The organism is Escherichia sp. E13S3, assembly GCF_004212325.1.
In the GTDB taxonomy this organism is placed as follows: Bacteria; Pseudomonadota; Gammaproteobacteria; order Enterobacterales; family Enterobacteriaceae; genus Escherichia.
Genome location: NZ_RHJR01000007.1, coordinates 345,706 through 403,376, shown reverse-complemented (window position 1 = coordinate 403,376; position 57,671 = coordinate 345,706). Strand labels below are relative to the sequence as shown.

The 57,671-nt window shown below is 50.9% G+C and carries 52 protein-coding genes, 7 tRNA genes and 1 pseudogene (2 of these 60 only partly in view); 40 read left to right on the top strand and 20 right to left on the bottom strand.

The annotated features are described in order from the left end of the window. Positions 1-530, bottom strand: partial view of a citrate synthase gene (gltA, locus tag D9597_RS09910; protein ID WP_130214984.1) — the start only. The gene continues 754 nt to the left of window position 1, outside the view; only the first 530 of its 1,284 coding nucleotides appear in the window; its start codon is at positions 528-530; its stop codon lies beyond the left edge, outside the window. Positions 531-734: 204 nt separating this feature from the next. Next, complete coding sequence (locus tag D9597_RS09905) at positions 735-842, bottom strand: hypothetical protein (protein ID WP_130222246.1); 108 nt, start codon at positions 840-842, stop codon at positions 735-737. Positions 843-1,222: 380 nt separating this feature from the next. On the opposite strand from D9597_RS09905, the gene sdhC reads away from it, so the two are divergent. The 8 genes from sdhC (at position 1,223) to sucD (ending at position 11,122) form a co-directional block, all read left to right on the top strand. Beyond that, complete coding sequence (gene sdhC / locus D9597_RS09900; RefSeq protein WP_165383541.1) at positions 1,223-1,627, top strand: succinate dehydrogenase cytochrome b556 subunit; 405 nt, start codon at positions 1,223-1,225, stop codon at positions 1,625-1,627. Further along, the gene (gene sdhD / locus D9597_RS09895) at positions 1,621-1,968 is read left to right on the top strand and encodes a succinate dehydrogenase membrane anchor subunit (protein ID WP_130222245.1); all 348 of its coding nucleotides are present in this window, start codon (positions 1,621-1,623) and stop codon (positions 1,966-1,968) included. Before sdhC ends, sdhD begins: the two co-directional genes overlap by 7 nt. Continuing rightward, complete coding sequence (gene sdhA / locus D9597_RS09890) at positions 1,968-3,734, top strand: succinate dehydrogenase flavoprotein subunit (protein WP_130222244.1); 1,767 nt, start codon at positions 1,968-1,970, stop codon at positions 3,732-3,734. The genes sdhD and sdhA overlap by 1 nt, the downstream gene beginning before the upstream one ends. A gap of 15 nt (positions 3,735-3,749) precedes the next feature. Continuing rightward, the gene (gene sdhB / locus D9597_RS09885) at positions 3,750-4,466 is read left to right on the top strand and encodes a succinate dehydrogenase iron-sulfur subunit SdhB (RefSeq protein ID WP_064528883.1); all 717 of its coding nucleotides are present in this window, start codon (positions 3,750-3,752) and stop codon (positions 4,464-4,466) included. A gap of 311 nt (positions 4,467-4,777) precedes the next feature. Next, on the top strand, positions 4,778-7,579 hold the full coding sequence (sucA, locus tag D9597_RS09880; protein WP_001181473.1) for a 2-oxoglutarate dehydrogenase E1 component: 2,802 nt from the start codon (positions 4,778-4,780) through the stop codon (positions 7,577-7,579). A gap of 14 nt (positions 7,580-7,593) precedes the next feature. Beyond that, positions 7,594-8,811 carry a 2-oxoglutarate dehydrogenase complex dihydrolipoyllysine-residue succinyltransferase gene (gene odhB / locus D9597_RS09875; RefSeq protein WP_130222243.1) on the top strand — a complete coding sequence of 406 codons (1,218 nt, stop codon included), beginning with the start codon at positions 7,594-7,596 and terminating at the stop codon, positions 8,809-8,811. 275 nt (positions 8,812-9,086) lie between these two features. Further along, positions 9,087-10,253, top strand: coding sequence for an ADP-forming succinate--CoA ligase subunit beta (sucC, locus tag D9597_RS09870; protein WP_001048602.1), 1,167 nt, complete (start codon positions 9,087-9,089; stop codon positions 10,251-10,253). Then, positions 10,253-11,122, top strand: a complete 870-nt coding sequence (gene sucD / locus D9597_RS09865; RefSeq protein WP_000025458.1) for a succinate--CoA ligase subunit alpha — start codon at positions 10,253-10,255, stop codon at positions 11,120-11,122. Before sucC ends, sucD begins: the two co-directional genes overlap by 1 nt. Before the next feature lie 97 nt (positions 11,123-11,219). On the opposite strand, the gene D9597_RS09860 is transcribed toward sucD, so the two are convergent. Beyond that, entirely contained in the window at positions 11,220-12,617 is a 1,398-nt protein-coding gene (locus tag D9597_RS09860) for an RtcB family protein (RefSeq protein WP_130222242.1), read from the bottom strand. 763 nt (positions 12,618-13,380) lie between these two features. On the opposite strand from D9597_RS09860, the gene hutU reads away from it, so the two are divergent. From hutU to D9597_RS09820, 7 genes and pseudogenes are all read left to right on the top strand, one after another. Continuing rightward, complete coding sequence (hutU, locus tag D9597_RS09850) at positions 13,381-15,078, top strand: urocanate hydratase (protein ID WP_130214975.1); 1,698 nt, start codon at positions 13,381-13,383, stop codon at positions 15,076-15,078. 277 nt (positions 15,079-15,355) lie between these two features. Continuing rightward, a pseudogene (locus D9597_RS09845) lies at positions 15,356-16,651 on the top strand (cytosine permease); the annotation flags it as partial. Between the two features lies 1 nt (position 16,652). Further along, complete coding sequence (locus D9597_RS09840; RefSeq protein WP_130222240.1) at positions 16,653-17,243, top strand: HutD family protein; 591 nt, start codon at positions 16,653-16,655, stop codon at positions 17,241-17,243. Further along, complete coding sequence (gene hutI, locus D9597_RS09835) at positions 17,240-18,451, top strand: imidazolonepropionase (RefSeq protein WP_130222239.1); 1,212 nt, start codon at positions 17,240-17,242, stop codon at positions 18,449-18,451. The genes D9597_RS09840 and hutI overlap by 4 nt, the downstream gene beginning before the upstream one ends. Next, a complete protein-coding gene (gene hutG, locus D9597_RS09830; RefSeq protein WP_130222238.1) occupies positions 18,451-19,401 on the top strand; it encodes a formimidoylglutamase in 951 nt (316 codons plus the stop codon). Before hutI ends, hutG begins: the two co-directional genes overlap by 1 nt. Before the next feature lie 50 nt (positions 19,402-19,451). Continuing rightward, the gene (locus tag D9597_RS09825) at positions 19,452-21,122 is read left to right on the top strand and encodes an aromatic amino acid ammonia-lyase (RefSeq protein ID WP_130222237.1); all 1,671 of its coding nucleotides are present in this window, start codon (positions 19,452-19,454) and stop codon (positions 21,120-21,122) included. Positions 21,123-21,393: 271 nt separating this feature from the next. Then, on the top strand, positions 21,394-22,299 hold the full coding sequence (locus D9597_RS09820) for a LysR family transcriptional regulator (protein ID WP_130222236.1): 906 nt from the start codon (positions 21,394-21,396) through the stop codon (positions 22,297-22,299). A gap of 33 nt (positions 22,300-22,332) precedes the next feature. Here the strand turns inward: D9597_RS09820 and cobO are convergent, their stop codons facing one another. From cobO to glmS, 8 genes are all read right to left on the bottom strand, one after another. After that, positions 22,333-22,935: a cob(I)yrinic acid a,c-diamide adenosyltransferase gene (gene cobO / locus D9597_RS09815; protein WP_130222235.1), complete on the bottom strand. Its 603-nt coding sequence runs from the start codon at positions 22,933-22,935 to the stop codon at positions 22,333-22,335. 9 nt (positions 22,936-22,944) lie between these two features. Next, complete coding sequence (locus D9597_RS09810; RefSeq protein ID WP_130222234.1) at positions 22,945-24,597, bottom strand: class I fumarate hydratase; 1,653 nt, start codon at positions 24,595-24,597, stop codon at positions 22,945-22,947. Positions 24,598-24,865: 268 nt separating this feature from the next. Continuing rightward, positions 24,866-25,183 carry a DUF4387 domain-containing protein gene (locus tag D9597_RS09805; RefSeq protein WP_130214960.1) on the bottom strand — a complete coding sequence of 106 codons (318 nt, stop codon included), beginning with the start codon at positions 25,181-25,183 and terminating at the stop codon, positions 24,866-24,868. Continuing rightward, positions 25,180-26,550, bottom strand: a complete 1,371-nt coding sequence (locus D9597_RS09800) for an acyclic terpene utilization AtuA family protein (protein ID WP_130222233.1) — start codon at positions 26,548-26,550, stop codon at positions 25,180-25,182. Before D9597_RS09800 ends, D9597_RS09805 begins: the two co-directional genes overlap by 4 nt. A gap of 3 nt (positions 26,551-26,553) precedes the next feature. After that, complete coding sequence (locus tag D9597_RS09795; protein WP_130222232.1) at positions 26,554-27,795, bottom strand: methylaspartate ammonia-lyase; 1,242 nt, start codon at positions 27,793-27,795, stop codon at positions 26,554-26,556. Next, positions 27,795-29,240, bottom strand: a complete 1,446-nt coding sequence (locus tag D9597_RS09790; protein ID WP_130209900.1) for a methylaspartate mutase subunit E — start codon at positions 29,238-29,240, stop codon at positions 27,795-27,797. The genes D9597_RS09795 and D9597_RS09790 overlap by 1 nt, the downstream gene beginning before the upstream one ends. 18 nt (positions 29,241-29,258) lie before the next feature. Beyond that, positions 29,259-30,647, bottom strand: a complete 1,389-nt coding sequence (glmL, locus tag D9597_RS09785) for a methylaspartate mutase accessory protein GlmL (protein WP_130222231.1) — start codon at positions 30,645-30,647, stop codon at positions 29,259-29,261. Beyond that, the gene (gene glmS, locus D9597_RS09780) at positions 30,647-31,096 is read right to left on the bottom strand and encodes a methylaspartate mutase subunit S (protein ID WP_130222230.1); all 450 of its coding nucleotides are present in this window, start codon (positions 31,094-31,096) and stop codon (positions 30,647-30,649) included. Before glmS ends, glmL begins: the two co-directional genes overlap by 1 nt. Before the next feature lie 1,380 nt (positions 31,097-32,476). On the opposite strand from glmS, the gene cydA reads away from it, so the two are divergent. From cydA to pnuC, 20 genes are all read left to right on the top strand, one after another. Then, entirely contained in the window at positions 32,477-34,045 is a 1,569-nt protein-coding gene (gene cydA / locus D9597_RS09775; RefSeq protein WP_010331061.1) for a cytochrome ubiquinol oxidase subunit I, read from the top strand. Between the two features lie 15 nt (positions 34,046-34,060). Continuing rightward, on the top strand, positions 34,061-35,200 hold the full coding sequence (gene cydB / locus D9597_RS09770) for a cytochrome d ubiquinol oxidase subunit II (protein WP_130222229.1): 1,140 nt from the start codon (positions 34,061-34,063) through the stop codon (positions 35,198-35,200). A 14-nt stretch (positions 35,201-35,214) separates the two neighbouring features. Then, complete coding sequence (cydX, locus tag D9597_RS09765) at positions 35,215-35,328, top strand: cytochrome bd-I oxidase subunit CydX (protein WP_000270283.1); 114 nt, start codon at positions 35,215-35,217, stop codon at positions 35,326-35,328. Then, on the top strand, positions 35,328-35,621 hold the full coding sequence (gene ybgE / locus D9597_RS09760) for a cyd operon protein YbgE (RefSeq protein ID WP_063096546.1): 294 nt from the start codon (positions 35,328-35,330) through the stop codon (positions 35,619-35,621). The genes cydX and ybgE overlap by 1 nt, the downstream gene beginning before the upstream one ends. A gap of 149 nt (positions 35,622-35,770) precedes the next feature. Further along, positions 35,771-36,175: a tol-pal system-associated acyl-CoA thioesterase gene (gene ybgC / locus D9597_RS09755; protein WP_001098372.1), complete on the top strand. Its 405-nt coding sequence runs from the start codon at positions 35,771-35,773 to the stop codon at positions 36,173-36,175. Then, positions 36,172-36,864, top strand: coding sequence for a Tol-Pal system protein TolQ (gene tolQ / locus D9597_RS09750; protein WP_000131310.1), 693 nt, complete (start codon positions 36,172-36,174; stop codon positions 36,862-36,864). The genes ybgC and tolQ overlap by 4 nt, the downstream gene beginning before the upstream one ends. 3 nt (positions 36,865-36,867) lie before the next feature. After that, complete coding sequence (gene tolR, locus D9597_RS09745) at positions 36,868-37,296, top strand: colicin uptake protein TolR (protein ID WP_000090097.1); 429 nt, start codon at positions 36,868-36,870, stop codon at positions 37,294-37,296. A 63-nt stretch (positions 37,297-37,359) separates the two neighbouring features. Continuing rightward, complete coding sequence (tolA, locus tag D9597_RS09740) at positions 37,360-38,652, top strand: cell envelope integrity protein TolA (RefSeq protein ID WP_130222228.1); 1,293 nt, start codon at positions 37,360-37,362, stop codon at positions 38,650-38,652. A gap of 132 nt (positions 38,653-38,784) precedes the next feature. Then, positions 38,785-40,077 (top strand): Tol-Pal system beta propeller repeat protein TolB, encoded by a 1,293-nt coding sequence (gene tolB / locus D9597_RS09735; protein WP_010352214.1) that lies wholly within the window; start codon positions 38,785-38,787, stop codon positions 40,075-40,077. Between the two features lie 34 nt (positions 40,078-40,111). Beyond that, on the top strand, positions 40,112-40,633 hold the full coding sequence (pal, locus tag D9597_RS09730) for a peptidoglycan-associated lipoprotein Pal (RefSeq protein WP_001295306.1): 522 nt from the start codon (positions 40,112-40,114) through the stop codon (positions 40,631-40,633). 9 nt (positions 40,634-40,642) lie between these two features. Then, positions 40,643-41,434: a cell division protein CpoB gene (gene cpoB, locus D9597_RS09725; protein WP_130222227.1), complete on the top strand. Its 792-nt coding sequence runs from the start codon at positions 40,643-40,645 to the stop codon at positions 41,432-41,434. Between the two features lie 164 nt (positions 41,435-41,598). Continuing rightward, positions 41,599-41,674, top strand: a tRNA-Lys gene (locus tag D9597_RS09720). A 35-nt stretch (positions 41,675-41,709) separates the two neighbouring features. Beyond that, positions 41,710-41,785 (top strand) — tRNA-Val (locus D9597_RS09715). A 2-nt stretch (positions 41,786-41,787) separates the two neighbouring features. After that, positions 41,788-41,863 (top strand) — tRNA-Lys (locus D9597_RS09710). 51 nt (positions 41,864-41,914) lie between these two features. Next, a tRNA-Val gene (locus D9597_RS09705) sits at positions 41,915-41,990 on the top strand. A gap of 3 nt (positions 41,991-41,993) precedes the next feature. After that, a tRNA-Lys gene (locus D9597_RS09700) sits at positions 41,994-42,069 on the top strand. A 48-nt stretch (positions 42,070-42,117) separates the two neighbouring features. Continuing rightward, positions 42,118-42,193, top strand: a tRNA-Lys gene (locus tag D9597_RS09695). Between the two features lie 33 nt (positions 42,194-42,226). Further along, positions 42,227-42,302: transfer RNA gene (locus D9597_RS09690), tRNA-Lys, on the top strand. 277 nt (positions 42,303-42,579) lie between these two features. Next, on the top strand, positions 42,580-43,623 hold the full coding sequence (nadA, locus tag D9597_RS09685; protein ID WP_130222226.1) for a quinolinate synthase NadA: 1,044 nt from the start codon (positions 42,580-42,582) through the stop codon (positions 43,621-43,623). A gap of 37 nt (positions 43,624-43,660) precedes the next feature. Continuing rightward, positions 43,661-44,380, top strand: a complete 720-nt coding sequence (pnuC, locus tag D9597_RS09680) for a nicotinamide riboside transporter PnuC (protein WP_130209912.1) — start codon at positions 43,661-43,663, stop codon at positions 44,378-44,380. On the opposite strand, the gene zitB is transcribed toward pnuC, so the two are convergent. Together zitB and D9597_RS09670 are read right to left on the bottom strand one after the other, a co-directional pair. Beyond that, the gene (gene zitB, locus D9597_RS09675; RefSeq protein WP_130222225.1) at positions 44,377-45,318 is read right to left on the bottom strand and encodes a CDF family zinc transporter ZitB; all 942 of its coding nucleotides are present in this window, start codon (positions 45,316-45,318) and stop codon (positions 44,377-44,379) included. The two genes, pnuC and zitB, sit on opposite strands and share 4 nt — an antisense overlap. Positions 45,319-45,432: 114 nt before the next feature. Beyond that, positions 45,433-45,813: a YbgS-like family protein gene (locus D9597_RS09670; protein WP_064530615.1), complete on the bottom strand. Its 381-nt coding sequence runs from the start codon at positions 45,811-45,813 to the stop codon at positions 45,433-45,435. 315 nt (positions 45,814-46,128) lie between these two features. On the opposite strand from D9597_RS09670, the gene aroG reads away from it, so the two are divergent. Beyond that, a complete protein-coding gene (aroG, locus tag D9597_RS09665) occupies positions 46,129-47,181 on the top strand; it encodes a 3-deoxy-7-phosphoheptulonate synthase AroG (RefSeq protein WP_130222224.1) in 1,053 nt (350 codons plus the stop codon). 158 nt (positions 47,182-47,339) lie between these two features. Here aroG and gpmA read toward each other — a convergent pair whose 3' ends face one another. The 7 genes from gpmA to modE form a co-directional block, all read right to left on the bottom strand. Then, positions 47,340-48,092: a 2,3-diphosphoglycerate-dependent phosphoglycerate mutase gene (gene gpmA, locus D9597_RS09660; RefSeq protein WP_001295305.1), complete on the bottom strand. Its 753-nt coding sequence runs from the start codon at positions 48,090-48,092 to the stop codon at positions 47,340-47,342. 202 nt (positions 48,093-48,294) lie between these two features. Beyond that, on the bottom strand, positions 48,295-49,335 hold the full coding sequence (gene galM / locus D9597_RS09655; protein WP_130222223.1) for a galactose-1-epimerase: 1,041 nt from the start codon (positions 49,333-49,335) through the stop codon (positions 48,295-48,297). After that, complete coding sequence (gene galK / locus D9597_RS09650; RefSeq protein WP_000053408.1) at positions 49,329-50,477, bottom strand: galactokinase; 1,149 nt, start codon at positions 50,475-50,477, stop codon at positions 49,329-49,331. Before galK ends, galM begins: the two co-directional genes overlap by 7 nt. A gap of 3 nt (positions 50,478-50,480) precedes the next feature. Continuing rightward, positions 50,481-51,527 carry a galactose-1-phosphate uridylyltransferase gene (gene galT / locus D9597_RS09645; protein ID WP_000191503.1) on the bottom strand — a complete coding sequence of 349 codons (1,047 nt, stop codon included), beginning with the start codon at positions 51,525-51,527 and terminating at the stop codon, positions 50,481-50,483. 9 nt (positions 51,528-51,536) lie between these two features. Continuing rightward, positions 51,537-52,553, bottom strand: a complete 1,017-nt coding sequence (gene galE, locus D9597_RS09640; protein WP_001265443.1) for a UDP-glucose 4-epimerase GalE — start codon at positions 52,551-52,553, stop codon at positions 51,537-51,539. Between the two features lie 261 nt (positions 52,554-52,814). Then, a complete protein-coding gene (gene modF, locus D9597_RS09635; protein ID WP_130222222.1) occupies positions 52,815-54,287 on the bottom strand; it encodes a molybdate ABC transporter ATP-binding protein ModF in 1,473 nt (490 codons plus the stop codon). 67 nt (positions 54,288-54,354) lie between these two features. Beyond that, on the bottom strand, positions 54,355-55,143 hold the full coding sequence (modE, locus tag D9597_RS09630; RefSeq protein ID WP_130222221.1) for a molybdenum-dependent transcriptional regulator: 789 nt from the start codon (positions 55,141-55,143) through the stop codon (positions 54,355-54,357). 128 nt (positions 55,144-55,271) lie between these two features. Here modE and acrZ point away from each other — a divergent pair, with 128 nt between their 5' ends. From acrZ to modC, 4 genes are all read left to right on the top strand, one after another. Continuing rightward, complete coding sequence (gene acrZ, locus D9597_RS09625; protein WP_000891515.1) at positions 55,272-55,421, top strand: multidrug efflux pump accessory protein AcrZ; 150 nt, start codon at positions 55,272-55,274, stop codon at positions 55,419-55,421. 165 nt (positions 55,422-55,586) lie between these two features. Then, positions 55,587-56,360: a molybdate ABC transporter substrate-binding protein gene (gene modA / locus D9597_RS09620; RefSeq protein WP_130222220.1), complete on the top strand. Its 774-nt coding sequence runs from the start codon at positions 55,587-55,589 to the stop codon at positions 56,358-56,360. Continuing rightward, positions 56,360-57,049: a molybdate ABC transporter permease subunit gene (gene modB, locus D9597_RS09615; RefSeq protein ID WP_130222219.1), complete on the top strand. Its 690-nt coding sequence runs from the start codon at positions 56,360-56,362 to the stop codon at positions 57,047-57,049. Before modA ends, modB begins: the two co-directional genes overlap by 1 nt. A 2-nt stretch (positions 57,050-57,051) precedes the next feature. Continuing rightward, a protein-coding gene (modC, locus tag D9597_RS09610; RefSeq protein ID WP_130209932.1) for a molybdenum ABC transporter ATP-binding protein ModC crosses the window boundary here: on the top strand, positions 57,052-57,671 show its 5' portion. Its footprint extends 439 nt past the window's final position; only the first 620 of its 1,059 coding nucleotides appear in the window; its start codon is at positions 57,052-57,054; its stop codon lies off the right edge, out of view.

Genomic DNA, 57,671 nt, shown 5'->3' with positions numbered 1-57,671 from the left:
TAGCACATTGCTGCCATGGTCGGCATTTTCGACAACAGGCGGAACGCGGCGATTTCACGATGGCGCGGGTTATTGACGTCCAGAGAGTCATGATAAAACGCCGCCAGCGCACCGGTAATACCGCACATGACCGCCATCGGATGCGAGTCACGACGGAAAGCGTGGAACAGACGGGTGATCTGTTCGTGGATCATGGTATGACGAGTTACTGTAGTTTTGAATTCGTCATACTGTTCCTGGGTTGGTTTTTCACCATTCAACAGGATGTAGCAAACTTCCAGGTAGTTAGAATCGGTTGCCAGCTGATCGATCGGGAAGCCACGATGCAGCAAAATACCTTCATCACCATCAATAAAAGTAATTTTAGATTCGCAGGATGCTGTTGAAGTGAAACCAGGGTCAAAGGTGAATACGCCTTTTGAACCAAGCGTACGGATATCGATAACATCTTGACCTAGCGTGCCTTTCAGCACATCCAGTTCAACAGCTGTGTTCCCATTGAGGGTGAGTTTTGCTTTTGTATCAGCCATTTAAGGTCTCCTTAGCGCCTTATTGCATAAGACTGCCGGAACTTAAATTTGCCTTCGCACATCAACCTGGCTTTACCCGTTTGTTATTTGGCTCGCCGCTCTGTGGGAGAGAGGAAACCTGGGTACAGAGCTCTGGGCGCTTGCAGGTAAAGAATTCATTGATGACGAATAAACGGCGAATCAAGCACTTAGCAATCCGAATTATTAAACCTGTCTATCACTAATAACTGTCTCGAATGGATTGGTCAATACTTCCACACTGTTACATAAGTTAATCTCAGGTGAAATAGTGACCCCATAACTTTTACGCATTATATGCTTTTCCTGGTAATGTTTGTAACAACTTTGTTGAATGATTGTCAAATGTGATGGTTAAAAATTAAATAAATGTTGTTATCGTGACCCAGATCACTGTTCCGGATAAAACCAGACAAACTATATGTAGGTTAATTGTAATGATTTTGTGAACAGCCTATACTGCCGCCAGGTCTCCGGAACACCCTGCAATCCCGAGCCACCCAGCGTTGTAACGTGTCGTTTTCGCATCTGGAAGCAGTGTTTTGCATGACGCGCAGTTATAGAAAGGACGCTGTCTGACCCGCAAGCAGACCGGAGGAAGGAAATCCCGACGTCTCCAGGTAACAGAAAGTTATCCTCTGTACCCGTAGTCCCCAGGGAATAATAAGAACAGCATGTGGGCGTTATTCATGATAAGAAATGTGAAAAAACAAAGACCTGTTAATCTGGACCTACAGACCATCCGGTTCCCCATCACGGCGATAGCGTCCATTCTTCATCGCGTTTCCGGTGTGATTACGTTTGTTGCAGTGGGCATCCTGCTGTGGCTTCTGGGTACCAGCCTCTCTTCCCCTGAAGGTTTCGAGCAAGCTTCCGCCATTATGGGCAGCTTCTTCGTGAAATTTATCATGTGGGGCATCCTTACCGCTCTGGCATATCACGTCGTCGTAGGTATTCGCCACATGATGATGGATTTTGGCTATCTGGAAGAAACATTCGAAGCGGGTAAACGCTCTGCCAAAGTCTCTTTTGTCATTACTATCGTGCTTTCAATTCTTGCAGGAGTCCTCGTATGGTAAGCAACGCTTCCGCATTAGGACGCAATGGCGTACATGATTTCATCCTCGTTCGCGCTACTGCTCTCGTCCTGACGCTTTACATCATTTATATGGTCGGTTTTTTTGCTATCAGTGGCGAACTGACATATGACGTCTGGAGTGGTTTCTTTGCCTCTGCGTTCACTAAAGTCTTCACTCTGCTGGCACTGTTTTCCATTTTGATCCATGCCTGGATCGGCATGTGGCAGGTGTTGACCGACTACGTTAAACCATTGGCCGTGCGCCTGATTCTGCAACTGGTGATTGTCGTTGCACTGGTGGTTTACGTGATTTATGGATTCGTTGTGGTGTGGGGTGTGTGATGAAATTGCCAGTCAGAGAATTTGATGCAGTTGTGATTGGTGCCGGAGGCGCAGGTATGCGCGCGGCGCTACAAATTTCCCAGAGCGGCCAGACCTGTGCGCTGCTATCTAAAGTTTTCCCGACCCGTTCCCATACCGTGTCTGCGCAGGGCGGTATTACCGTTGCGCTGGGTAACACCCATGAAGATAACTGGGAATGGCATATGTACGACACCGTAAAAGGGTCGGACTATATCGGTGACCAGGACGCGATTGAATATATGTGTAAAACCGGGCCGGAAGCGATTCTGGAGCTGGAACACATGGGCCTGCCGTTCTCGCGTCTTGATGATGGTCGTATCTATCAACGTCCGTTTGGCGGCCAGTCGAAAAACTTCGGCGGCGAGCAGGCGGCACGTACTGCGGCGGCTGCTGACCGTACCGGTCACGCACTGCTGCACACGCTTTATCAGCAGAACCTGAAAAACCACACCACTATTTTCTCCGAATGGTACGCGCTGGATCTGGTGAAAAACGCCGATGGCGCGGTGGTCGGTTGTACCGCACTGTGCATCGAAACCGGTGAAGTGGTTTACTTCAAAGCTCGCGCGACTGTGCTGGCGACTGGCGGGGCAGGGCGTATTTATCAGTCCACCACCAACGCCCACATTAACACTGGCGACGGTGTCGGCATGGCTATCCGTGCAGGCGTACCGGTACAGGATATGGAAATGTGGCAGTTCCACCCGACCGGTATTGCCGGTGCGGGCGTACTGGTCACCGAAGGTTGCCGTGGTGAAGGCGGTTATCTGCTGAACAAACATGGCGAACGCTTTATGGAGCGTTATGCGCCGAACGCCAAAGACCTGGCGGGCCGTGACGTGGTGGCGCGTTCCATCATGATCGAAATCCGTGAAGGTCGCGGTTGTGATGGTCCGTGGGGGCCACACGCAAAACTGAAACTCGACCACCTGGGTAAAGAAGTTCTTGAATCCCGTCTGCCGGGCATCCTTGAACTCTCCCGCACCTTCGCTCACGTTGATCCGGTGAAAGAGCCGATTCCGGTAATCCCAACCTGTCACTACATGATGGGCGGTATTCCGACCAAAGTGACCGGTCAGGCGCTGACCGTGAACGAGAAAGGCGAAGATGTGGTGATCCCTGGGCTGTTCGCGGTAGGTGAAATTGCCTGCGTATCCGTACACGGCGCAAACCGTCTGGGCGGCAACTCGCTGCTGGACCTGGTGGTATTTGGTCGTGCGGCTGGCCTGCATCTGCAAGAGTCTATCGCCGAGCAGGGCGCACTGCGCGATGCCAGCGAGTCTGATGTTGAAGCTTCTCTCGATCGTCTGAACCGCTGGAACAACAACCGTAACGGTGAAGATCCGGTGGCGATTCGTAAAGCACTGCAAGAATGTATGCAGCATAACTTCTCGGTCTTCCGTGAAGGTGATGCGATGGCGAAAGGGCTTGAGCAGTTGAAAGTGATCCGCGAGCGTCTGAAAAATGCCCGTCTGGATGACACTTCAAGTGAGTTCAACACCCAGCGCGTTGAGTGCCTGGAATTGGATAACCTGATGGAAACGGCGTATGCAACGGCTGTTTCTGCCAACTTCCGTACCGAAAGCCGTGGCGCGCATAGCCGCTTCGACTTCCCGGATCGCGATGATGAAAACTGGCTGTGCCACTCCCTGTATCTGCCAGAGTCGGAATCCATGACGCGCCGAAGCGTCAACATGGAACCGAAACTGCGCCCGGCATTCCCGCCGAAGATTCGTACTTACTAATGCGGAGACAGGAAAATGAGACTCGAGTTTTCAATTTATCGCTATAACCCGGATGTTGATGATGCTCCGCGTATGCAGGATTACACCCTGGAAGCGGATGAAGGTCGCGACATGATGCTGCTGGATGCGCTTATCCAGTTGAAAGAGAAAGATCCCAGCCTGTCGTTCCGTCGCTCCTGTCGTGAAGGGGTATGTGGTTCCGACGGTCTGAACATGAACGGTAAGAATGGTCTGGCCTGTATTACCCCAATTTCGGCACTCAACCAGCCGGGTAAGAAAATTGTAATTCGCCCGTTACCTGGTTTACCGGTTGTCCGCGATTTGGTGGTAGACATGGGACAATTCTATGCGCAATATGAGAAAATCAAACCTTACCTGTTGAATAATGGGCAAAATCCGCCAGCTCGTGAGCATTTACAGATGCCAGAGCAGCGCGAAAAACTCGACGGGCTGTATGAATGTATTCTCTGCGCATGTTGTTCAACCTCTTGTCCGTCTTTCTGGTGGAATCCCGATAAGTTTATCGGCCCGGCAGGCTTGTTAGCGGCATATCGTTTCCTGATCGATAGCCGTGATACCGAGACTGACGAGCGCCTCGACGGTTTGAGTGATGCATTCAGTGTATTCCGCTGTCACAGCATCATGAACTGCGTCAGTGTATGTCCGAAAGGGCTGAACCCGACGCGCGCCATCGGCCATATCAAGTCGATGTTGTTGCAACGTAATGCATAAACCCCGGGCCTGATAAGACGCGCAAGCGTCGCATCAGGCAACCAGAGCCGGATGCGGCGTGAACGCCTTATCCGGCCTACAAATCATTACCCGTAGGCCTGATAAGCGCAGTGCATCAGGCGTAACAAAGAAATGCAGGAAATCTTTAAAAACTGCCCCTGACACTAAGACAGTTTTTAAAGGTTCCTTAGCGGACGCAGAAAACACGACAAGTCCGCAACAAGTGAACCCCGGCACGCACATCTGATATGAAATGTGCGTGGTAGTATCCACGGCGAAGTAAGCATAAAAAAGATGCTTAAGGGATCACGATGCAGAACAGCGCTTTGAAAGCCTGGTTGGACTCTTCTTACCTCTCTGGCGCAAACCAGAGCTGGATAGAACAGCTCTATGAAGACTTCTTAACCGATCCTGACTCGGTTGACGCTAACTGGCGTTCGACGTTCCAGCAGTTACCTGGTACGGGAGTCAAACCGGATCAATTCCACTCTCAAACGCGTGAATATTTCCGCCGCCTGGCGAAAGACGCTTCACGTTACTCTTCAACGATCTCCGACCCTGACACCAATGTGAAGCAGGTTAAAGTCCTGCAGCTCATTAACGCATACCGCTTCCGTGGTCACCAGCATGCGAATCTCGATCCGCTGGGACTGTGGCAGCAAGATAAAGTGGCCGATCTGGATCCGTCTTTCCACGATCTGACCGAAGCAGACTTCCAGGAGACCTTCAACGTCGGTTCATTTGCCAGCGGCAAAGAAACCATGAAACTCGGCGAGTTGCTGGAAGCTCTCAAGCAAACCTACTGCGGCCCGATTGGCGCCGAGTATATGCACATTACCAGCACCGAAGAAAAACGCTGGATCCAACAGCGTATCGAGTCTGGTCGCGCGACTTTCAATAGCGAAGAGAAAAAACGCTTCTTAAGCGAACTGACCGCCGCTGAAGGCCTTGAACGTTACCTCGGTGCAAAATTCCCTGGCGCAAAACGCTTCTCGCTGGAAGGCGGTGACGCGTTAATCCCGATGCTTAAAGAGATGATCCGCCACGCGGGCAACAGCGGCACCCGCGAAGTGGTTCTCGGGATGGCGCACCGTGGTCGTCTGAACGTGCTGGTAAACGTGCTGGGTAAAAAACCGCAAGACTTGTTCGACGAGTTTGCCGGTAAACATAAAGAACACCTCGGCACAGGCGACGTGAAATACCACATGGGCTTCTCGTCTGACTTCCAGACCGATGGCGGCCTGGTGCACCTGGCGCTGGCGTTTAACCCGTCTCACCTTGAGATTGTAAGCCCGGTAGTTATCGGTTCTGTTCGCGCTCGTCTGGACAGACTTGATGAGCCGAGCAGCAACAAAGTGCTGCCAATCACCATTCATGGTGACGCCGCAGTAACCGGGCAGGGCGTGGTTCAGGAAACCCTGAACATGTCGAAAGCGCGTGGTTATGAAGTTGGCGGTACGGTACGTATCGTTATCAACAACCAGGTTGGCTTCACCACCTCTAACCCGCTGGATGCTCGTTCGACGCCGTACTGTACTGATATCGGTAAGATGGTTCAGGCACCGATTTTCCACGTTAACGCGGACGATCCGGAAGCCGTTGCCTTTGTGACCCGTCTGGCGCTCGATTTCCGTAACACCTTTAAACGTGATGTCTTCATCGACCTGGTATGCTACCGCCGTCACGGCCACAACGAAGCCGACGAGCCGAGCGCAACCCAGCCGCTGATGTATCAGAAAATCAAAAAACATCCAACGCCGCGCAAAATCTACGCTGACAAGCTGGAGCAGGAAAAAGTCGCGACGCTGGAAGATGCCACCGAGATGGTTAACCTGTACCGCGATGCGCTGGATGCTGGCGATTGCGTTGTAGCAGAGTGGCGTCCGATGAACATGCACTCTTTCACCTGGTCGCCGTACCTCAACCACGAATGGGACGAAGAGTACCCGAACAAAGTTGAGATGAAGCGCCTGCAGGAACTGGCTAAACGCATCAGTACGGTGCCGGAAGCGGTTGAAATGCAGTCTCGCGTTGCCAAGATTTATGGCGATCGCCAGGCGATGGCTGCCGGTGAGAAACTGTTCGACTGGGGCGGTGCGGAAAACCTCGCTTACGCCACGCTGGTTGACGAAGGCATTCCGGTTCGTCTGTCTGGTGAAGACTCCGGTCGCGGTACGTTCTTCCACCGCCACGCGGTGATCCATAACCAGTCTAACGGTTCCACTTACACGCCGCTGCAACATATCCATAACGGCCAGGGCGCGTTCCGTGTCTGGGACTCCGTACTGTCTGAAGAAGCAGTGCTGGCGTTTGAATACGGTTATGCCACCGCAGAACCACGCACCCTGACCATCTGGGAAGCGCAGTTCGGTGACTTCGCCAACGGCGCACAGGTGGTTATCGACCAGTTCATCTCCTCTGGCGAACAGAAATGGGGCCGGATGTGTGGCCTGGTGATGTTGCTGCCGCACGGTTACGAAGGGCAGGGGCCGGAGCACTCCTCCGCGCGTCTGGAACGTTATCTGCAACTTTGTGCTGAGCAAAACATGCAGGTTTGCGTACCGTCTACCCCGGCACAGGTTTACCACATGCTGCGTCGTCAGGCGCTGCGCGGGATGCGTCGTCCGCTGGTCGTGATGTCGCCGAAATCCCTGCTGCGTCATCCGCTGGCGGTTTCCAGCCTCGAAGAACTGGCGAACGGCACCTTCCTGCCCGCCATCGGTGAAATCGACGAGCTTGATCCGAAGGGCGTGAAGCGCGTAGTGATGTGTTCTGGTAAGGTTTATTACGACCTGCTGGAACAGCGTCGTAAGAACAATCAACACGATGTCGCCATTGTGCGTATCGAGCAACTCTACCCGTTCCCGCATAAAGCGATGCAGGAAGTGTTGCAGCAGTTTGCTCACGTCAAGGATTTTGTCTGGTGCCAGGAAGAGCCGCTCAACCAGGGCGCATGGTACTGCAGCCAGCATCATTTCCGTGAAGTGATTCCGTTTGGGGCTTCTCTGCGTTATGCAGGCCGCCCGGCCTCCGCCTCTCCGGCGGTAGGGTATATGTCCGTTCACCAGAAACAGCAACAAGATCTGGTTAATGACGCGCTGAACGTCGAATAAATAAAGGATACACAATGAGTAGCGTAGATATTCTGGTCCCTGACCTGCCTGAATCCGTAGCCGATGCCACCGTCGCAACCTGGCATAAAAAACCCGGCGACGCAGTCGTACGTGATGAAGTGCTGGTAGAAATCGAAACTGACAAAGTGGTACTGGAAGTACCGGCATCAGCAGACGGCATTCTGGATGCGGTTCTGGAAGATGAAGGTACAACGGTAACGTCTCGTCAGATCCTTGGTCGCCTGCGTGAAGGCAACAGCGCGGGTAAAGAAACCAGCGCCAAATCTGAAGAGAAAGCGTCCACTCCGGCGCAACGCCAGCAGGCGTCTCTGGAAGAGCAAAACAACGATGCGTTAAGCCCGGCGATCCGTCGCCTGCTGGCTGAACACAACCTCGACGCCAGCGCCATTAAAGGCACCGGTGTGGGTGGTCGTCTGACCCGTGAAGATGTGGAAAAACATCTGGCGAAAGCCCCGGCGAAAGAGTCTGCACCGGCAGCGACTGCTCCGGCGGCGCAACCGGTTCTGGCTGCACGTAGCGAAAAACGTGTCCCGATGACTCGCCTGCGTAAGCGTGTGGCAGAGCGTCTGCTGGAAGCGAAAAATTCCACCGCCATGCTGACCACGTTCAACGAAGTCAACATGAAGCCGATTATGGATCTGCGTAAGCAGTACGGTGAAGCGTTTGAAAAACGTCACGGCATCCGTCTGGGCTTTATGTCCTTCTACGTGAAAGCGGTGGTTGAAGCCCTGAAACGTTACCCGGAAGTGAATGCTTCTATCGACGGCGATGACGTGGTTTACCACAACTATTTCGACGTCAGCATGGCGGTTTCTACGCCGCGCGGCCTGGTGACGCCGGTTCTGCGTGATGTCGATACCCTCGGCATGGCAGACATCGAGAAGAAAATCAAAGAGCTGGCAGTCAAAGGCCGTGACGGCAAGCTGACGGTTGAAGATCTGACCGGTGGTAACTTCACCATCACCAACGGTGGTGTGTTCGGTTCCCTGATGTCTACGCCGATCATCAACCCGCCGCAGAGCGCAATCCTGGGTATGCACGCTATCAAAGATCGTCCGATGGCGGTGAATGGTCAGGTTGAGATCCTGCCGATGATGTACCTGGCGCTGTCCTACGATCACCGTCTGATCGATGGTCGCGAATCCGTGGGCTTCCTGGTAACGATCAAAGAGTTGCTGGAAGATCCGACGCGTCTGCTGCTGGACGTGTAGTAGTTTAAGTTTCACCTGCACTGTAGACCGGATAAGACATTATCGCCTTCTCCGGCAATTGAAGCCTGATGCGACGCTTAACGCGTCTTATCAGGCCTACGGGGAGCACCAATGTAGGTCGGATAAGGCGCTCGCGCCGCATCCGACAAGCGATGCCTGATGCGACGCTTGCGCGTCTTATCAGGCCTACGGGTGACCGACAATGCCCGGAAGCGATACGAAATATTCGGTCTACGGTTTAAAAGATAACGATTACTGAAGGATGGACAGAACACATGAACTTACATGAATATCAGGCAAAACAACTGTTTGCCCGCTATGGCTTACCAGCACCGGTGGGTTATGCCTGTACTACTCCGCGCGAAGCAGAAGAAGCCGCTTCAAAAATCGGTGCCGGTCCGTGGGTAGTGAAATGTCAGGTTCACGCTGGTGGCCGCGGTAAAGCGGGCGGTGTGAAAGTTGTAAACAGCAAAGAAGACATCCGTGCTTTTGCAGAAAACTGGCTGGGCAAGCGTCTGGTAACGTATCAAACAGATGCCAATGGCCAACCGGTTAACCAGATTCTGGTTGAAGCGGCGACCGATATCGCTAAAGAGCTGTATCTCGGTGCTGTTGTTGACCGTAGTTCCCGTCGCGTGGTCTTTATGGCCTCCACCGAAGGCGGCGTGGAAATCGAAAAAGTGGCGGAAGAAACGCCGCACCTGATCCACAAAGTTGCGCTTGATCCGCTGACTGGCCCGATGCCGTATCAGGGACGCGAGCTGGCGTTTAAACTGGGTCTGGAAGGTAAACTGGTTCAGCAGTTCACCAAAATCTTCATGGGCCTGGCGACCATTTTCCTGGAGCGCGACCTGGCGCTGATCGAAATCAACCCGCTGGTCATCACCAAACAGGGCGATCTGATTTGCCTCGACGGCAAACTGGGCGCTGACGGCAACGCACTGTTCCGCCAGCCTGATCTGCGCGAAATGCGTGACCAGTCGCAGGAAGATCCGCGTGAAGCACAGGCTGCACAGTGGGAACTGAACTACGTTGCGCTGGACGGTAACATCGGTTGTATGGTTAACGGCGCAGGTCTGGCGATGGGTACGATGGACATCGTTAAACTGCACGGCGGCGAACCGGCTAACTTCCTGGACGTTGGCGGCGGCGCAACCAAAGAACGTGTAACCGAAGCGTTCAAAATCATCCTCTCTGACGACAAAGTGAAAGCCGTTCTGGTTAACATCTTCGGCGGTATCGTTCGTTGCGACCTGATCGCTGACGGTATCATCGGCGCGGTAGCGGAAGTGGGTGTTAACGTACCTGTAGTAGTACGTCTTGAAGGTAACAACGCCGAACTCGGCGCGAAGAAACTGGCTGACAGCGGCCTGAATATTATTGCAGCAAAAGGTCTGACGGATGCAGCTCAGCAGGTTGTTGCCGCAGTGGAGGGGAAATAATGTCCATTTTAATTGATAAAAACACCAAGGTTATCTGCCAGGGCTTTACCGGTAGCCAGGGGACTTTCCACTCTGAACAGGCCATTGCATATGGCACTAAAATGGTTGGCGGCGTAACTCCAGGTAAAGGCGGTACTACCCATCTCGGCCTGCCGGTGTTCAACACTGTGCGTGAAGCTGTTGCTGCTACTGGCGCTACCGCTTCTGTTATCTACGTACCAGCACCGTTCTGCAAAGACTCCATTCTGGAAGCTATCGATGCAGGCATCAAACTGATTATCACCATCACTGAAGGCATCCCGACGCTGGATATGCTGACTGTGAAAGTGAAACTGGATGAAGCAGGCGTTCGTATGATCGGCCCGAACTGCCCGGGCGTAATCACTCCGGGTGAATGCAAAATCGGTATCCAGCCGGGTCACATTCACAAACCGGGTAAAGTGGGTATCGTTTCCCGTTCCGGTACACTGACCTATGAAGCGGTTAAACAGACCACGGATTACGGTTTCGGTCAGTCGACCTGTGTCGGTATCGGCGGCGACCCGATCCCTGGCTCTAACTTTATCGACATCCTCGAAATGTTCGAAAAAGATCCGCAGACCGAAGCGATCGTGATGATCGGTGAGATCGGCGGTAGCGCTGAAGAAGAAGCGGCTGCGTACATCAAAGAGCACGTTACCAAGCCAGTTGTGGGTTACATCGCTGGTGTGACTGCGCCGAAAGGCAAACGTATGGGCCACGCGGGTGCCATCATTGCCGGTGGTAAAGGGACTGCGGATGAGAAATTCGCTGCTCTGGAAGCCGCAGGCGTGAAAACCGTTCGCAGCCTGGCGGATATCGGTGAAGCTCTGAAAACTGTTCTGAAATAAATACGTGTAATAAGAAATAGCCCTCGCCGCTTCCCTCTACAGGAATGGCGAAGGGCTGTCGGTTTCGACATGGTTGGCCATCTTATGATGGCCTTTTTTATGCCTTAAACGTTAACCACGGTCGAAATCTGACCGCATGTTGAATTAATCCGGCTGCTTGTTGGGCTTCGATAACCGGACCAATATCTTTATAAGCAGCTGGCGCTTCTTCAAGACGTCGTTCTTCGCGCAATGTGACGCATTGCCACGGCAGCGCTGACTCTTCAGTCGCGCGTGAGCGCATGGTCTGCCGACGCTGGCTGCGTCCTGCTCCGTGACTGCATGACCACAGCCACTGCGGGTTGCCGCAACCGACCGCAAGCCACGAATAATCGCCCATTGATCCGGGGATTAACGCCAGATCGCCCACGCGTGCCGGCGTTGCGCCTTTGCGATGAATATTCATTTCATGCTCGCGAAGGATGATGTTATGCGGCACATCCACCACCAGATGTGAATCATCCTGATGGAATAAATCGGCAAAACATACGCGAACCATTTCCGCAATGGTCACGCGATTTAACCACGCGTAACGCGCCGCCATTCCCATAGCCTGCAGGTATTCCTCCGCCAGCTCACCGCCCAGAGCATATAATCCGCTTTGTGGATGTTTATGCCCGGCGGGCCAGGCTGCACGGGCGCGATCCATCCAGCGTCGTCCGACGTAAAAGCCGACATCTCGCGATCCGCTATGGATCATCACCACGATATCGCCCATTTTCAGCCCTTGTTGCCAGGCCACATGGCGATCGACCACGCTATCAACCACCTGAAGTTCAATAAAATGATTACCTGAACCCGGCGTACCAAGACAAGGATCGCGGAGTAATGCGCGGTCCGTTGCCAGCAGGGCGGGTGGGGCATAACGCGAATGACTGTTATGCTCGTTCAGCCCAATGCAGCGATCAATCTCTTGCATCATCCGGGGGATATTCGTGCGTGTCCAGAGACCCGCTGATGGCAAGGTCGACACACAATTTGCCGGTCCGCCATCAAAAAGCGCGGTGAACGCTCGTGCGGATAACGGAACATCGCGCTCATTTTGCAGTAGCACTTGTGTTAACCGCTGAGTGATGACGTCTTTATGCGCTTCGGCTTGCTCAAGTGTTAATCCAGTCGTCAGCAGTCGCATGCCACAAGAAATATCGGTGCCGATGGCGGCGGGAATGACTAAATCCGGCGTTGAGGCCACCACTGCGCCAACGGGGACGCCATTGCCGGGGTGAAAATCTGGCGTCGCGCACGTCTGGCGTACATAACCTGGATGATCTGGTAGCTTCACTTCTGCAAAATCAAGAAGTTGTGTCACTGCTTTTTCTTCTAGCGGCAGTTCGTCCGGCAGCAGTACGTGGGCTCTGGCTCCTGATGGACGAGATAATGAAACAATATTGTTGGCGCGGGAAAGTTGGATCCCTTTGCGCAGAAAGGCTTTATCAAGCCTCGAAAGATGATGCATAACGCTGTCCTGAAATATAGACGTTAATCAACCCCCTGTATTGCGAGGGTAATTTTGTCTTTCCGGTCAGCAGCCAGCAAAAGGGAAAGAAAACGCGCGTAGTGTATTCAGCAATGACGATAAATACAAGATAAAAATACCGATTGCCAAAGAGGGTTGTTGTTATAAAGGTGGTGAATTATCGACACCCGATTGTAAAATATGAAAGATGATAACTCCCAGAATATATATTTTAAGAGTTATTTTTACGCCTGTTCTTACGGCGGTAACTATCCATTGCTTGCCGTTTTTTAATTATCAAAGTGGGATAAAAACAAATGAATTATTGATGATAATACAACATGTTTTTATGACGAATAATGAAGATCTTATTTTAAATATCATCGTGTTATGCGCACTGCGTGGTGTCGGATTACCTGGTGTTATGCTAATGTCTGGTTGTTATTAACGCATTTCTCCGGATAATTAAATTACAGACATCTTGCAATCTCATCATATTCATATGTTCAAATGAGAAAATATTTTGCCAACAATATCACTTTTTCCAAAAGTTAAATTAAGCATATTGAAATCGCATACAAAGCGTTGGCAGTTTTTTTGAATTTACATTCAGGGTGAATATTCCATAACAAATGAAATTCACCAAATGAATTGATAATGCGAAATTATAAACGGAGATTATATAAACCGTTTCTGTATTCCTTCGCTCATTTTTTCTGGGCGATGACAGCATTTAATTTTATCCAGTAACAGGAGAAGATTCATGAGTAAGCCTTCAGACCCTCGTATTGATACCAGTCGCGTCATCCATGCGCCACAAGGAACTCAACTGCATTGCAAAAACTGGCAGATCGAAGCTGCCTATCGGATGTTGCAGAACAACCTTGATCCCGACGTAGCCGAAAATCCACAGCATCTGGTGGTATACGGTGGCATTGGCCGCGCGGCGCGTAACTGGGAATGTTTCGACCAGATCCTCGAATCACTCAAAAATCTCGAGCCTGATGAGTCGCTGTTGGTACAGTCCGGTAAACCCGTGGGCGTGTTTAAAACTCATACTGACGCGCCCCGCGTGCTGATTGCCAACTCTAACCTGGTGCCGCAATGGGCCAACTGGGATCACTTCAATGAACTGGATCGCAAAGGTCTGTTCATGTACGGCCAGATGACCGCGGGCTCGTGGATCTACATCGGTAGTCAGGGCATTGTGCAGGGAACGTTCGAAACTTTTGTCGAAGCAGGTCGCCAGCACTACAACAATTCGCTAAGTGGAAAATGGATCCTGACCGCGGGGCTCGGTGGTATGGGCGGTGCACAACCGCTGGCGGCGACTCTGGCGGGAGCTTGTTCATTAAATATCGAGTGCCAGCAAAGTAGCATCGACTTCCGTCTGCGTACCCGTTATGTCGATAAACAAGCGAAAGATCTTGATGATGCACTGGCGCTGATTAAATACCACACCGAACGCAAAGAAGCCGTTTCTATCGCGCTGCTGGGCAATGCAGCGGAAATTGTTCCTGAGTTGGTGAAACGTGCGCATCAGGGAGCGATCAAACCGGATCTGGTGACCGACCAGACCTCCGCTCACGATCTGGTCTATGGTTACCTGCCAATGGGCTGGAGCGTAGAACAATGGCGTGCTGCACAGCAGGATCCACAACAGCACGCCAGACTGCAAAAAGAAGCGGCACAGAGTTGCGTGGCGCATGTTCAGGGGATGCTGGACTTCCAGGCGATGGGGATCCCGGTTGTCGATTATGGTAACAACATCCGCCAGGTGGCTTTCAACGAAGGTCTGCAAAATGCCTTCGATTTCCCGGGCTTCGTTCCTGCTTACATTCGCCCCATGTTTTGTGAAGGCAAAGGCCCGTTCCGTTGGGTGGCGCTGTCTGGTGACCCGGAAGATATCTATAAAACCGATGCCAAAATTAAAGAACTATTCCCCAATAACGTACTGACCCATCGCTGGCTGGATATGGCGCGTGAGCGTATCGCCTTCCAGGGGCTTCCTTCACGTATTTGCTGGCTGGGGCTTGGTGAGCGTCACCTGGCGGGGCTGGCATTCAACGAAATGGTGCGCAACGGTGAACTAAAAGCACCGATTGTGATTGGGCGCGATCATCTTGATACCGGTTCTGTCGCCAGCCCGAACCGCGAAACTGAAAGCATGCTCGATGGCAGTGACGCGGTTTCTGACTGGCCGTTGCTCAATGGTCTGCTCAATACCGCAGGTGGCGCAACGTGGGTGTCTCTGCATCATGGCGGCGGCGTCGGGATGGGGTATTCACAACACGCCGGGATGGTTATTGTTGCCGATGGTAGCGAAGAAGCCGAAAAACGTCTGGCGCGTGTGCTGGTGAATGACTGTGCTTCCGGGGTTATGCGTCATGCGGATGCGGGTTATGAGGCGGCAATTGAATGTGCCAAAAATTATGGTCTGAAATTGCCGATGATTCGCTAAATATTAACGCTGTTATTTAATATTTGCGCTAATACAGGCGGGAAGTTATCCGCCTGTATAACAATAATTATCAAAAATATTCATTACATCGTCGAGAGAAATATCTCTCGACCCTCTATTGCTGTTTCAAAAAATGACCTCTCATTTTGCAGGAGACTTTTTCATGGAATCAAGCAGCCCTATCCGCAGTAAAAAACCAGTATTAGAATCAAATACGATTAACGCCGTTCCTGAGTCCGCTCGCCACGGCGCGCCCTCCAGCTAGTTTACTTTATGGCTAAGTGCTAACTTACAAATTACCGCCGTGGTGGACGGCGCGTTAGCGATTATTTTTGGCTCTGAAGCCATGTCAGCAATTATTGGTTTATTAATCGGTAATATTATCGGCGGCGCGGTTATGGCATTGCACTCGTCACAGGGGGCAAAGCTGGGATTACCACAGATGATCTCCAGTCGTATCCGCTTTGGCGTCAAAGGAGCGGCGCTACCGTTACTGATGGTGATTATTATGTATCTCGGATTTGCCGCGACGGGTACGGTATTATCCGGTCAGGCGATTAACCGGATATTTGGTTTTGAGTCAGCATCGACCGGAATTATTATTTTCGGCATGCTTACCGCGATGATCGCATTGGTCGGTTATAAACTTATTCACGTCGTTGGCCGTGTTGCAGGGATATTAAGTATTCTGGGGTTTATTTACCTGGCCACTCAACTTAGTGGTCACTACGATGTGGCTGCGGCATTTGGTCAAAAGCCATTTAGCTTATCGGTGTTCTTATTAACGATTGCACTCTCAGCCGGATGGCAATTAACGTTTGCACCATACGCCTCTGATTATTCCCGCTATTTACCCTCTGATACACCAGCAAAATCAATCTTCTTTGCCACCTTTCTGGGAACTACGCTTGGCGCGCAATGTGCCATGACTTTTGGCGTTCTTGTTGCTGCTTGCGGTGCTAACTTCCTGAAAGATCAGGTTGGTTTTATGGGCGATTTAGCCGGACCAACGTTTGCCATTCTGATTTATACGGTGATTGTTTGCGGCAAACTGACGGTTAACTGTTTGAATGCCTACGGCGGCTTTATGTCGATTCTGGCGACCGTCAGCGCCTTTAACAATCGCAGCCAGGTTTCACAGCGTGTTCGTGCTGCCTACGTTGTAGGGTTCGTGCTGTTGTCGATGGTCGTCGCGCTGGCGGCAAGCGCAGACTTTTTGAATAATTTCAAAAACTTCGTTCTGCTGCTGTTGACGGTATTTGTGCCGTGGAGCGCCATCAATCTCATCGACTACTACTTCATCTCACAAGGTAAAACCGACATTCCGGCACTTTATACCCCGGAGGGGCGCTATGGCGCGTATAACAAAACTGCGTTGGTTTGCTACGGAATTGGTGTGCTGGTGCAGATCCCCTTCCTGAATCAAAAACTGTATCAGGGACCCATTTCTGTACTGATGGGCGGGGCGGATATTTCCTGGATTATCGGCTTGTTAATGACTGCCGTTATTTATTACCCGTGGGCAAAACGTACTACCAGCGTTCCTGCCCAGACTATTTATCCCGAGTCGTAAAATGGAACCAATGCTGATATCTGCAATGGATAAGCCCTTGCAACCGTGGCGCAACGGCGGGGGTTTTACGCGACAACTGCATGCCTGGCCTGATGATGAAAACTGGCTGTTACGCATCAGTATGGCCAATGTCAGCCAGGACGGTCCTTTTTCGGCGTGGCCTGGCGTGGTACGTGGCCTCGCCATTCTCGATGGGGAAGGGGTGAGGCTGACGTTTGCCGATTCGATAATCAACCTGCAACGTCACGATCCCGCCTTAATTTTTCCCGGAGAAGCCATGCCAGATTGCCAGCTGCTGGGCGGTGCAGTTCGCGATCTCAATGTCATGGCGCGGGAAGGCGATACGGGGATGTTGCGAGTGCAAAGTGCCGTTGACTGGCTTCCTCCGTCACTTGCGCAAGCGGGCCTGTTCACGCTGTGTGAAGGGGAGTGGATAAGCGGCGAGAAAAGGGTGTTTGTCGCGGCAAATATGTTGTTATGGCTGGTTGCGCCTGATGGCAAGCCCTGGCGTTTCGTACCACGGAAAAAAGTCTCCGTCGGTGAGCTGGCGGGCTGGTGGCTTTATTATCTACGAGGGGAAAAATCCTTATGAGTGCATTAACGCTCTGGCGAAATACCACGCTGGCGACGCTTTCCGCTAACGATTGGGGAGTGATTGAAAATGGTGCAGTAATCAGCCGTGGCGACACTATTGTCTGGCTTGGCAAGGCCACGCAGATCCCTCGCGAACTGACGGCTGACATTACAGAGGAACACGACCTGCAGGGTAAGTTGCTGACCCCCGGTCTGGTGGATTGCCATACGCATCTGGTGTATGGCGGCCAGCGGGCGAATGAGTTTGAGATGCGGCTGCAAGGCGTGGCTTATGAAGATATCGCCAAAGCGGGCGGCGGGATCTTATCTACCGTCAATGCCACGCGGGCGGCCAGCGAAACACAACTGTTTGAACTGGCGGCGCAGCGACTACAAAACTGGTTGCGTGAAGGCGTCAGTACACTGGAAATAAAATCCGGTTATGGCTTGACGCTGGAAGATGAAGCGCGCTGTTTGCGCGTTATCCGCCGCTTACAGGAATCTACAGGATTACGTATTCAGTCTACGTTTCTTGGGGCGCACAGCTTGCCGCCAGAGTTTGCCGGGCGCAGTGATGATTACATTACGGCGCTTTGCGACTGGATGGGCGTCTTACATGAACAGGGGCTGATTGATGCGGTTGACGCTTTTTGTGAAAACATTGCCTTTAGCCCAGACCAGGTACGGCGCGTTTTCAGTAAAGCGCAACACTATGGATTGCCTGTAAAACTGCATGCCGAACAGCTTTCTGACCAGCAAGGCGCTGCGCTGGCGGCGGCGTTTTCTGCACTCTCCTGCGATCATCTGGAATACCTTAGCGAGTCGGGGATCGCCGCCATGAAAATGGCTGGAACGGTGGCGGTACTGCTCCCCGGTGCTTATTACTTCCTGCGCGAAACCCATCTGCCGCCGATTGCCGCTTTGCGGGCAGCGGGCGTGCCGATTGCTATCTCCACGGACCATAACCCCGGAACGTCTCCCAATATGTCATTGCCATTGATGATCAATATGGCCTGTACGCTGTTTCGCATGACGCCGCTGGAAGCCGTTCAGGGCGTTACGCGTCATGCGGCAAAGGCACTTGGGCTTGTTGATCGGGGTGAACTTGCACCGGGATTACGGGCGGATATGGCGGTCTGGGATCTTAACCATCCACGTGAACTGGCTTACTGGTTTGGGCATCAGCCTTGCCAGGGGCTTATTGTCGGCGGAAAAAGGAGTTGGTAATGAAGCAAACATTATTGCCGTGGAGTGGGCGTGTTGACTCGCAGGAAATCGGCATCAGCACTCGCTGGCATCAGCATGTGCAACCGTTTAGTGAACAAAGCCACGGCGGTTGTACGCTGATTGGTTTTGCCGTTGATGACGGGGTGCAACGTAATGGTGGGCGAGCGGGTGCAGCAGGCGGACCGGGCGCGTTGCGCAGCATGTTGGGAAATATGCCAGTGCTCTGTGAAGGCGCTATTTTCGATATGGGCGATGTACAAAGCGAGGACCACGCGCTGGAGTCCGCACAAAATCGTCTGGCGGCCAACGTATCTACAGCCATTACGCGCGGCAGTTTACCGGTGGTTCTGGGTGGCGGTCATGAAGTGGCGTGGGGAACATTTCAGGGGATTATGCAGTCGCGTCCTGATATTCAGCGGTTACTGATTGTGAACCTTGATGCGCATTTTGATTTACGGATGGCGGAAAAAGCCAATTCAGGTACGCCGTTTCGTCAGATGCAAGAGTGGAACGCGCAGCATGGCAAACCGTTTAATTATCGCGTGCTGGGAATAAGTCGTTTTGCCAATACTCAGGCGTTATTTGATCGCGCTGATTGTCTCGGTGTGCGTTATTGGCTGGACGAATCTCTGCAATTTGAACGTGGTTTGCATGAGGTCGCTAATGCGCTCTCGGCAGATATTCAGGCATGTGACGCCATTTATTTAACGATTTGTCTCGATGTTTTACCTGGTTATCAGGCGCCCGGTGTTTCTGCGCCATCACCGTTAGGCGTGCCGTTAAATATTACTGAAGCCATTGTGAATTTAATCGCCGGTAGCGAGAAGTTGATTGCGGCGGATATTGCCGAACTTAACCCGGACCTGGACCGCGATAATTTAACCGCGAAAGTTGCCGCTCGCCTGGTGACCAGTATTGTCCGGCGGGGGAAAACAGATAGAACAAATTAAAACGTTGTCGCAGTAACCCGTTGTTAAACTCATCATGATAAGGAAACACAATGAAAGGATTGATACGAAGAGTCACTGTCACCGTTGTGCTCTGGAGCGTTTGCTCCATCGCGATGGCGAAATCAACCATCACTCTGGATGGCGAACATCTTTCCATTGACCAGGCTTGGTCAATTGCGTTAGGTGATAACGACGTCAAAATCGCGCCGAAAGCTCTGGACAGAATGGAAAAAAGTTATGATCTGGTGATGACCGCCGCACATTCTGGAACACCCGTTTATGGTTTAACCGTAGGTGTGGGGCTAAATAAAGACCAGCCGATATTTGATGCCAAAGGAAATTTAACGCCTGAGGTGATTGACGCGTCGAAAAAATTTAATGCTGCCGCGCTGCGCGCCCATTCTGCGGGCGTTGGTCCGATGTTACCGGATTATCTGGCACGCCTTTCAATGGTATTACGTTTAAATACTATGCTGCATGGGCAAACCGGCGCGCAGCCTTATATTGCCGAGTTGTATGTCGAATTTATTAACCGCGGCGTTACACCGTTAATTCCGGCGCGGGGAAGCATCGGCGCAGCGGATATTATGCTCGCTTCGCACGTTGGTCTGGTGATGATGGGGGAATGGAAAGCCCGAGTAAATGGCGTGCAAATGAGCGGTGGTGACGCGCTGGCGAAAGTGGGGCTTAAGCCACTGGTGCCACAGGGTAAAGATATGCTGGCGATTTTGTCGAACAACAGCGTCGGGACAGCCTACGCTATCGAAGCAGTTCGTTCGGCACGTCAGTTGCTGAATGTCAGCCCGGTGGTTTTCGCTATGAGTCTGGAAGCGTTGAATGGTAACGTCGCACCAGTACTGCCGCAGTCAATTGCCGTGCGTCCTTTCCCGCAGTTGGCTGACTCTGCAAAAGAGATTCGCGATGCGTTAAACGGTTCATATTTATGGCATAAAGATGACAAACGTGCATTGCAAGATCCGTTATCGTTCAGAACTACGGTATATACCATTGCTGAATCAGTACGCGCTTTGCATGATGCTGAAGAGATCATAACCGTACAAATCAACAGTTCCGATGACAACCCAGCAACGGTGCTGAATGCTGACAAGGCGTATCAGGACTCCAGTCAGGTCGCGCAATATTTTGTTAAAGATGGCGCAGTCAGCGGCGGGATCTTCCCGACGGCGAATTTCGAATCGTTACCTGTTGCGCTTGCCACTCAGCGTCTGACCGTGGCGTTGGTACATGTTTCGCATAACAGTATCCGTCGCTCGCTGCACCTGGAAGATGAGCACTTTACCGGTTTAACGCGCTTCCTGTCGGCGCCCGGTAATAAAGGTCACGGCTTCGGTTCGCTGCATATTCCGTTTGTCGCGCTGCATGCGGAAAACGTCGATCTCGCCAATCCTGTTTCTTTCGATATTCAACCGGTTGCCGGAGGTATAGAAGATACCGGCGCCAATAATGACCACGCGGCCAGAAGATTGAAACAGGTTGTCGATAATCTGAACGTGATTTATGGCATTGAACTGATGCATTCCGCACAGGCTCTCGATTTACGGTTGCAGGCCGATCCGCAACTGGCATTAGGAAAATCCACCAAAGCAATGTTTACCGAATACAGAAAAGTCGTGCCGTTTGTCGACCAGGATCGGGTCTTTACCCCAGATATTGCAGCTTCGCAAAAATTCTTAGAAGGATATGCTATAAATCAAAAATAAAATTTTTGTTGATTGTTTATCATAATATCCATAGATATGATAATTGCTATCAATTTAATAATCTTCACTTAACTTGAATCATAATAATCCGAAGGGCGCTTTGCTTTTCGGATTATTATTATCTGATTGAGACAATTGTCACGCCGGGCTTGCTGGGTTATAAATATCGATCATGATTTTTATAAAATAATCTATTGCTGCTTTGGTTGCCATTACTTAGCAATAAGTAATGGTTTTTTGATAGTTTAAACTATTTTTAAGGGACGGCATTATGAGAGGAAAAATACCCAAAACGGAACTGTTGGTAACTTTTGAGGTAGTCGCACGCCATGAAAGTTATACCAGAGCGGCAGAGGAGTTAGCGTTAACCCAAAGCGCAGTATTCAGGCAAGTTAGCGCACTGGAAGATTTTTTACATATATCATTATTTGCGCATTCTAAAAAAAGAATATTTCTTAATGATGCCGGAAAGCATTATCTGGGCATTGTTAAAGAAACATTGAATAAGCTTGAACGTGACACGAATACTATCATGACCTGGCAGCCTACGGTTCAGGTTATTGAGCTTGCTGTCAATCCTACTTTCAGTACGCACTGGTTGATCCCCAATTTACGTGAGTTCAATAAATTGTATCCCGATATAATTGTCAATATTCACTCATTAGCTAATAACGGGGATTTTCTTAATCGGGAATACGATGCCGTCATTATGCGCGAAAATTTTTGTGCGCCCTGGTCGGAGGTAGAATATCTCTTTGAGGAAGAGATCCTGCCGGTATGCAGCGGCAGTTTACTTTCACTTCCTGACCAAAAACTATCTGTTGCAGAGCTATTAAGTGAGCTACCACTGCTGCATCAAAGCACCCGTATTACTGGCTGGGAAGAGTGGTTTGCATTGTCTGGCGTAATCAGTCCGTTGGTGAATAACGGGCCACGTTTTGATTTACTTTCAATGCTGATTGCCGCCGTGCGATCTAATCTCGGCGTGGCGCTGTTGCCCCGGTTTGCAATTCAACACGATTTAGATAGCGGTGACATGGTGATTCCGTGTGATGTGCCTATTCGTACCGGCAATCGCTTTATTATGACGTGGCGGGAAGAGAAGGCTGATTATCCGCACTTGCAACTCTTTCGTGAGTGGTTGCTGGCAAAATCGGTCGTACCGGAGGAGATGTAAAACCTGCGCCTGGCGAGATGCCAGGCGCAGTCATTACCAGTCGATACCAGGCTGTGCCTGAATACCGTTATCAAAAGCATGCTTGACGGGGCGGATTTCGCTTACCGTATCCGCCATTTTTACTATCTCACTATGGCAGCCGCGCCCGGTGACAATGACGTTTTGCTGCGTCGGGCGATTTTGTAGCGAAGCGATCACTTCTTCGGTATCCAGATAATGGTAAGCCAGCATGTAGGTCAGCTCATCGAGCACCACTAAATCGTAACGCTCATCAGCCAGCATCCGCTTGCATTCAGACCAGACCTCTTTCGCCGCGTCGATATCCGCTTGCCGATTCTGTGTCTCCCAGGTAAAACCTGTTCCCATAATATGAAATTCAACGCCCAGTGGATGGAGAAGGTTATATTCGCCGTTGTCCCACTGTCCCTTGATGAACTGCGCAACGCCAACCGTTTTGCCATGACCTACGGCGCGCGTCACGGTACCAAAAGCAGCGGTGGATTTTCCTTTTCCGTTACCAGTGAAAACAATCAATATTCCTTTTTTCTCCGTCGCCGCCGCGATGCGTGTGTCGACCTGTTCTTTCAGTTTCTGCTGGCGCTGAATATGTCGTTCGGTTGAAATCCGCGCTTCCATTCACTTTCCTTAATGCCCGGCGGGGCAATTGGCGCAATAGTGTTGCTGCTCAAACTGACTAAAGAAATTATTGCCTTTATCATCCACCAGAATGAACGCGGGCAAGTTTTCAACTTCCATCATCCACACTGCTTCCATGCCCAACTCCGGATATTCCAGGCAATGCAGGCTTTTGACATATTCTTGTGCCAGTAACGCCGCCGCACCGCCGATACTTCCCAGATTAAAGCCGCCATGTTTGTGACAGGCATCGGTAACCTGCTGGCTGCGGTTGCCTTTCGATAACATCACCAGACTGCCGCCAGCCGCCTGGAAGGCGTCGACATAACCGTCCATTCGACCGCCCGTGGTGGGCCCAAGAGAACCACAGGCCATATTTTCCGGTGTTTTCGCGGGGCCAGCGTAATAGACAATATGATGTTTCAGGTAATCCGGCATCGGTTCGTCGTTATCCAGTCGTTCTTTTATTTTGGCGTGGGCGATATCACGCGCCACCACGATGGGGCCGCTTAACGACACTCGGGTGCCGATCGGTAATGTGGCGAGCTCCTGCATTACCTCACGCAATGGACGAGTGAGATCAATCTGTACGTTATGCGTGTGATTGTCTTCCCGCATTGAGGCTGGAATATATTGTCCCGGATTATGTTCGAGTTTTTCCAGCCAGATGCCGTGCTTGTTAATTTTGGCTTTAATATTACGATCGGCGGAACAGGAGAGTGCCATAGCGATTGGGCAGGAGCCGCCGTGGCGCGGTAGACGAATAACACGAATATCATGAGCGAAATATTTGCCACCAAACTGAGCACCAATACCAAATTGTTGGCTGGCGTCGAGCAAGGTTTTTTCCAGCTCAACATCGCGGAAGGCTTGTCCCTGCTCGTTTCCGCTGGTGGGCAGATTATCGTAGTATTTTGTCGACGCTAGTTTGGCAACTTTTAGCGCCTGATCGGCAGAAAGTCCCCCGACGACAAAGGCGATGTGGTAGGGCGGACAGGCGGCAGTTCCCAGCGATTTCATTTTTTCGATTAAAAACGCAGTCAGTTTTTCTGGTTGCAGGAGAGATTTAGTTTCCTGGTAAAGCGCAGCTTTATTGGCAGAGCCACCCCCTTTATTAACACACAGAAAATGGTACTCGTCGCCGGGGACGGCGCTGATATCAATTTGCGCCGGAAGATTGGTTTGTGTATTGACTTCGGTATACATATCCAGTGGCGCATTTTGTGAAAAGCGCAGATTATTTTCCTGGAAAGTGGTGTAAATACCTTTGCTTAAGGCTTCGGCGTCATTGCCCCCGGTCCAGATGTGTTGCCCTTTACTGGCGACAATGGTGGCGGTGCCGGTGTCCTGGCAGTTGGGTAATATCCCTTTTGCTGAGACTTCGGCATTGCGCAGTAGCTGCAAGGCCACATATCTGTCATTACTGCTGGCCTGCGGATCGTTCAGAATGCTGGCGACTTGTTGCAGGTGAACGGGACGTAAGAAAAAAGAGGCTTCATAAAATGCCTCCCGGGCAAGCAACGTTAATGCTTCCGGAGCGACTTTTATCACTTCTTCGCCGTCTATTTCCGTTACTGTAATATATTGATCGCTGATTAATTTATATTCCGTTGCGTCTTTATATTGTAAAAACGGTTCTTGCCAGATAAATGGTTTGGACATGATGTGTTCTCACATTGTGGTTATTTTTACCGAATGATAAGGCGGTTTTTTTCCAGCAGAGATTCGGTATTGACTTAAGTATTTTTTGTTTAATTACGTGTGATTGTTGTATGGTTTTTAGGAGAACGTAGGCCACCAGTTATTTCTGTTGTGATAATGCTGGCAGCTTCGTAATCAATTTTATTGATATGTTTAGATAAATGTACCTGACATAAAGAAATCTGTGCAGGTACATTTATGGGGTTGATAATCTAAACAGTATTAATTATTAAATGTCAAAATGAATGCTTAATAAAGGTGCGTGCTGCTGCGCACCATAAACATCATTATCGCCCACATTCCCGGAGATAATATCTCGTGGCATGACGATTTTTACTGCATTAGAAGGATCAAACCAGACAATACGATGAATAAAGTCAGGTTCAACATGATATAAGCGCGCAATCAGCTCTGGAGTTAATTGCCCTGATGATTTAACTCGCTCATAGTTTTCTTTCGTTTTAAATAAAATATCTAAAACCAGTTCGTAGGGTCCGGCATTTTTCGAACGAATGACTTGCGCCAGTGAGACAATTGACTGTTTCATGCCTGAACTCCTTCTGGCGTCACCTGTTCAATATGGAAATCAAAGCGCAGTGCGTCGTTGGCTTCAATCAGGTGATAGATAGAAAACTCGTATACGGGTCCGCTCTGGATATCAGAAGGGGAGAACGGGAACGCCAGGTTGCCCGCAGTGGCGATGCGATTTTCATAACCGTAGTGCAGCATAGTGGAGCGCACCAGTGAACAAACACTGTTGGCGATTTCTTGCGTCGGCGCGACCACATCCAGGACGATCCCCAGTTCATGTCCGGCAGTTTCCATGGGCTCGTGGTCGCCCATGACACCATTTTTACCGTACAGGTGGAATGTCATTCGAATGCTGTCATCGGTCAGCGACAGGTTGCGCGTTACGCTGGCTTTGACATCTTCAATGATTTTGTCGATCCCGGCGATCATAATTGGGTCGCGAGTGCCTGCGATGGTCAGGCAGCGGAAGCCCACCTGCCGCGCACCTTCCAGTTTCAGGGCATATGGCGTTTCTTCATGCTTAGAACCGCTGACATAAACTTCACCGTCGTTCACGGCTTTGAAGGTGCAGCCTTTCAGATTCAGAACACCACCTGGTCCCGGCAGGAAGTACGGGTCTGATTTCTCATACAGCGTATGCGCGGCTGCGGATGTTTCGGTGAATTTACGCTGTGGATTGAACGTCTTCAGCGTGAAGCCATTATCGTCGATGATGCCCATCGCACAGTCAGAGCCGGAGCCTGGCGTCGCGGCAATTGCTGCACATTCGAGAATTTTCCCACAGTGCAGCGCCAGCCCTTCGTCAAAGCCTTGCATGATGGGTAGCGCGGCAAAGCAGGCCGGATCATAAGCCCGGCCGCCCAGCACCACCTGTGCGCCTTCTTTCAGCGCCCTCTGGAAGGGCTCGATGCCCATTTGCGCGACAATATAGGTACTTTCGTCAATCGCGTCGTGCGTTAACGGCGGGACAAAATCCAGCGCCGTTATTTTGCCGTTATCCAGTGCCTGGTGGACGATGGCTTTGTCAACGTCCGCCGGGATCAGCGCCATCGAAAACGAAAGTTTTTCCTCTTGCGCAATCTCGTGAATAATTTGACGACACCACTCCAAATGCGGGGCTGCGCCAGAACCACCGGCCGTCCCGATCACCACTGGAATATTATTTTGCACGCCTGCGGTTATCATATAGCGCAGGTCGCGTTTAACTCCCGCGCGGTCGGTAAAGGGCTTACCCGCCCCCAGATAGTGCGGGCCAGGATCGGAAGAACCGGCATCAACGGCGATCAGATCGGGAGATTCCGCCATCGCTTTGCGGAAGCTCTCTTCAGGGAAGCCGTAACCGAGGATCGCAGTAGGTGATAAGACTTTAAAAGAACGAGCCATCTGTTAATCCTTAGCCAGCATCAGCGCGATAGTACGATTCATTTCGTTGAACACGATGTCGAGGCCTTCGTCAAACCCCATCCCCGGTTTTACCAGCATCCGCATGGGACGCGCGGCAAGAGCTACGTGGACACAAGTTCGGGCGCTGACATCGGTTTCGTTACAGGTGCCACCCTGATAAGCTTCCATTCCGTGGCTGTTGCAGTACAGAACCGCATCGACGATGTTGTGAATACTGCCCAGATCAGGCGTTTTGATTTGCACCATGTGGCAACTGGCTGCGTCAGTGAAATCAACGATATCCTGGTAGGTGTTACACCATTCGTCGGCGACAATTTTCACGCCGGAACCGAGGCGCGTCAGCTCTTTGGTGATGGCAGTCAACAGGCGAATTTGGTCAGGTTTGTTACCGGCATCGACCGGACCTTCAATGTACAGCGGCAGACCTTGTGTTTCTTCTTCCAGGCTGGCGATGTATTGCGCGCAGCGAACGGGATCCATGTCGAAGATCAAACCGATGGTGCCGTATACATCGATGTGTAGGGTAGGGTGGTAGCGAGCGCTGGTACGTTTGCTCAGAATGCGATCTGACAGCCAGCGGATATATTCGCGCAGTTTTTCGCCCTTAAAGCCCAGCTTCTCTTCGACGTTATTAATCAGCGCATGGGGCAGTACGTCGATCCCTTTAAGGATCATCTTATCGACGGCGATATACCGATCGTCGCCGCTCTGGCCAAATAAAGGAATGGATTTTGCCACGCGCGGTAACTGCCATTCATCGCAAACTACGTCAGTTTTCAGACGGCCCGTTGCCAGCGCGGTAGCGTCAAGCAACGCCTGCGATAATCCATAGCGCACGGCGGTATGCAGCAAGTTGCCGTCAATACGCAGCTTGTCGAAAAAACGGGCATTCGGCACAAACGCATCCACATCGCGGCCTTCCAGTAACGGTTTGATATGGTCATTAAGGAACGGAATAAAATGCTCGGCGAGGAACAGCGGATCGCGACCGCCTGCCCCGGAGTACTGTACCGCAGCACAGTCACCAACCGCGACCGCGCCATTTTCCAGAATCAACTGAACTGAAACGCACTCCCCAGCCTGACGTACTGCGCTAAAACCAGACGTAACCGGCTCCCCGGTATAAAAAAATCCGTCGTGGCCCGCTCCGTTTTTTATCGCCTGCTGGTCATCGAAATAGAATGAGGAGTAGCCAGCGGTGAACAGGGCCTGTTTTATTTTCATTATGGTCTTCCTATTAATTTACTGTGGGATACAGCATTGATGTCATCAACAACCATCTGGAATGTCGGTTGGCGTCCTTCAAAGCGTGCGCGTTCGGCAACGTAATCGTGGTGAAGGTCGAGAATGTCTTTTGGCAACGGAACGGCGCCGGCTTCCAGCACGCGTATCGCGCCGGTGTTGTCGCGAACCGGAAGAATTTTGCCCGCGTTGCAGGCGGCTGGCGCAAACGGCACATCCAGTACGCCCGCTTCAAATGCCAGCACCGTACCGCGCGCGATATCCCCATTCCCCAGTTCGAACACTTTATTCAGCACGGCGCGAACTTCACTCTTAATCAGCTCAACTTCCAGTTCCACCGCAGGACACGGTGGGAATTTCTGATCGCTAACCATATTGAGCATTTGTCGGGAGGCTTTCAGTCCCTGCACGTTGGCGGCAGCGGTAGGGATGCCCCAGGCTTCATGCGGACTCTTGGTGATTACTTTGGTCGCGCCCGACATTCCAGCAACCGCCGCGCCCCAGGAGATAATCGCGAACGCTTTTGACTCGTCTTCCGGAAAACCGCCCATCCACTGGTGGAACACCGTACTTAATTCGTACTCTGCATAGCCATGATTCTGGAAGTATTCGTGAGCGAGTTCCCGCAGAGACTGGATCGCCGCAATATCTTGCGTCAGGCTTCCGACCTGACCATAACCGACGGTGATAGATTTCACGCCCTGTTCCAGTGCCAGCAAGCCTTCGATTATCGCAATAGAGTGCGAGATAAACGGTGGAATCAAGGTACCTGTAAGCGGGCCAAACGGTTCGCGGTTGATGCGAATTCCGTGCTCTTCATACAGCCCCATTAAACGGTCGCAGTACTGCCAGTCGCGGATCGATTTTTCCAGCGTTACGCGTTTGGCATACGGAATATTGTAGGAAATGCCGCCGCCTTCATAGCTGGTGAAGCCGCTGGCCATTGAGATTTCAGCCAGCAGCCGCGCATCTGGTGTGCCGTGGCGGATCTGTAGCGGTTTTTGCAAGGTTTCGGTCAGACGACGGCATGCTGCGACGCCGTGGTTAACCACCGGTAAACCGTTCAGTTTAGAGGTTCCGGCTTCGATGGATTTTTTAATCCCTACCGCGGCTTCTTCGTAACGATTCAGACGGGTATAGGCATCGATGGTGCTCGGCAGCAAATCGCACTCATCTTGCAGTGTTTTCAGTAGTTCGATGTGCTCGTCCATCAACGCCACGCCTGCGCGCGGTTGGCTAAGCGTTTTACCTTCCAGGTCTGCTTTCAGTAGGGCAAGGGAGAAGCGTTTGTGATCAGGAATAGTTTGTTGATATTTAACGCCATCTTCGAAGTTTTCAACATCCTTGCCGGTTTCCCAGGTTTTCAGTACCTGTTGCCGCTCGGTCATGAATTCGTCATGGGTTAATTTCTTATTTCGAAGTTCCATTGATTGCTACCTTAATTGTTATAGGGTTAAGCATTGAATACTGGTACGCGCGGCGGCCTGCGGATCGACTCTGGCGACGTTTGCCAGCAGTGGAAATAGCCCCCGTGAATCGCGGTAATATTCAAATTCGGTCGGTAAGAGAATGCGTTTGCCGTCGTCGTTTAACTCGCGGTATTTCAACCAACGATGAATATCAAACTGGCTGGCGCGCGACAGCCATCCACCGGAACCAACGACTTTGCGCACGGTGGTCAGGTCGCGTCCCATCTGTAAATCGACATTGCCGACGCAGGTGCAGACCTCTTTTTTGGTGCCGGCATGACGTTCAGTGGCGTAACCTACGCACAGTCCGGCCAGCACAGTATCGAAATATTTTTCTTCTGCGTTAGTGGGTAAATGGTCGGGATGTGCAACCAAATGACGGAGATAATGATAAAAAGCGTCCTGCTGCGTGGGGTGCTGAGAAAAGATCACATTAACTAAGTCTTTTGCGCTTTCACCAACCGCCATTGCTGAGACGCGCATTCCCAGATCGCCTTCAACGGTCCGTTTTACGAAGGGTTCCGGTACGCCGTGTAAAACGGTGTCGGGTGAGAGATTATTGGCACAGGCAGAATACATATCTGTAGTTGCGCCGCCCATGTCGATCAGCATGAACTCTTTCCAACTGCTATCGACATTACTGATTGCCTTAACCAGTTCAAAAACTGTCCACGGCGTTGGCATCGGCTCTTCGCCCGTTTCATCAACAATGACATCCAGCCCTTTTCCTTTAACAATGCGTTTGAGGAAAATGTCGCAGATGGCCTGTCGCGCGGCGAAAGGGGAGGGATTTTCAAGGTCAGGCAGGACGTTATCGACGATAGTCAGATCTTTATGCCCGAGGATGTCCTGTATATTGTCCTGAATGTCCCTGTTTCCGGCATAAATAATGGCGCACTCGAGTTTTGATTCCGCCAGCACACGGGCGTTATTTAGCCCGTAACTCTCTTCTCCGCCGTCGGTGCCGCCCGTGAACAAGAGGATATCGGGGGGTGACTCTTCCAGCGCCTGAATATCACGGCGGTTCAACTTGTAGGAGTAATGCTGCGCTATTTTAGCGCCAGCAGAGTGAGCGGTTACTTTCGCGGATTCCAGGGTAATAGAAGGCACTAATCCCATTGCGGCAACCGCCAGTCCACCTTTGGCTGAAGAGGAGTACTTCAATGCGACTTCGCCGTTTTTTAACAGGGGGAGGGCGTTATCGATGTTTAACACCTGATTCAGGCTTGAGAAAAAACCATCGGCCAGATGATGCGTGGTGGTTGGGGTCAGAACGTGGTTAACCAGCGTTAACGCGTCCCCCTCCCGGGTAAAGAGGGCAGCTTTGGTCCACGTCGATCCAATATCGACAGAGACGATTTGCATCAGATGGCCTCTTCGAAAATACGTGTTTCAACACCATGACGCTGGTTGATATCGTTGGACATCAGCTGGCAGACATCTTCTAAGTCATGGCTGGGGGCGAAGACGCGGTCAAAACCCATCTCTTTGAATTTGATTTGCACGTCAGCGAAGTCATGTTTACCCACCACCAGGTTACCGCCTACATAGAGCAGAATGTCGCCCAGCCCACGTTCGATGCAGCGTTCACGCATACCCAGACAGTCGATATCCCCATGCCCATAGATAGAGGAAACCACTATCGCGTCAGCGCCAGTTTCAATGGCAGCATCAATATATTCATCCTGGCTGACCATTACGCCCAGGTTTATGACTCTGAAGTCATGAGAAGTAAAAACGCGATCCAGAACTTTATTGCCAACTGCATGGCAGTCGGCACCAATAACGCCAAGCACTAGTGTTGCTTTCTTCATGGGTAATCCTTTGTAAGACAGAGAGTAAAATAAGTTACACACGTCGTATTTATGGCCGTTTCTGTGGCACATGATTAATAACACTGGAGTGTCTGTGTCCTGTCGTCAGGTTGCAATTGATCTATTTTCAAAATATCTTTCGAAAAATGCTTGTTTATGTGGTTAGTTTAAATATGACGTTTATTTCAATAGGTTACGTATATGGTTGTTATTGATTTTAATTTTTCAAATTATATTGATTTAATGTGTTGATATATTTGTGATCAACATCTGATTTGCATTTTTTTTAAGAGGGGCTGGTTATAAAAGTAGTTCATAAAGTTTTGTGCGCATTATTAATGCAATTTACTGCCGTCTTAACATGAAATTGTAACAGTAATGTTTAAAGTAACAAATGGTTAATAACTCATTTGGGGTTGTACTATTCATTGGACCTAATTAATCACTTCTACTCAAATGATTATTCTTGAGCAGTGGAACGTATTACTTAGAGTGGGCGGGTGTTCAATAACGTCCAGATATAATACCGTTTCATTGTCTCGTCTTGCTGCTGGGGTAATAAAGATAATTTACATATACCAACGCAGGATAAACTTAGTTATTGAATCTCATGTTGTTTGATGTTGGCTCACTGAGCCGTTCATTGAATATAAAAAGGGGAAAAATACTTATATCAGATGCAATTTAGCTTAAAAGCTCTCTTTCCCCTCCTCCTGCATTCTACAAATCCATCCTTCAACGTGATTATTAGCAAAGCAACAATAACATTCCGGGGTAAAGATGGGTGCTCATAAAGACAACAATCAATTAACTTTGATAAAAATATGTTATGTAAAATGACAACAAATTGGCTAATCTACTCAATTAGTCTTATAAAAAGTGGGTAAGGCGGTTCTGTTAAATAAAATACTGGTTTTTTATCTATGCATTTCCATAGTGGTAATTTTACTGCGCTATTTGGTTACAATAAATTAACAATAAAATTACCAATGATCTATAGATTATACATGATTAACATATCTGGTTGATTTTGATATAAATCAATTTTTAATTCTTGAAAAAAATCTGCAAAACGCGATAAATTGTCGTAGATCAAATTGGTGGGATAGTGACAATTTCACTATAAATTGATCACTGTCGAAAAATGCAAATTTGCTCAATAAAAACCTGTTTATTGTAAGGATTTTGCGGCGTAATATAATTACGGGATCAATTTGGTTTATTCATTAACATATTTGTAACTTTTTTATCATTGTCTTTCCTCTTTTGATGAAATGGCAACGATAGGGGCGAGCAAATAATTTTGTATTGGGGCATGCGTGTGACCCTTTCTAACGGGGTTCACTCTCGGAGTCTTCATGCGATGAGCAAGGAGTCATGATGTTAGATATAGTCGAACTGTCGCGCTTACAGTTTGCCTTGACCGCGATGTACCACTTCCTTTTTGTGCCGCTGACGCTCGGTATGGCGTTCCTGCTGGCCATTATGGAAACGGTCTACGTCCTTTCCGGCAAACAGATTTATAAAGATATGACCAAGTTCTGGGGCAAGTTGTTTGGTATCAACTTTGCTCTGGGTGTGGCAACCGGTCTGACCATGGAGTTCCAGTTCGGGACTAACTGGTCTTACTATTCCCACTATGTAGGGGATATCTTCGGTGCTCCGCTGGCAATCGAAGGTCTGATGGCCTTCTTCCTCGAATCCACCTTTGTAGGTCTGTTCTTCTTCGGTTGGGATCGTCTGGGTAAAGTTCAGCATATGTGTGTCACCTGGCTGGTGGCGCTCGGTTCAAACCTGTCCGCACTGTGGATTCTGGTTGCGAACGGCTGGATGCAAAACCCAATCGCGTCCGATTTCAATTTCGAAACCATGCGTATGGAGATGGTGAGCTTTTCCGAACTGGTGCTTAACCCGGTTGCTCAGGTGAAATTCGTTCACACTGTAGCCTCTGGTTATGTGACTGGCGCGATGTTCATCCTCGGTATCAGCGCATGGTATATGCTGAAAGGTCGTGACTTCGCCTTCGCTAAACGCTCCTTTGCTATCGCTGCAAGCTTCGGTATGGCTGCCGTTCTGTCTGTTATTGTTCTGGGTGATGAATCCGGTTACGAAATGGGCGACGTGCAGAAAACCAAACTGGCTGCAATTGAAGCCGAGTGGGAAACGCAACCTGCGCCTGCTGCCTTTACTCTGTTCGGTATTCCTGATCAGGATGAGCAGACGAACAAATTTGCGATCCAGATCCCTTACGCGCTGGGCATCATTGCAACGCGTTCCGTGGATACGCCAGTGATCGGCCTGAAAGAGCTGATGGTTCAGCATGAAGAACGCATCCGTAACGGGATGAAAGCGTACTCTCTGCTCGAACAACTGCGTTCTGGTTCTACCGACCAGGCGGTTCGTGACCAGTTCAATAGTATGAAGAAAGACCTCGGTTACGGTCTGCTGCTGAAACGCTATACGCCAAACGTGGCGGATGCGACTGAAGCTCAGATTCAACAGGCAACCAAAGACTCCATTCCGCGTGTAGCGCCGCTGTACTTCGCGTTCCGTATCATGGTGGCGTGTGGCTTCCTGCTGCTGGCAATCATCGCGCTCTCCTTCTGGAGTGTCATCCGCAACCGCATTGGCGAGAAAAAATGGCTGCTGCGCGCCGCGCTGTACGGTATTCCGCTGCCGTGGATTGCTGTAGAAGCGGGCTGGTTCGTGGCTGAATATGGCCGCCAACCGTGGGCTATCGGTGAAGTGCTGCCGACAGCTGTGGCGAACTCGTCACTGACCGCAGGCGATCTCATCTTCTCGATGGTGCTGATTTGCGGCCTGTATACCCTGTTCCTGGTGGCAGAATTGTTCTTAATGTTCAAGTTTGCACGCCTCGGCCCAAGCAGCCTGAAAACCGGTCGCTATCACTTTGAGCAGTCCTCCACGACTACTCAGCCGGCACGCTAAGACAGGAGTCGTCAAATGATCGATTATGAAGTATTGCGTTTTATCTGGTGGCTGCTGGTTGGCATTCTGCTGATTGGTTTTGCAGTCACTGACGGTTTCGACATGGGGGTGGGCATGCTCACCCGTTTCCTCGGTCGTAACGACACCGAGCGTCGAATTATGATTAACTCCATCGCACCACACTGGGACGGTAACCAGGTATGGCTGATCACCGCAGGCGGCGCACTGTTTGCTGCCTGGCCGATGGTCTATGCCGCTGCGTTTTCTGGCTTCTATGTGGCGATGATCCTCGTGCTGGCGTCTTTGTTCTTCCGTCCGGTCGGTTTTGATTACCGCTCCAAGATTGAAGAAACCCGCTGGCGTAACATGTGGGACTGGGGCATCTTCATTGGTAGCTTCGTTCCGCCGCTGGTGATTGGTGTGGCGTTCGGTAACCTGTTGCAGGGCGTACCGTTTAACGTTGATGAATATCTGCGTCTGTACTACACCGGTAACTTCTTCCAGCTGCTTAACCCGTTCGGCCTGCTGGCAGGTGTGGTGAGCGTAGGGATGATCATTACCCAGGGCGCAACCTACCTGCAAATGCGTACCGTGGGCGAGCTGCACCTGCGTACCCGTGCAACGGCTCAGGTGGCGGCTCTGGTGACACTGGTCTGCTTCGCACTGGCTGGCGTATGGGTGATGTACGGTATCGATGGTTATGTCGTGAAATCGACAATGGACCATTACGCTGCCTCTAACCCGCTGAATAAAGAAGTGGTTCGTGAAGCTGGCGCATGGTTGGTGAACTTCAACAACACGCCGATTCTGTGGGCTATTCCGGCGCTGGGTGTGGTTCTGCCACTGCTGACCATTCTGACTGCACGTATGGATAAAGCCGCGTGGGCGTTTGTGTTCTCCTCCCTGACGCTGGCCTGCATCATCCTGACTGCCGGTATTGCAATGTTCCCGTTTGTGATGCCGTCCAGCACCATGATGAATGCAAGTCTGACAATGTGGGATGCAACTTCCAGCCAGCTGACGCTTAACGTCATGACCTGGGTTGCGGTGGTTCTGGTTCCGATCATTCTGCTCTACACCACCTGGTGTTACTGGAAAATGTTCGGACGTATCACCAAAGAAGATATTGAACGTAACACCCACTCTCTGTACTAAGTAAGGAGCTAAAAATGTGGTATTTCGCATGGATTTTGGGAACGCTTCTTGCCTGTTCGTTTGGGGTAATCACCGCGCTGGCGCTTGAGCACGTCGAATCAGGTAAAGCCGGTCAAGAAGACAGCTGATGAGTAAGGTTATCGCAACTTTGTATGCGGTAATGGACAAGCGCCCCCTGCGGGCGCTTTCCTTCGTGATGGCGCTTCTGTTAGCAGGATGTATGTTTTGGGACCCATCACGTTTTGCCGCGAAGACCAGTGAACTGGAAATCTGGCATGGTTTATTGCTGATGTGGGCCGTCTGTGCTGGCGTAATTCACGGCGTGGGTTTTCGTCCGCAGAAGGTTCTTTGGCAAGGGATTTTTTGCCCACTGCTTGCCGATATCGTTCTCATTGTCGGGCTGATTTTCTTCTTCTTTTAAATCAGAATTCTCTTTAAAAATTTATGGACCTTCAACAGTCCATAAATTTTTACGCTCCCTTAACTTGCCCTCATTCCCAAACCTCAATCGCGCGCGTATAGTAGCAGCGTTTAAAAGTTCTAATTTTTGTTGCATTACCGGGATGTAAAGTGAATACAACGCTGTTTCGATGGCCGGTTCGCGTCTACTATGAAGATACCGATGCCGGTGGTGTGGTGTACCACGCCAGTTACATCGCTTTTTATGAAAGAGCACGCACAGAGATGCTGCGTCATCATCACTTCAGTCAACAGGCGCTGATGGCTGAACGCGTTGCCTTCGTGGTGCGTAAGATGACGGTGGAATATTACGCGCCTGCGCGGCTCGACGATATGCTCGAAATACAGACTGAAATAACATCAATGCGTGGCACCTCTTTGGTTTTCACGCAACGTATTGTCAACGCTGAGAATACTCTGCTGAATGAAGCCGAGGTTCTGATTGTTTGCGTTGACCCACTCAAAATGAAGCCTCGTGCGCTTCCCAAGTCTATTGTCGCGGAGTTTAAGCAGTGACTGACATGAATATCCTTGATTTGTTCCTGAAGGCGAGCCTTCTGGTTAAACTTATCATGTTGATTTTGATTGGTTTTTCAATCGCATCCTGGGCCATTATTATCCAGCGGACCCGTATTCTTAACGCCGCGGCTCGCGAAGCCGAAGCGTTTGAGGATAAATTCTGGTCTGGAATCGAACTTTCTCGCCTCTATCAGGAGAGCCAGGGAAAACGAGATAATCTCTCGGGGTCGGAACAAATCTTTTACAGTGGGTTCAAAGAATTTGTGCGCCTGCATCGTGCTAACAGCCATGCACCGGAAGCCGTAGTGGAAGGCGCGTCGCGCGCGATGCGTATTTCCATGAACCGTGAGCTGGAAAATCTGGAAACGCACATTCCGTTTCTCGGCACTGTGGGTTCCATCAGCCCGTATATCGGTCTGTTCGGTACAGTCTGGGGGATCATGCATGCCTTTATCGCTCTCGGCGCGGTGAAGCAGGCAACATTGCAAATGGTTGCGCCCGGTATCGCAGAAGCGTTGATTGCTACAGCAATCGGTCTGTTCGCCGCTATTCCGGCGGTTATGGCCTACAACCGCCTCAACCAGCGCGTAAACAAACTGGAACTGAATTACGACAACTTTATGGAAGAGTTTACCGCGATTCTGCACCGCCAGGCGTTTACCGTTAGCGAGAGCAACAAGGGGTAAGCCATGGCCAGAGCGCGTGGACGAGGTCGTCGCGATCTCAAGTCCGAAATCAACATTGTACCGTTGCTGGACGTACTGCTGGTGCTGTTGCTGATCTTTATGGCGACAGCGCCCATCATCACCCAGAGCGTGGAGGTCGATCTGCCAGACGCTACTGAATCACAGGCGGTGAGCAGTAACGATAATCCGCCTGTGATTGTTGAAGTGTCTGGTATTGGTCAGTACACCGTGGTGGTTGAGAAAGATCGTCTGGAGCGTTTACCACCAGAGCAGGTGGTGGCGGAAGTATCCAGCCGTTTCAAGGCCAACCCGAAAACGGTCTTTCTGATCGGTGGCGCAAAAGATGTGCCTTACGATGAAATAATTAAAGCGCTGAACTTGTTACACAGTGCGGGTGTGAAATCGGTTGGTTTAATGACGCAGCCTATTTAAGCATCTGCGTTTCCCTTGCTTTAAGAGAGCGGGTAACAGGCGAACAGTTTTTGGGAACCGAGAGTGTCAAAGGCAACCGAACAAAACGACAAGCTCAAACGGGCGATAATTATTTCAGCAGTGCTGCATGTCATCTTATTTGCAGCGCTGATCTGGAGTTCGTTCGATGAGAACATAGAAGCTTCAGCCGGAGGCGGCGGTGGTGCGTCCATCGACGCTGTAATGGTTGATTCAGGTGCGGTAGTTGAGCAGTACAAACGCATGCAAAGCCAGGAATCAAGCGCGAAGCGTTCTGAAGAGCAGCGCAAGATGAAGGAACAGCAGGCTGCTGAAGAACTGCGTGAGAAACAAGCGGCTGAACAGGAACGCCTGAAGCAGCTTGAGAAAGAACGGTTAGCTGCTCAGGAACAGAAGAAACAGGCTGAAGAAGCCGCTAAACAGGCCGAGTTAAAGCAGAAGCAAGCGGAAGAGGCAGCAGCGAAAGCGGCGGCAGATGCTAAAGCGAAGGTTGAAGCGGAAGCCAAAGCTGCCGAAGAAGCAGCGAAGAAAGCGGCTGCGGACGCGAAGAAAAAAGCAGAAGCAGAAGCCGCCAAAGCCGCAGCCGAAGCGCAGAAAAAAGCCGAGGCCGAAGCCGCCAAAGCTGCAGCGGCGCTGAAGAAGAAAGCGGAAGCGGCAGAAGCTGCTGCAGCTGAAGCAAGAAAGAAAGCGGCAACTGAAGCTGCTGAAAAAGCGAAGGCAGACGCTGAGCAGAAAGCGGCTGCTGAAAAGGCGGCTGCAGATAAGAAAGCCGCCGCTGAAAAAGCCGCAGCCGACAAAAAAGCAGCAGAAAAAGCGGCTGCTGAAAAGGCAGCAGCTGATAAGAAAGCAGCTGCAGAAAAAGCCGCCGCAGACAAAAAAGCCGCAGCGGCAAAAGCAGCAGCAGAAAAAGCAGCAGCTGAAAAAGCGGCTGCAGCAAAAGCTGCCGCGGAGGCAGATGATATTTTCGGTGAGCTAAGCTCTGGTAAGAATGCACCGAAAACGGGGGGAGGGGCGAAAGGGAACAATGCTTCGCCTGCCGGGAGTGGTAATACTAAAAACAATGGCGCATCAGGCGCAGATATCAATAACTATGCCGGGCAGATTAAATCTGCTATCGAAAGTAAGTTCTATGATGCATCGTCCTATGCAGGTAAAACCTGTACGCTGCGCATAAAACTGGCACCGGATGGCATGTTACTGGATATCAAACCTGAAGGTGGCGATCCCGCTCTTTGTCAGGCTGCGTTGGCAGCAGCTAAACTTGCGAAGATCCCGAAACCACCAAGCCAGGCAGTATATGAAGTGTTCAAGAACGCACCATTGGACTTCAAACCGTAATCGCGATGTTGGTCGTCACGGCGATCAACATCAGACATCGGTTGTCGCAGGGTTCTGGTAGTTTTGTGTATTTGAGTTTGTTAACATTCTGCTAAATTATCGTGGGCTATCTGTCCAGATAAGGGAGATATGATGAAGCAGGCATTACGAGTAGCATTTGGTTTTCTCATACTGTGGGCGTCAGTTCTGCATGCTGAAGTCCGCATTGTGATCGACAGTGGTGTAGATTCCGGTCGTCCTATTGGTGTCGTTCCATTCCAGTGGGCGGGTCCAGGTGCGGCACCTGAAGATATTGGCGGCATCGTTGCTGCTGACTTGCGTAACAGCGGTAAATTTAATCCGTTAGATCGCGCTCGTCTGCCTCAACAGCCAGGTAGCGCGCAGGAAGTTCAACCTGCTGCATGGTCTGCGCTGGGCATTGACGCTGTCGTTGTAGGTCAGGTCACTCCGAATCCGGACGGTTCTTACAATGTTGCTTATCAGCTGGTTGATACCGGCGGTGCACCGGGTACTGTGCTTGCTCAGAACTCATACAAAGTAAACAAACAATGGCTGCGTTACGCTGGCCATACCGCCAGTGATGAAGTGTTTGAAAAACTGACCGGCATTAAAGGTGCGTTCCGTACCCGTATTGCCTATGTTGTTCAGACCAATGGTGGCCAGTTCCCGTATGAGTTGCGCGTGTCTGACTATGATGGCTACAACCAGTTTGTGGTTCACCGTTCTCCGCAGCCGCTGATGTCTCCGGCGTGGTCACCGGACGGTTCTAAACTGGCATATGTTACCTTCGAAAGCGGTCGTTCCGCGCTGGTAATCCAGACGCTGGCTAACGGTGCAGTGCGTCAGGTTGCTTCCTTCCCGCGTCACAACGGTGCGCCTGCCTTCTCGCCAGACGGCAGCAAACTGGCTTTTGCGCTGTCGAAAACTGGTAGCCTGAATCTGTACGTAATGGATTTAGCCTCTGGTCAAATCCGTCAGGTGACAGATGGTCGCAGCAACAACACTGAACCGACCTGGTTCCCGGACAGTCAAAACCTGGCCTTCACCTCTGACCAGGCCGGTCGTCCGCAGGTTTATAAAGTGAATATCAATGGCGGTGCGCCGCAACGTATTACCTGGGAAGGTTCGCAGAACCAGGATGCGGATGTCAGCAGCGACGGTAAATTTATGGTAATGGTTAGCTCCAATGGTGGGCAGCAGCACATTGCCAAACAAGATCTGGTAACGGGAGGCGTACAAGTTCTGTCCTCAACGTTCCTGGATGAAACGCCAAGTCTGGCACCTAACGGCACTATGGTAATCTACAGCTCTTCTCAGGGGATGGGATCCGTGCTGAATTTGGTTTCTACAGATGGGCGTTTCAAAGCGCGTCTTCCGGCAACTGATGGACAGGTCAAATTCCCTGCCTGGTCGCCGTATCTGTGATAATAATTAATTGAATAGTAAAGGAATCATTGAAATGCAACTGAACAAAGTGCTGAAAGGGCTGATGATTGCTCTGCCTGTTATGGCAATTGCGGCATGTTCTTCCAACAAGAACGCCAGCAATGACGGCAGCGAAGGCATGCTGGGTGCCGGCACTGGTATGGATGCGAACGGCGGCAACGGCAACATGTCTTCCGAAGAGCAGGCTCGTCTGCAAATGCAACAGCTGCAGCAGAATAACATCGTTTACTTCGATCTGGACAAATACGATATCCGTTCTGACTTCGCTCAAATGCTGGATGCACACGCAAACTTCCTGCGTAGCAACCCGTCTTACAAAGTCACCGTAGAAGGTCACGCGGACGAACGTGGTACTCCGGAATACAACATCTCCCTGGGTGAACGTCGTGCGAACGCCGTTAAGATGTACCTGCAGGGTAAAGGCGTTTCTGCAGACCAGATCTCCATCGTTTCTTACGGTAAAGAAAAACCTGCAGTACTGGGTCATGACGAAGCGGCATACTCCAAAAACCGTCGTGCGGTACTGGTTTACTAAGAGAATTGCATGAGCAGTAACTTCAGACATCAACTATTGAGTCTGTCGTTACTGGTTGGTATAGCGGCCCCCTGGGCCGCTTTTGCTCAGGCACCAATCAGTAGTGTCGGCTCAGGCTCGGTCGAAGACCGCGTCACTCAACTTGAGCGTATTTCTAATGCTCACAGCCAGCTTTTAACCCAACTCCAGCAACAACTCTCTGATAATCAGTCCGATATTGATTCCCTGCGTGGTCAAATTCAGGAAAATCAGTATCAACTGAATCAGGTCGTGGAGCGGCAGAAGCAGATCTTGTTGCAGATCGATAGCCTTAGCAGCGGTGGTCCAGCGGCACAATCAGCCAGCGGCGATCAAAGCGGGGCGGCGGCGGCAACGACGCCAACAGCTGATGCAGGTACTGCGAATGCTGGCGCGCCGGTGAAAAGCGGCGATGCAAATACTGATTACAATGCAGCTATTGCGCTGGTACAGGATAAATCCCGCCAGGATGACGCGATGGTGGCATTTCAGAATTTCATCAAAAATTATCCTGATTCAACTTACCTGCCCAACGCCAATTATTGGCTGGGTCAGTTAAACTACAACAAGGGTAAGAAAGATGATGCGGCGTACTATTTTGCTTCGGTAGTGAAAAACTATCCGAAGTCACCGAAGGCTGCAGATGCGATGTTTAAAGTTGGCGTCATCATGCAGGACAAAGGTGACACTGCGAAAGCAAAAGCCGTGTACCAGCAGGTTATCAGTAAATACCCTGGTACTGATGGTGCTAAACAGGCCCAAAAACGTCTGAACGCCATGTAATGCATAACACGCGACCAGAAGTCGCATTATTTCTGGTCGTGTCGTGCGATTCATAAGCAGTTGAGTGATCTACATCGAAATTTTTGTTGCGCTCAAGTCTGAAATCAGTAATATATGCCGCCGTTGCCACGGGATATCAAACAAACCGAAAGCAACGAAAAAGTGGGTCGTTAGCTCAGTTGGTAGAGCAGTTGACTTTTAATCAATTGGTCGCAGGTTCGAATCCTGCACGACCCACCACTAACATAGTTAGTTGTAGTATCCAGCGTAGTATCGGGTGATTAGCTCAGCTGGGAGAGCACCTCCCTTACAAGGAGGGGGTCGGCGGTTCGATCCCGTCATCACCCACCACCGGGTCGTTAGCTCAGTTGGTAGAGCAGTTGACTTTTAATCAATTGGTCGCAGGTTCGAATCCTGCACGACCCACCACTAATTGCGGTGTGTTTGGTGGAAGCAGTTTGTAGTATCCAGCGCAGTATCGGGTGATTAGCTCAGCTGGGAGAGCACCTCCCTTACAAGGAGGGGGTCGGCGGTTCGATCCCGTCATCACCCACCACTCGGGTCGTTAGCTCAGTTGGTAGAGCAGTTGACTTTTAATCAATTGGTCGCAGGTTCGAATCCTGCACGACCCACCAATCTTAAAGATTGGATTCGAGTAAAAATCATTCAGGTAACACCCATATGGGTCGTTAGCTCAGTTGGTAGAGCAGTTGACTTTTAATCAATTGGTCGCAGGTTCGAATCCTGCACGACCCACCATCCTGAATGATTAAAGCAGCATAATCCCGCAAGGGGTCGTTAGCTCAGTTGGTAGAGCAGTTGACTTTTAATCAATTGGTCGCAGGTTCGAATCCTGCACGACCCACCAATGTAAAAAAGCGCCCTAAAGGCGCTTTTTTGCTATTCAGGCATCCCTCAATTTCAATTCTTGACCCTGATGACATACTCCGCGCTTGCTGCGTAAACAACTCTACGTCGGAGGAATAAGACGCAAAGTATGGCATTCGGCATCTCATACGTAATTCGAGTGACTTTTCCCCACCACTCGACTATCTTGTTTAGCATATAAAACAAATTACGCCGATAATAGCGAATATCACGCTTATGTCGGTTTTAACGTTAAGCCTGTAAAACGAGATGGCCAAATGAGCGTGATGTTTGATCCTGAAACGGCGATTTATCCTTTCCCCCCGAAGCCAACGCCGTTAAGCATTGATGAAAAAGCGTATTATCGCGAGAAAATAAAACGTCTGCTGAAAGAACGTAATGCGGTGATGGTCGCCCACTACTATACCGATACCGAAATTCAACAGCTGGCTGAAGAAACCGGTGGCTGTATCTCTGATTCTCTGGAAATGGCCCGCTTCGGTGCTAAGCATCCCGCTTCTACGCTGTTAGTTGCTGGGGTGAGATTTATGGGGGAAACTGCCAAAATTCTCAGCCCGGAAAAAACAATTCTGATGCCAACACTTCAGGCTGAATGTTCACTGGATCTCGGATGTCCGATTGAAGAATTCAACGCATTTTGCGATGCCCATCCCGATCGTACTGTCGTTGTCTACGCCAACACTTCGGCTGCGGTAAAAGCGCGTGCAGATTGGGTGGTAACTTCAAGCATTGCCGTCGAACTCATTGATCATCTGGATAGCTTGGGTGAAAAAATCATCTGGGCACCAGACAAACATCTGGGGCGTTACGTGCAAAAACAGACAGGTGCAGACATCTTATGCTGGCAAGGTGCCTGTATAGTTCATGACGAGTTTAAGACTCAGGCGTTAACCCGCTTACAAAAACAGCACCCTGATGCTGCCATACTGGTTCATCCGGAGTCACCACAAGCTATTGTCGATATGGCCGATGCGGTCGGTTCCACAAGTCAGTTGATTAACGCTGCAAAAACATTGCCGCATCAGCAACTGATTGTGGCGACTGACCGGGGCATTTTCTACAAAATGCAGCAGGCAGTGCCAGATAAAAAATTGCTGGAAGCGCCAACCGCAGGCGAGGGCGCTACCTGTCGAAGTTGCGCTCATTGTCCGTGGATGGCAATGAATGGCCTTCAGGCCATCGCAGAGGCGCTGGAACAGGGAGGAAGCAATCACGAGGTTCATGTTGACGAAAATCTGCGAGAGAGGGCGCTGGTGCCGCTCAACCGCATGCTGGATTTTGCGGCTACACTACGTGGATAACTGACAATAAGGCGTCACGCTACGCATTGGGGGAAAGATGGATTTTTTTAGCACACAGAACATTCTGGTTCATATACCGATCGGTGCTGGCGGTTACGATCTCTCATGGATCGAAGCGGTGGGGACGATCGCTGGGTTACTGTGTATTGGCCTTGCCAGTCTGGAGAAGATCAGCAACTACTTTTTTGGCCTGATCAACGTTACCCTGTTTGGCATTATTTTCTTTCAGATTCAGCTGTATGCCAGCCTGCTGTTACAGGTGTTTTTCTTTGCCGCTAACATTTATGGCTGGTATGCCTGGTCGCGACAAACCAGTCAACATGAAGCTGAGTTAAAAATTCGCTGGTTGCCATTGCCGAAGGCGCTAAGCTGGTTGGCGGTTTGCGTTGTTTCGATTGGTCTGATGACGGTATTTATCAATCCGGTGTTTGCATTTTTGACCCGCGTGGCAGTCACGATTATGCAAGCATTGGGTTTGCAGGTAGTGATGCCAGAATTGCAACCGGACGCCTTCCCATTCTGGGACTCCTGCATGATGGTACTCTCCATCGTGGCAATGATTCTGATGACGCGTAAATACGTCGAAAACTGGTTATTGTGGGTCATCATTAACGTGATTAGCGTGGTGATTTTCGCCTTGCAGGGCGTCTATGCCATGTCGCTGGAGTATCTGATCCTGACCTTTATTGCCCTCAACGGTAGCCGGATGTGGATCAACAGCGCACGCGAAAGAGGTTCACGCGCGCTGTCCCATTAATGGTGATGATGTGAATGGCCAGACACCCCTTCATTCAGGTGGCAGTCTGGCCCATGACAAGGTTGATATTCCATCTGGATGGTGGCGTGCTCAATCTGATAGTGATCCATCAGATAGTGTTGGATCTGATCTAACAAGGCATCGTGATCGTGTGGCGGGATCACCTGCACATGCAGCGTCATCACCGGCTTCTCGCCTATCATCCATACATGTACATGATGCACATTGCGGACTTCCGGGATTTCCCGACACATACGGCGCTTCAGTTCAGCGATATCCAGCGATACCGGTGCACCTTCAAGTAATTCATTCACGCTGTCTTTAAGCAAACGCCACGCACTTCGTAACACCAGCACAGAAACCAGAATGGAGAGAATCGGGTCCGCAGGTGTCCAGCCGGTCCAGATAATAATCAACGCGGCGACGATAGCGCCAACGGAACCCAGCAGGTCCCCAAGCACATGCAGTGCCGCTGCTCGCACGTTGAGGTTTTTCTCTTCATTACCGTGATGAAGTAGCCAGAAAGAAAGTATATTTGCCAGCAATCCCGCCACGGCAATCGCCATCATCATACCGCCTTCAACCGGACGCGGCGTGCGAAAACGTTCTATCGCCTCCCAGACAATCAAAATCGTAATCACCACCAGGGCGATGGCATTCACAAACGCCGCGAGCGTGGTCAATCTTAGCCAACCGAAAGTGTGGCGAATGGTGGGAGGACGACGTGAAAATTGCACTGCGAGTAGGGCGAAAAGCAGGGCGGCAGTATCGGTCAACATATGTCCGGCATCAGCCAGCAATGCCAGAGAACCGGAAAGAAAACCGCCAATGACTTCTACCAGCATAAACCCGGCAGTTACACCGAAAGCATACAACAAGCGACGAGCATTATTATCTTCTGGAAGGTGTGGGGAAGTGTGTGAGTGTGAGTGCGCCATGACGAGTCATCCCTTAATTATTCTCACTTAACTTTATGACATCATACTGCTTTTAGAGGGGAAAAATTAAAAAGGAGAGCCTCCGCTCTCCCATTATCAGCCATATATCCTGGCTTACTGCGTAGTACCGTCGGTTTTGGTATCGACATCATTGTTGATGCCATCACCGGTTTGTACCTTTTTATTGATGTCCGGGCAGCGACCGTCTTTGCACATGGTATTTTTGTGCTCTTCGTCTTTGGTCATGCCGTCATTGTTCATGGATGAACCATTCGGGTGCAGCATAGTCCCGCCCGAGTTGGTATTTACCCCGTTATTGTCGACGTTATTTGGCGCGACATTTTCACGGGCGTCCGGGGCAACCTGGCCCGCATCAGCTGCGGCGTTTGCCTGGCCGTTATTGGTTTGCGCTCCACTATCGGCAGCCAGTGCGGCACCGCTGGCAAGGCTTAGAGTGGCAGTCAGAAATAGTGTGGCCAGTTTTGTCATTTTCATAGGATGCTCCTGTTATGGTCGTTATGTCGGATAACCTCTTCCAACAGTGCATTTGCAGGTGAATATCAGGCAATGGTTTAAGATTTCAGCCAGGCAAAGAAATCCAGCAGAGAATCTTGAAATAATTAATAAACAAAGAAGTTACAGTTAGAAATTGTAGGAGAGATCTCGTTTTTCGCGACAATATGGCGTATTTCTTGCCGATTCCAGGATTATTCCGTCCATAGTGTAAAACCCCGTTTACACATTCTGACGGAAGATATAGATTGGAAGGATTGCATTCACCAAGATAAGTATGGCAACACTGGAACAGACATGAATTATCAGAACGACGATTTACGCATCAAAGAAATCAAAGAGTTACTTCCTCCTGTCGCACTGCTGGAAAAATTCCCTGCTACTGAAAATGCCGCGAATACGGTTGCCCATGCCCGAAAAGCGATCCATAAGATCCTGAAAGGTAATGATGATCGCCTGTTAGTGGTGATTGGTCCGTGCTCAATTCATGATCCTGTCGCGGCTAAAGAGTATGCCACTCGCTTGCTGGCGCTGCGTGAAGAGCTAAAAGACGACCTGGAAATCGTAATGCGCGTCTATTTTGAAAAGCCGCGTACCACGGTGGGCTGGAAAGGGCTGATTAACGATCCGCATATGGATAACAGCTTCCAGATCAACGACGGTCTGCGTATTGCCCGTAAATTGCTGCTTGATATTAACGACAGCGGTCTGCCTGCGGCGGGTGAGTTTCTCGACATGATCACCCCACAATATCTCGCTGACCTGATGAGCTGGGGCGCAATTGGCGCACGTACTACGGAATCGCAGGTGCACCGCGAACTGGCATCTGGTCTTTCTTGCCCGGTAGGTTTCAAAAATGGCACTGATGGTACGATTAAAGTGGCTATCGATGCCATTAATGCCGCCGGTGCGCCGCACTGCTTCCTTTCAGTGACCAAATGGGGTCATTCGGCGATTGTGAATACCAGCGGTAACGGCGATTGCCATATCATTCTGCGCGGCGGTAAAGAGCCTAACTACAGCGCGAAGCACGTTGCTGAAGTGAAAGAAGGGCTGAACAAAGCAGGCCTGCCAGCACAGGTGATGATCGATTTCAGCCATGCTAACTCGTCCAAACAATTCAAAAAGCAGATGGATGTGTGTGCTGACGTTTGCCAGCAGATTGCCGGTGGCGAAACAGCCATTATTGGCGTGATGGTGGAAAGCCATCTGGTGGAAGGCAATCAGAGCCTCGAGAGCGGGGAGCCGCTGGCCTACGGTAAGAGCATCACCGATGCCTGCATCGGCTGGGAAGATACCGATGCTCTGTTACGTCAACTGGCGAATGCAGTAAAAGCGCGTCGCGGGTAAGGTTTAATTGTCGGATGCACCGCCAGAGTGGCGTATCCGATGAATCACCATAGGCCTGATAAGATGCGCAGCGTCGCATCAGGCAATGTGCTCCATTGTTAGCAACAAAAAAGCCGACTCGCTTGCAGTCGGCTTTCTCATTATTAAACAAATGACGTTTACTTCGCTTTACCCTGGTTAGCGACAGCAGCTGCTTTCGCCGCGATCTCGTCAGCATTACCCAGATAATAGCGTTTCAGCGGTTTGAAGTTCTCGTCGAACTCATACACCAGCGGCACACCAGTCGGGATATTCAGCTCAAGAATCTCTTCTTCGCTCATGTTATCGAGATATTTCACCAGCGCACGCAGGGAGTTACCGTGTGCAGCGATGATTACGCGCTCACCGCTCTTCATACGCGGCAGAATGGTTTCATTCCAGTAAGGGATCACGCGGTCAATGGTCAGCGCCAGGCTTTCCGTCAGCGGCAGCTCTTTCTCGCTCAGTTTCGCGTAACGCGGATCGTGACCCGGATAACGCTCATCATCTTTAGTCAGTTCCGGCGGAGTCACCGCAAAACCACGACGCCACTGTTTCACCTGCTCGTCGCCATACTTTTCAGCAGTTTCCGCTTTGTTCAGACCCTGCAACGCACCGTAGTGACGTTCGTTCAGTTTCCAGGATTTCTCAACGGGCAGCCATGCCTGATCCAGTTCGTCCAGCACGTTCCACAGGGTATGGATAGCGCGTTTCAGCACAGAGGTGTAAGCAAAGTCAAAGCTGTAACCTTCCTCTTTCAGCAGCTTACCTGCTGCTTTTGCTTCGCTTACGCCTTTCTCAGACAGATCCACGTCGTACCAACCGGTGAAACGGTTTTCTTTGTTCCACTGACTTTCGCCATGACGAACCAGAACCAGCTTAGTTACAGCCATATACTTACTCCTCAAATCATCTTTTAATGATAATAATTCTCATTATATTGCCGTGACGAAGCAACAGCAATGCTTACGCATAACCATAGCGAAAATAGTGTCGCAGTGTAAGGTTGTTGTGAATATTGAGTTGCAAATATGTCGGCATTTGCTGGTGATTTGAACAATATGAGGAGAAAGCCCTCATGACGAGGGCTTAACATTACTCAGCAATAAACTGATATTCCGTCAGGCTGGAATACTCTTCGCCAGGACGCAGGAAGCAGTCCGGTTGCGGCCATTCAGGGTGGTTCGGGCTGTCCGGCAGAAACTCGCTTTCTAGCGCCAGCCCTTGCCAGTCGGCGTAAGGTTCGGTTCCCCGCGACGGTGTGCCGCCGAGGAAGTTGCCGGAGTAGAATTGCAGAGCCGGAGCGGTGGTGTAGACCTTCAGCTGCAATTTTTCATCTGCTGACCAGACATGCGCCGCCACTTTCTTGCCATCGCCTTTGGCCTGTAACAAGAATGCGTGATCGTAACCTTTCACTTTGCGCTGATCGTCGTCGGCAAGAAACTCACTGGCGATGATTTTGGCGCTGCGGAAATCAAAAGACGTTCCGGCGACAGATTTCAGGCCGTCGAGCGGAATGCCGCCTTCATCAACCGGCAGATATTCGTCCGCCAGAATCTGCAACTTGTGATTGCGCACGTCAGACTGCTCGCCGTCAAGATTGAAATAGACGTGATTAGTCATATTCACCGGGCAAGGTTTATCAACTGTGGCGCGATAAGTAATAGAGATACGGTTATCGTCGGTCAGACGATATTGCACCGTTGCGCCGAGATTACCCGGAAAGCCCTGGTCGCCATCATCTGAACTCAGGGCAAACAGCACCTGACGATCGTTCTGGTTCACAATCTGCCAGCGGCGTTTGTCGAACCCTTCCGGGCCGCCGTGCAGTTGGTTGACGCCCTGACTTGGCAACAGCGTCACGGTTTCACCGTCAAAGGTATAACGACTATTGGCGATACGGTTGGCATAACGACCAATAGAGGCCCCAAGAAATGCGGCCTGATCCTGGTAGCATTCCGGGCTGGCGCAGCCAAGCAGAGCCTCGCGGACGCTGCCATCGGAAAGCGGAATACGGGCGGAAAGTAAAGTCGCACCCCAGTCCATCAGCGTGACTACCATCCCTGCGTTGTTACGCAAAGTTAACAGTCGGTACGGCTGACCATCGGGTGCCAGTGCGGGAGTTTCGTTCAGCACTGTCCTGCTCCTTGTGATGGTTTACACACGTAAAAAGTCTCTTTAATACCTGTTTTTGCTTCATATTGTTCAGCGACAGCTTGCTGTACGGCAGGCACCAGCTCTTCCGGAATAAGCGCGACGATACAGCCGCCAAATCCGCCGCCGGTCATGCGTACGCCACCTTTGTCGCCAATCACAGCTTTTACGATTTCAACCAGAGTGTCAATTTGCGGCACGGTGATTTCGAAATCATCGCGCATAGAGGCATGAGACTCCGCCATTAACTCGCCCATACGTTTCAGGTCGCCTTGCTCCAGCGCGCTGGCAGCTTCAACGGTGCGGGCGTTTTCAGTCAGGATATGACGCACGCGTTTCGCGACGATCGGGTCCAGTTCATGTGCAACAGCGTTGAACTCTTCAATGGTGACATCGCGCAGAGCTGGCTGCTGGAAGAAACGCGCACCGGTTTCGCACTGTTCACGACGGGTGTTGTATTCGCTGCCAACCAGGGTACGTTTGAAGTTACTGTTGATGATGACGACAGCTACGCCTTTCGGCATGGAAACAGCTTTGGTCCCCAGTGAGCGGCAATCGATCAGCAAGGCATGATCTTTCTTGCCGAGCGCGGAAATCAGTTGATCCATGATTCCACAGTTACAGCCTACAAACTGGTTTTCTGCTTCCTGACCATTAAGCGCGATTTGCGCGCCGTCCAGCGGCAGATGATAAAGCTGCTGCAATACGGTTCCGACCGCTACTTCCAGTGAAGCGGAAGAACTTAACCCGGCACCCTGCGGCACATTGCCGCTGATCACCATGTCCACGCCGCCGAAGTTATTGTTACGCAGTTGCAGATGTTTCACCACGCCACGAACGTAGTTAGCCCATTGATAGTTTTCATGCGCGACAATGGGCGCATCAAGGGAAAACTCGTCGAGCTGATTTTCATAATCGGCTGCCATTACGCGAACTTTACGGTCATCGCGTGGCGCACAGCTAATGACGGTTTGATAATCAATCGCGCAGGGCAGAACGAAACCGTCGTTGTAGTCGGTGTGTTCACCAATCAAATTCACGCGGCCAGGCGCCTGAATGGTGTGAGTGGCAGGGTAGCCAAATGCGTTGGCAAACAGAGATTGTGTTTTTTCTTTCAGACTCATTTCTTACACTCCGGATTCGCGAAAATGGATATCGCTGACTGCGCGCAAACGCTCTGCTGCCTGTTCTGCCGTCAGATCACGCTGGGTTTCTGCCAGCATTTCATAACCGACCATAAATTTACGTACGGTGGCGGAGCGCAGCAGAGGCGGATAAAAGTGCGCGTGCAGCTGCCAGTGTTGATTCTCTTCGCCATTAAACGGCGCACCGTGCCAGCCCATAGAGTAGGGGAAGGAGCACTGGAAGAGGTTGTCATAACGACTGGTCAGCTTTTTCAACGCCAGCGCAAGATCGCTGCGCTGGGCGTCGGTCAAATCGGTGATCCGCAAAACGTGGGCTTTGGGCAGCAGTAGCGTTTCGAACGGCCAGGCAGCCCAGTAAGGCACTACGGCTAACCAGTGTTCGGTTTCGACAACGGTACGGCTACCGTCTGCCAGCTCGCGCTGAACATAATCCACCAGCATTGGCGATTTCTGCTCGGCAAAATATTCTTTTTGCAGGCGGTCTTCGCGCTCAGCTTCGTTAGGCAGGAAGCTATTTGCCCAAATCTGTCCGTGCGGATGCGGGTTAGAGCAGCCCATCGCCGCGCCTTTGTTTTCAAAGACCTGCACCCATGGGTACGTTTCCCCCAGTTCTGCGGTTTGCTCCTGCCAGGTTTTGACGATTTCCGTCAATGCCGCAACGCTCAGTTCTGGCAACGTTTTACTGTGATCCGGTGAAAAGCAGATCACCCGGCTGGTGCCGCGTGCGCTCTGGCAACGCATCAAAGGATCGTTGCTTTCTGGCGCATCTGGCGTGTCAGACATAAGGGCCGCAAAGTCATTGGTAAAAACGTAAGTCCCGGTGTAATCGGGGTTTTTATCGCCAGTCACCCGCACATTACCTGCGCAGAGAAAGCAATCTGGATCGTGCGCAGGTAACACCTGTTTGGCTGGCGTTTCCTGCGCCCCCTGCCAGGGGCGCTTAGCGCGGTGCGGTGAAACCAGAATCCATTGCCCGGTGAGCGGGTTGTAGCGGCGATGTGGATGATCAACGGGATTAAATTGCGTCATGGTCGTTCCTTAATCGGGATATCCCTGTGGATGGCGTGACTGCCAGTGCCAGGTGTCCTGCGCCATTTCATCGAGTGTGCGCGTTACGCGCCAGTTCAGTTCGCGATCGGCTTTACTGGCGTCCGCCCAGTAGGCCGGAAGGTCGCCCTCGCGACGCGGTGCAAAATGATAGTTAACCGGTTTGCCGCAGGCTTTGCTGAAGGCATTAACCACGTCCAGCACGCTGCTGCCTACGCCTGCGCCGAGGTTGTAGATGTGTACGCCTGGCTTGTTCGCCAGTTTTTCCATCGCCACGACGTGACCGTCCGCCAGATCCATTACGTGGATGTAATCGCGTACGCCAGTACCATCTTCGGTCGGATAATCGTTACCAAAAATTGCCAGCGAGTCGCGACGGCCTACAGCAACCTGGGCAATGTACGGCATCAGGTTATTCGGAATGCCTTGCGGATCTTCGCCCATATCGCCCGACGGATGCGCGCCAACCGGGTTGAAGTAGCGCAGCAGAGCAATGCTCCAGTCCGGCTGGGCTTTTTGCAGATCGGTGAGGATCTGTTCCACCATCAGTTTGCTTTTGCCATAAGGGCTTTGCGGTGTGCCGGTCGGGAAGCTTTCAACGTATGGAATTTTGGGCTGATCGCCATAGACGGTGGCGGAGGAGCTAAAAATAAAGTTTTTGACGTTAGCGGCGCGCATGGCGCTAATCAGGCGCAGAGTACCGTTGACGTTGTTGTCGTAATATTCCAGCGGTTTTTGTACCGATTCGCCAACGGCTTTTAACCCGGCGAAGTGGATCACGGTGTCGATAGCGTGATCGTGCAGGATCTCGGTCATCAACGCTTCGTTACGGATATCGCCTTCAACAAACGTTGGATGTTTGCCGCCTAAACGCTCGATAACAGGCAGTACGCTGCGCTTACTGTTACAGAGGTTATCAAGAATGATGACATCATGACCGTTTTGCAGTAATTGCACACAGGTATGACTTCCAATGTAACCGCTACCACCGGTAACCAGAACTCTCATAATTCGCTCCATTAGGCTTATGGTATGAAATAACCATAGCATAACAAAGATGCGAAAAGTGTGACATGGAATAAATTAGTGGAATCGTTTACACAAGAATTTAGCCGTTTTTTATGCGCGATTAATTGATTATAAAACAGAGGGTTTATGAATGATTGCGCTTTTTATCTGAAAAAAAGATGCGGTTTCATGCCTGGATGCGTCGAACTGTGGGCCGGATAACGCGTTTACGCCGCATCCGGCACGGTCAGCACTACCAACTCAGTTTATTTTTGTCAGCGCATAACGATAAAGGTCACCGTCCGGCACGAACTCCAGACGATGGGTAATACAGGCAGGCGCATCTTCAGCGTGGTGCGAAACAAACAATAATTGCGTTTCACCTTCGCTAATCAGCACATCAACAAAACGGCGGATAAGCTGGCGATTGAGCGGATCCAGCCCCTGCAATGGTTCATCGAGAATAAGCAACGTTGGATGTTTCACCAGCGCGCGGACGATCAGCGCCAGACGTTGTTGCCCCCAGGAAAGACTATGGAAAGGGGCGTCAGCCGTGCGTTTATCAATGCCGAGAATATCCAGCCACTGCTGCACCAGTTTTTGCTGGCGATCCGAAACGGCCTGATAAATGCCAATCGAATCAAAATAGCCAGAAAGAATCACATTACGCACGGTAGTGCTGACCCGGTAATCCAGATGCAAACTACTGCTGACGTAACCGATATGCTTTTTAATATCCCAGATGGTTTCGCCGCTGCCGCGACGTCGTCCGAAAAGCGTCAAATCGTTGCTGTAACCTTGCGGATGATCGCCAGTAATCAGGCTTAATAATGTCGATTTTCCCGCGCCATTTGGCCCGATCATTTGCCAGTGTTCGCCAGGATTCACCTGCCAGCTAAGGTTATTAAGAATGGGGCGATCGTTATAAGAAACCACGCCATAGTTCAGCACAATGCGCGGTTCGTTGGCGGGTAAGGCGTGACGTGCTGAAGGTTCATCCGGCTCCGGCAGTTGCACACCTTCAAGCTGTTCGCTATGTGCCAGTTGCGCGACGAGTGCTTGCTGGAGCAGTTCCTCTTTAGCGCCAGTTTCCGCTAACGTGCAATCCGCCAGCACGCCAGCAAACTGGACAAATTCCGGGATCTCATCGAAGCGATTGAGCACCAGTACCAGAGTAATACCGGACTGATGTAACGAGGCGAGTAATTCTGCCAGCTGCTGACGTGAGGCAACGTCAAGACCATCGAACGGTTCATCAAGAATCAATAAGTCAGGCTTCGACATCAGCGCCTGACAGAGCAGAGTTTTACGCGTCTCGCCAGTGGAAAGATATTTAAAACGTCGGTCGAGCAGGGCGGTAATGCCGAACTGCTGCGCCAGTTGCGCACAACGCGGTGCATCCTTAACTTCATCCTGAATGATCTCAGCCGTGGTGCGCCCGGTGTCATCTTCGCCAGGGCCGAGCATATCGGTGTTATTCCGCTGCCATTCGTCACTGACGAGCTTTTGCAATTGCTCGAAGGAGAGACGAGTGATGTGGGAAAACTGGCTTTGCCGTTCACCTTTCAAAAGCGGAAGTTCACCGGCCAGCGCGCGGGCCAGCGCCGACTTCCCGCTTCCATTCGAACCGACAAACGCCCAACTATCGCCCGCGTTTAACGTTAGCTGAGGCAATTGCAGCGTTTTTGTGTCGCTAAGACGAAACGTGCCTTGCAAAATTTGCAACGATGACATTTTATATCCCATTTTTTGCAGCGATTACTGACAGGGATACGTGTTTCATAACAAATTGTCAACACGCTTAGCACAGTGTGGCGATAATCACGCTGTCGGCATTAAAGTAGGCCGTGACATTCTGTCCTTGCTCAAGAGAAGCCGCTTCATTTACCGGCACCGTGGCGCACAGGGTTTGCCCGTCGGGTAGCGCCATTAATACTTCGCACTGTTCTGCGCCGCGCTCTATATGGCGAATAATGCCCGGCAATTGGTTGTCGGCACTCTGGGCTACGGTGTCATCCTGGGTAATGTTCACCCACGGCGCTTTCAGCAGAATCAACACTTCTTTGCCTTCATCCAGCCCCAGACGCGCGCCACTTTGCGCGGTAATCGCGACTTTCAGACGTGTTTTACCATCGGCCAGTATGACATCAACATGCTGTTGAACGTCATCATGATCGCGGGCGGTGATGGTGCCGAACCACTGGTTACGGGCGCTGGTTTGCAGTGAAAAACGTGAGATCGCGGCCAGCAGGCTGTTCAGCGGCAGGGCGTCATCGTCACTTAACACATCAAAGGCTTTTTGCTGGATCTGGGCGAGAAGATCGTAAAGCTGAATCAGTCGTTGACCATAGCGGGTCAGCACAGCACCGCCACCGCCTTTTCCGCCCGTAGCGCGTTCAACCAGCGTATGCTCACTTAACTGATTCATTTCGTTAATGGCATCCCAGGCGCTTTTATAGCTGATACCGGCATCTTTCGCCCCCTGGCTGATGGAACCGGAAAGCGCGATGTGTTTTAGTAGCGAAATGCGGCGTGGGTCGGCAAAGAGCTTTTGTTGAAGCTTAAGGGTGAGAAGGATTTCGGCCTGCATAACAATGTCCTGGCAAAAATCTTATTGTGACGGAAAATGCGCGCCACGCAAAGCTGACCGCACAAAAGGGGAGTGCTTTTCTGTGCTTAACGGTTAGAATAGTCACAGGACTACATCTGGAGTTGACCATGTTAGAGTTATTAAAAAGTCTGGTATTCGCCGTAATCATGGTACCTGTCGTGATGGCCATCATCCTGGGTCTGATTTACGGTCTTGGTGAAGTATTCAACATCTTTTCTGGTGTTGGTAAAAAAGACCAGCCCGGACAAAATCATTGATTCCATGAATGCCCGCTGAGTCGGGCATTTTCTTTTTCTCAACTTCCTGCTTTTCCTGCCGATATTTTTTCTATCTACCTCTCAAAGGTTAACAATAACTGCTGGGAAAATTCTGAACTTACCGCTATATTGACGCCTACATAACGTTAAATAAAGGGGTTACAAATGACTCGTAAATGGTTAAACCTGTTTGCCGGGGCGGCGCTCTCTTTCACTGTTGCTGGCAATGCGTTGGCGGATGAAGGGAAAATCACGGTTTTTGCCGCAGCATCACTGACCAACGCGATGCAGGATATCGCTACGCAGTATAAAAAAGAGAAAGGCGTAGACGTCGTTTCTTCTTTCGCCTCCTCTTCTACTCTGGCTCGTCAGATTGAAGCAGGTGCGCCAGCGGATCTGTTTATTTCTGCCGATCAGAAATGGATGGATTATGCAATTGATAAAAAAGGAATTGATACCGCCACGCGTCAAACCTTGCTCGGCAATAGCCTGGTCGTTGTAGCACCGAAAGCCAGCGAGCAGAAAGATTTCACCATCGACAGCAAAACTAACTGGACCTCTCTGCTGAATGGCGGCCGCTTGGCGGTTGGCGATCCGGAACATGTTCCGGCTGGCATTTATGCGAAAGAAGCTCTGCAAAAACTGGGCGCATGGGATACGCTCTCCCCGAAACTGGCTCCGGCAGAAGATGTTCGTGGGGCGCTGGCGCTGGTCGAACGTAATGAAGCGCCGCTGGGTATTGTCTACGGTTCTGACGCAGTTGCCAGCAAAGGGGTAAAAGTGGTCGCCACCTTCCCGGAAGATTCGCATAAAAAAGTGGAATATCCAGTTGCCGTCGTGGAAGGGCATAACAACGCGACAGTGAAAGCATTTTACGATTATCTGAAGGGACCGCAGGCTGCGGAAATCTTTAAACGTTACGGATTTACAACTAAGTAATGATACTGACCGATCCAGAATGGCAGGCGGTTTTACTAAGCCTGAAAGTTTCTTCCCTGGCTGTGCTGTTTAGCCTGCCGTTTGGGATCTTTTTTGCCTGGTTACTGGTGCGTTGCACGTTTCTGGGCAAAGCTCTGCTCGACAGCGTACTGCATCTACCGCTGGTGTTACCGCCCGTGGTTGTCGGTTACTTGCTGTTAGTTTCTATGGGACGGCGCGGATTTATCGGCGAACGCCTGTATGACTGGTTTGGCATTACCTTCGCGTTTAGCTGGCGCGGCGCGGTTCTCGCTGCCGCCGTCATGTCTTTTCCGTTGATGGTGCGGGCGATTCGTCTGGCGCTGGAAGGGGTTGATGTCAAACTGGAACAGGCCGCAAGAACGCTGGGGGCCGGGCGCTGGCGCGTTTTCTTTACTATCACGTTACCGCTGACGTTGCCGGGAATTATCGTCGGTACAGTACTGGCTTTCGCCCGTTCGCTCGGTGAATTTGGCGCAACCATCACCTTTGTTTCTAACATTCCAGGTGAAACGCGAACCATTCCTTCTGCCATGTATACCCTGATCCAGACCCCAGGCGGTGAAAGCGGCGCAGCGAGACTGTGCATTATTTCTATTGCGCTAGCGATGATCTCCCTGTTGATTTCAGAATGGCTGGCCAGAATCAGCCGTGAACGGGCGGGGCGCTAATCATGCTGGAACTGAATTTTTCCCAGACCTTGGGCAACCATTGCCTGACCATTAATGAAACGCTGCCCGCCAATGGCATCACTGCTATCTTTGGCGTCTCCGGTGCCGGAAAAACTTCGCTGATTAACGCCATTAGTGGACTGACGCGCCCGCAAAAAGGGCGGATTGTCCTCAATGGTCGGGTACTAAATGATGCCGAAAAAGGTATCTGCCTGACGCCGGAAAAGCGTCGCGTTGGCTATGTGTTTCAGGATGCACGGCTGTTCCCGCATTACAAAGTGCGTGGCAATCTGCGCTACGGCATGTCGAAAAGTATGGTCGATCAGTTTGATAAGCTGGTGGCGCTTTTAGGCATTGAACCGTTGCTTGACCGTTTACCGGGCAGCCTGTCCGGAGGCGAAAAACAGCGTGTGGCAATTGGTCGGGCATTGCTGACGGCTCCGGAATTATTATTGCTGGATGAACCACTGGCGTCGCTGGATCTTCCGCGCAAACGCGAGTTATTGCCTTATCTGCAACGGCTGACGCGGGAAATCAACATTCCGATGCTGTATGTCAGTCATTCGCTGGATGAAATCCTCCATCTGGCGGACAAAGTGATGGTACTGGAAAACGGCCAGGT

What these genes read in the sequence shown, in the direction of transcription:
- sdhC (WP_165383541.1), top strand. Translation starts at nt 1,223, where the DNA reads ATGTGGGCGTTATTCATGATAAGAAATGTGAAAAAACAAAGACCTGTT.
- hutI (WP_130222239.1), top strand. Translation starts at nt 17,240, where the DNA reads ATGAGTGCATTAACGCTCTGGCGAAATACCACGCTGGCGACGCTTTCC.
- D9597_RS09670 (WP_064530615.1), bottom strand. Translation starts at nt 45,813, where the DNA reads ATGAAAATGACAAAACTGGCCACACTATTTCTGACTGCCACTCTAAGC.
- galK (WP_000053408.1), bottom strand. Translation starts at nt 50,477, where the DNA reads ATGAGTCTGAAAGAAAAAACACAATCTCTGTTTGCCAACGCATTTGGC.
- D9597_RS09805 (WP_130214960.1), bottom strand. Translation starts at nt 25,183, where the DNA reads ATGAAACAGTCAATTGTCTCACTGGCGCAAGTCATTCGTTCGAAAAAT.
- sdhA (WP_130222244.1), top strand. Translation starts at nt 1,968, where the DNA reads ATGAAATTGCCAGTCAGAGAATTTGATGCAGTTGTGATTGGTGCCGGA.
- D9597_RS09800 (WP_130222233.1), bottom strand. Translation starts at nt 26,550, where the DNA reads ATGGCTCGTTCTTTTAAAGTCTTATCACCTACTGCGATCCTCGGTTAC.
- modB (WP_130222219.1), top strand. Translation starts at nt 56,360, where the DNA reads ATGATACTGACCGATCCAGAATGGCAGGCGGTTTTACTAAGCCTGAAA.
- galT (WP_000191503.1), bottom strand. Translation starts at nt 51,527, where the DNA reads ATGACGCAATTTAATCCCGTTGATCATCCACATCGCCGCTACAACCCG.
- glmS (WP_130222230.1), bottom strand. Translation starts at nt 31,096, where the DNA reads ATGAAGAAAGCAACACTAGTGCTTGGCGTTATTGGTGCCGACTGCCAT.
- D9597_RS09905 (WP_130222246.1), bottom strand. Translation starts at nt 842, where the DNA reads ATGCGTAAAAGTTATGGGGTCACTATTTCACCTGAGATTAACTTATGT.
- sucC (WP_001048602.1), top strand. Translation starts at nt 9,087, where the DNA reads ATGAACTTACATGAATATCAGGCAAAACAACTGTTTGCCCGCTATGGC.
- cydB (WP_130222229.1), top strand. Translation starts at nt 34,061, where the DNA reads ATGATCGATTATGAAGTATTGCGTTTTATCTGGTGGCTGCTGGTTGGC.
- tolR (WP_000090097.1), top strand. Translation starts at nt 36,868, where the DNA reads ATGGCCAGAGCGCGTGGACGAGGTCGTCGCGATCTCAAGTCCGAAATC.
- galE (WP_001265443.1), bottom strand. Translation starts at nt 52,553, where the DNA reads ATGAGAGTTCTGGTTACCGGTGGTAGCGGTTACATTGGAAGTCATACC.
- sucD (WP_000025458.1), top strand. Translation starts at nt 10,253, where the DNA reads ATGTCCATTTTAATTGATAAAAACACCAAGGTTATCTGCCAGGGCTTT.
- modF (WP_130222222.1), bottom strand. Translation starts at nt 54,287, where the DNA reads ATGTCATCGTTGCAAATTTTGCAAGGCACGTTTCGTCTTAGCGACACA.
- hutG (WP_130222238.1), top strand. Translation starts at nt 18,451, where the DNA reads ATGAAGCAAACATTATTGCCGTGGAGTGGGCGTGTTGACTCGCAGGAA.
- pnuC (WP_130209912.1), top strand. Translation starts at nt 43,661, where the DNA reads ATGGATTTTTTTAGCACACAGAACATTCTGGTTCATATACCGATCGGT.
- sucA (WP_001181473.1), top strand. Translation starts at nt 4,778, where the DNA reads ATGCAGAACAGCGCTTTGAAAGCCTGGTTGGACTCTTCTTACCTCTCT.
- D9597_RS09860 (WP_130222242.1), bottom strand. Translation starts at nt 12,617, where the DNA reads ATGCATCATCTTTCGAGGCTTGATAAAGCCTTTCTGCGCAAAGGGATC.
- D9597_RS09810 (WP_130222234.1), bottom strand. Translation starts at nt 24,597, where the DNA reads ATGTCCAAACCATTTATCTGGCAAGAACCGTTTTTACAATATAAAGAC.
- odhB (WP_130222243.1), top strand. Translation starts at nt 7,594, where the DNA reads ATGAGTAGCGTAGATATTCTGGTCCCTGACCTGCCTGAATCCGTAGCC.
- D9597_RS09820 (WP_130222236.1), top strand. Translation starts at nt 21,394, where the DNA reads ATGAGAGGAAAAATACCCAAAACGGAACTGTTGGTAACTTTTGAGGTA.
- nadA (WP_130222226.1), top strand. Translation starts at nt 42,580, where the DNA reads ATGAGCGTGATGTTTGATCCTGAAACGGCGATTTATCCTTTCCCCCCG.
- hutU (WP_130214975.1), top strand. Translation starts at nt 13,381, where the DNA reads ATGAGTAAGCCTTCAGACCCTCGTATTGATACCAGTCGCGTCATCCAT.
- D9597_RS09795 (WP_130222232.1), bottom strand. Translation starts at nt 27,795, where the DNA reads ATGAAAATAAAACAGGCCCTGTTCACCGCTGGCTACTCCTCATTCTAT.
- glmL (WP_130222231.1), bottom strand. Translation starts at nt 30,647, where the DNA reads ATGCAAATCGTCTCTGTCGATATTGGATCGACGTGGACCAAAGCTGCC.
- D9597_RS09825 (WP_130222237.1), top strand. Translation starts at nt 19,452, where the DNA reads ATGAAAGGATTGATACGAAGAGTCACTGTCACCGTTGTGCTCTGGAGC.
- sdhD (WP_130222245.1), top strand. Translation starts at nt 1,621, where the DNA reads ATGGTAAGCAACGCTTCCGCATTAGGACGCAATGGCGTACATGATTTC.
- gpmA (WP_001295305.1), bottom strand. Translation starts at nt 48,092, where the DNA reads ATGGCTGTAACTAAGCTGGTTCTGGTTCGTCATGGCGAAAGTCAGTGG.
- cpoB (WP_130222227.1), top strand. Translation starts at nt 40,643, where the DNA reads ATGAGCAGTAACTTCAGACATCAACTATTGAGTCTGTCGTTACTGGTT.
- cydX (WP_000270283.1), top strand. Translation starts at nt 35,215, where the DNA reads ATGTGGTATTTCGCATGGATTTTGGGAACGCTTCTTGCCTGTTCGTTT.
- cobO (WP_130222235.1), bottom strand. Translation starts at nt 22,935, where the DNA reads ATGGAAGCGCGGATTTCAACCGAACGACATATTCAGCGCCAGCAGAAA.
- acrZ (WP_000891515.1), top strand. Translation starts at nt 55,272, where the DNA reads ATGTTAGAGTTATTAAAAAGTCTGGTATTCGCCGTAATCATGGTACCT.
- aroG (WP_130222224.1), top strand. Translation starts at nt 46,129, where the DNA reads ATGAATTATCAGAACGACGATTTACGCATCAAAGAAATCAAAGAGTTA.
- tolB (WP_010352214.1), top strand. Translation starts at nt 38,785, where the DNA reads ATGAAGCAGGCATTACGAGTAGCATTTGGTTTTCTCATACTGTGGGCG.
- modE (WP_130222221.1), bottom strand. Translation starts at nt 55,143, where the DNA reads ATGCAGGCCGAAATCCTTCTCACCCTTAAGCTTCAACAAAAGCTCTTT.
- cydA (WP_010331061.1), top strand. Translation starts at nt 32,477, where the DNA reads ATGTTAGATATAGTCGAACTGTCGCGCTTACAGTTTGCCTTGACCGCG.
- pal (WP_001295306.1), top strand. Translation starts at nt 40,112, where the DNA reads ATGCAACTGAACAAAGTGCTGAAAGGGCTGATGATTGCTCTGCCTGTT.
- D9597_RS09790 (WP_130209900.1), bottom strand. Translation starts at nt 29,240, where the DNA reads ATGGAACTTCGAAATAAGAAATTAACCCATGACGAATTCATGACCGAG.
- modA (WP_130222220.1), top strand. Translation starts at nt 55,587, where the DNA reads ATGACTCGTAAATGGTTAAACCTGTTTGCCGGGGCGGCGCTCTCTTTC.
- ybgE (WP_063096546.1), top strand. Translation starts at nt 35,328, where the DNA reads ATGAGTAAGGTTATCGCAACTTTGTATGCGGTAATGGACAAGCGCCCC.
- zitB (WP_130222225.1), bottom strand. Translation starts at nt 45,318, where the DNA reads ATGGCGCACTCACACTCACACACTTCCCCACACCTTCCAGAAGATAAT.
- D9597_RS09840 (WP_130222240.1), top strand. Translation starts at nt 16,653, where the DNA reads ATGGAACCAATGCTGATATCTGCAATGGATAAGCCCTTGCAACCGTGG.
- sdhB (WP_064528883.1), top strand. Translation starts at nt 3,750, where the DNA reads ATGAGACTCGAGTTTTCAATTTATCGCTATAACCCGGATGTTGATGAT.